General features: G+C 72.6%; 41 protein-coding genes (1 of these 41 cut by a window edge). 29 read left to right on the top strand and 12 right to left on the bottom strand.

Annotated elements, in window-relative coordinates; translation table 11 throughout:
• Positions 1–697: nuclease-related domain-containing protein (locus J0P97_RS06295; protein WP_215486912.1), on the top strand; the 697-nt coding region annotated here is incomplete at its 5' end.
• A gap of 24 nt (positions 698–721) precedes the next feature.
• Here J0P97_RS06295 and J0P97_RS06290 read toward each other — a convergent pair.
• On the bottom strand, positions 722–1,378 hold the full coding sequence (locus J0P97_RS06290; RefSeq protein ID WP_215486911.1) for a TetR/AcrR family transcriptional regulator: 657 nt from the start codon (positions 1,376–1,378) through the stop codon (positions 722–724).
• A gap of 10 nt (positions 1,379–1,388) precedes the next feature.
• Positions 1,389–2,639: a sensor histidine kinase gene (locus tag J0P97_RS06285; protein WP_246539907.1), complete on the bottom strand. Its 1,251-nt coding sequence runs from the start codon at positions 2,637–2,639 to the stop codon at positions 1,389–1,391.
• A 74-nt stretch (positions 2,640–2,713) separates the two neighbouring features.
• Here J0P97_RS06285 and J0P97_RS06280 point away from each other — a divergent pair, with 74 nt between their 5' ends.
• From J0P97_RS06280 to treZ, 16 genes are all read left to right on the top strand, one after another.
• Complete coding sequence (locus J0P97_RS06280) at positions 2,714–3,253, top strand: YaeQ family protein (RefSeq protein ID WP_215486909.1); 540 nt, start codon at positions 2,714–2,716, stop codon at positions 3,251–3,253.
• A 146-nt stretch (positions 3,254–3,399) separates the two neighbouring features.
• Positions 3,400–4,950, top strand: a complete 1,551-nt coding sequence (locus J0P97_RS06275; protein ID WP_215486908.1) for an APC family permease — start codon at positions 3,400–3,402, stop codon at positions 4,948–4,950.
• 48 nt (positions 4,951–4,998) lie between these two features.
• Positions 4,999–5,757 carry an SDR family oxidoreductase gene (locus J0P97_RS06270; RefSeq protein WP_215486907.1) on the top strand — a complete coding sequence of 253 codons (759 nt, stop codon included), beginning with the start codon at positions 4,999–5,001 and terminating at the stop codon, positions 5,755–5,757.
• Positions 5,758–5,767: 10 nt separating this feature from the next.
• Positions 5,768–6,967 (top strand): cation:proton antiporter, encoded by a 1,200-nt coding sequence (locus J0P97_RS06265; protein ID WP_215486906.1) that lies wholly within the window; start codon positions 5,768–5,770, stop codon positions 6,965–6,967.
• Positions 6,968–6,969: 2 nt separating this feature from the next.
• On the top strand, positions 6,970–7,446 hold the full coding sequence (locus J0P97_RS06260; protein WP_215486905.1) for a glutaminase: 477 nt from the start codon (positions 6,970–6,972) through the stop codon (positions 7,444–7,446).
• Positions 7,447–7,580: 134 nt separating this feature from the next.
• Positions 7,581–9,791 (top strand): glycogen debranching protein GlgX, encoded by a 2,211-nt coding sequence (glgX, locus tag J0P97_RS06255; RefSeq protein WP_215486904.1) that lies wholly within the window; start codon positions 7,581–7,583, stop codon positions 9,789–9,791.
• Entirely contained in the window at positions 9,791–12,208 is a 2,418-nt protein-coding gene (treY, locus tag J0P97_RS06250) for a malto-oligosyltrehalose synthase (RefSeq protein ID WP_246539849.1), read from the top strand. Before glgX ends, treY begins: the two co-directional genes overlap by 1 nt.
• Positions 12,209–12,377: 169 nt before the next feature.
• A complete protein-coding gene (locus J0P97_RS06245) occupies positions 12,378–14,030 on the top strand; it encodes a TIGR04028 family ABC transporter substrate-binding protein (RefSeq protein WP_215486903.1) in 1,653 nt (550 codons plus the stop codon).
• A gap of 34 nt (positions 14,031–14,064) precedes the next feature.
• On the top strand, positions 14,065–15,153 hold the full coding sequence (locus J0P97_RS06240; protein ID WP_215486902.1) for an ABC transporter permease: 1,089 nt from the start codon (positions 14,065–14,067) through the stop codon (positions 15,151–15,153).
• Positions 15,150–16,046 (top strand): ABC transporter permease, encoded by an 897-nt coding sequence (locus J0P97_RS06235; protein WP_215486901.1) that lies wholly within the window; start codon positions 15,150–15,152, stop codon positions 16,044–16,046. The genes J0P97_RS06240 and J0P97_RS06235 overlap by 4 nt, the downstream gene beginning before the upstream one ends.
• On the top strand, positions 16,043–17,761 hold the full coding sequence (locus J0P97_RS06230) for a dipeptide ABC transporter ATP-binding protein (protein WP_215486900.1): 1,719 nt from the start codon (positions 16,043–16,045) through the stop codon (positions 17,759–17,761). Before J0P97_RS06235 ends, J0P97_RS06230 begins: the two co-directional genes overlap by 4 nt.
• Positions 17,758–18,864 carry a putative FMN-dependent luciferase-like monooxygenase gene (locus tag J0P97_RS06225; RefSeq protein ID WP_215486899.1) on the top strand — a complete coding sequence of 369 codons (1,107 nt, stop codon included), beginning with the start codon at positions 17,758–17,760 and terminating at the stop codon, positions 18,862–18,864. Before J0P97_RS06230 ends, J0P97_RS06225 begins: the two co-directional genes overlap by 4 nt.
• Positions 18,861–19,517, top strand: a complete 657-nt coding sequence (locus tag J0P97_RS06220) for a CMD domain protein (protein WP_215486898.1) — start codon at positions 18,861–18,863, stop codon at positions 19,515–19,517. Before J0P97_RS06225 ends, J0P97_RS06220 begins: the two co-directional genes overlap by 4 nt.
• 1 nt (position 19,518) lies before the next feature.
• The gene (locus tag J0P97_RS06215; protein WP_215486897.1) at positions 19,519–20,142 is read left to right on the top strand and encodes an alkylhydroperoxidase domain protein; all 624 of its coding nucleotides are present in this window, start codon (positions 19,519–19,521) and stop codon (positions 20,140–20,142) included.
• On the top strand, positions 20,139–20,786 hold the full coding sequence (locus J0P97_RS06210) for a VOC family protein (protein WP_215486896.1): 648 nt from the start codon (positions 20,139–20,141) through the stop codon (positions 20,784–20,786). Before J0P97_RS06215 ends, J0P97_RS06210 begins: the two co-directional genes overlap by 4 nt.
• Positions 20,787–20,871: 85 nt before the next feature.
• A complete protein-coding gene (gene treZ, locus J0P97_RS06205; protein WP_215486895.1) occupies positions 20,872–22,644 on the top strand; it encodes a malto-oligosyltrehalose trehalohydrolase in 1,773 nt (590 codons plus the stop codon).
• A gap of 57 nt (positions 22,645–22,701) precedes the next feature.
• On the opposite strand, the gene J0P97_RS06200 is transcribed toward treZ, so the two are convergent.
• Complete coding sequence (locus J0P97_RS06200) at positions 22,702–23,427, bottom strand: glutamine amidotransferase-related protein (RefSeq protein ID WP_215486894.1); 726 nt, start codon at positions 23,425–23,427, stop codon at positions 22,702–22,704.
• A 94-nt stretch (positions 23,428–23,521) separates the two neighbouring features.
• Between J0P97_RS06200 and J0P97_RS06195 the strand changes: the two genes are divergently transcribed.
• Genes J0P97_RS06195 through J0P97_RS15875 form a run of 4 tightly spaced genes read left to right on the top strand, consistent with a single transcriptional unit; the run spans position 23,522 to position 28,897 of the window.
• Positions 23,522–24,169, top strand: coding sequence for an RNA polymerase sigma factor (locus tag J0P97_RS06195; RefSeq protein ID WP_215486893.1), 648 nt, complete (start codon positions 23,522–23,524; stop codon positions 24,167–24,169).
• Positions 24,159–24,671 (top strand): hypothetical protein, encoded by a 513-nt coding sequence (locus tag J0P97_RS06190; protein ID WP_308163461.1) that lies wholly within the window; start codon positions 24,159–24,161, stop codon positions 24,669–24,671. Before J0P97_RS06195 ends, J0P97_RS06190 begins: the two co-directional genes overlap by 11 nt.
• Before the next feature lie 35 nt (positions 24,672–24,706).
• Entirely contained in the window at positions 24,707–26,371 is a 1,665-nt protein-coding gene (locus J0P97_RS06185) for a S8 family peptidase (RefSeq protein ID WP_215486891.1), read from the top strand.
• Between the two features lie 42 nt (positions 26,372–26,413).
• Entirely contained in the window at positions 26,414–28,897 is a 2,484-nt protein-coding gene (locus J0P97_RS15875; RefSeq protein ID WP_215486890.1) for a CHAT domain-containing protein, read from the top strand.
• Between the two features lie 227 nt (positions 28,898–29,124).
• Here J0P97_RS15875 and J0P97_RS06175 read toward each other — a convergent pair whose 3' ends face one another.
• Positions 29,125–29,928 (bottom strand): LysR substrate-binding domain-containing protein, encoded by an 804-nt coding sequence (locus tag J0P97_RS06175; protein ID WP_215486889.1) that lies wholly within the window; start codon positions 29,926–29,928, stop codon positions 29,125–29,127.
• Positions 29,929–30,059: 131 nt separating this feature from the next.
• Entirely contained in the window at positions 30,060–30,467 is a 408-nt protein-coding gene (locus J0P97_RS06170) for a transferase (RefSeq protein ID WP_215486888.1), read from the bottom strand.
• Positions 30,468–30,554: 87 nt separating this feature from the next.
• Here J0P97_RS06170 and J0P97_RS06165 point away from each other — a divergent pair, with 87 nt between their 5' ends.
• Positions 30,555–31,220: a YitT family protein gene (locus tag J0P97_RS06165; protein WP_215486887.1), complete on the top strand. Its 666-nt coding sequence runs from the start codon at positions 30,555–30,557 to the stop codon at positions 31,218–31,220.
• A 29-nt stretch (positions 31,221–31,249) separates the two neighbouring features.
• Here the strand turns inward: J0P97_RS06165 and J0P97_RS06160 are convergent, their stop codons facing one another.
• From J0P97_RS06160 to J0P97_RS06145, 4 genes are all read right to left on the bottom strand, one after another.
• On the bottom strand, positions 31,250–32,032 hold the full coding sequence (locus J0P97_RS06160; protein WP_215486886.1) for a DNA-formamidopyrimidine glycosylase family protein: 783 nt from the start codon (positions 32,030–32,032) through the stop codon (positions 31,250–31,252).
• Between the two features lie 24 nt (positions 32,033–32,056).
• Positions 32,057–36,952 (bottom strand): Lhr family ATP-dependent helicase, encoded by a 4,896-nt coding sequence (locus J0P97_RS06155; RefSeq protein ID WP_215486885.1) that lies wholly within the window; start codon positions 36,950–36,952, stop codon positions 32,057–32,059.
• A gap of 130 nt (positions 36,953–37,082) precedes the next feature.
• Positions 37,083–38,783, bottom strand: coding sequence for an ABC-F family ATP-binding cassette domain-containing protein (locus tag J0P97_RS06150; protein WP_215486934.1), 1,701 nt, complete (start codon positions 38,781–38,783; stop codon positions 37,083–37,085).
• Positions 38,784–39,132: 349 nt separating this feature from the next.
• Positions 39,133–39,813, bottom strand: coding sequence for an alpha/beta hydrolase (locus J0P97_RS06145; protein ID WP_215486884.1), 681 nt, complete (start codon positions 39,811–39,813; stop codon positions 39,133–39,135).
• Positions 39,814–39,927: 114 nt separating this feature from the next.
• Here J0P97_RS06145 and J0P97_RS06140 point away from each other — a divergent pair, with 114 nt between their 5' ends.
• From J0P97_RS06140 to J0P97_RS06130, 3 genes are all read left to right on the top strand, one after another.
• Positions 39,928–40,596: an NUDIX hydrolase family protein gene (locus tag J0P97_RS06140; RefSeq protein WP_215486883.1), complete on the top strand. Its 669-nt coding sequence runs from the start codon at positions 39,928–39,930 to the stop codon at positions 40,594–40,596.
• On the top strand, positions 40,596–41,408 hold the full coding sequence (locus tag J0P97_RS06135; RefSeq protein WP_215486882.1) for an AlbA family DNA-binding domain-containing protein: 813 nt from the start codon (positions 40,596–40,598) through the stop codon (positions 41,406–41,408). Before J0P97_RS06140 ends, J0P97_RS06135 begins: the two co-directional genes overlap by 1 nt.
• A 63-nt stretch (positions 41,409–41,471) precedes the next feature.
• A complete protein-coding gene (locus J0P97_RS06130; RefSeq protein ID WP_215486881.1) occupies positions 41,472–43,412 on the top strand; it encodes a M3 family metallopeptidase in 1,941 nt (646 codons plus the stop codon).
• A gap of 42 nt (positions 43,413–43,454) precedes the next feature.
• On the opposite strand, the gene J0P97_RS06125 is transcribed toward J0P97_RS06130, so the two are convergent.
• On the bottom strand, positions 43,455–44,516 hold the full coding sequence (locus J0P97_RS06125; RefSeq protein WP_215486880.1) for a threonine aldolase family protein: 1,062 nt from the start codon (positions 44,514–44,516) through the stop codon (positions 43,455–43,457).
• A gap of 40 nt (positions 44,517–44,556) precedes the next feature.
• Here J0P97_RS06125 and J0P97_RS06120 point away from each other — a divergent pair, with 40 nt between their 5' ends.
• Positions 44,557–45,360, top strand: coding sequence for a TspO-related membrane protein (locus J0P97_RS06120; protein ID WP_215486879.1), 804 nt, complete (start codon positions 44,557–44,559; stop codon positions 45,358–45,360).
• A 73-nt stretch (positions 45,361–45,433) separates the two neighbouring features.
• Positions 45,434–46,879 (top strand): MFS transporter, encoded by a 1,446-nt coding sequence (locus J0P97_RS06115; protein ID WP_281423636.1) that lies wholly within the window; start codon positions 45,434–45,436, stop codon positions 46,877–46,879.
• 27 nt (positions 46,880–46,906) lie between these two features.
• On the opposite strand, the gene J0P97_RS06110 is transcribed toward J0P97_RS06115, so the two are convergent.
• Complete coding sequence (locus J0P97_RS06110) at positions 46,907–47,614, bottom strand: SDR family NAD(P)-dependent oxidoreductase (RefSeq protein ID WP_215486878.1); 708 nt, start codon at positions 47,612–47,614, stop codon at positions 46,907–46,909.
• Entirely contained in the window at positions 47,607–49,052 is a 1,446-nt protein-coding gene (locus J0P97_RS06105) for a DUF6421 family protein (RefSeq protein ID WP_215486877.1), read from the bottom strand. The genes J0P97_RS06110 and J0P97_RS06105 overlap by 8 nt, the downstream gene beginning before the upstream one ends.
• A gap of 73 nt (positions 49,053–49,125) precedes the next feature.
• On the opposite strand from J0P97_RS06105, the gene J0P97_RS06100 reads away from it, so the two are divergent.
• Together J0P97_RS06100 and J0P97_RS06095 are read left to right on the top strand one after the other, a co-directional pair.
• Positions 49,126–49,578, top strand: coding sequence for an Lrp/AsnC family transcriptional regulator (locus J0P97_RS06100; RefSeq protein ID WP_246539847.1), 453 nt, complete (start codon positions 49,126–49,128; stop codon positions 49,576–49,578).
• A gap of 50 nt (positions 49,579–49,628) precedes the next feature.
• A protein-coding gene (locus J0P97_RS06095; protein WP_215486876.1) for a sensor histidine kinase crosses the window boundary here: on the top strand, positions 49,629–49,762 show its start. Its footprint extends 1,117 nt past the window's final position; only the first 134 of its 1,251 coding nucleotides appear in the window; the start codon lies at positions 49,629–49,631; its stop codon lies beyond the right edge, outside the window.

Raw genomic sequence — 49,762 nt, 5'->3', positions numbered from 1 at the left:
CGGCGACGGCGGGTCGTCGGGGTGGCGGCCCCCGCGCGCGGCGCACGACACCCGACCGCGCGCGCGGTCGTTCGGGCAGCCGGGCGGCCGGCGCCGCGAGAGCTACCTGACGCTCATGCGCGAGTGGGCCGGCCGCGGCGCCGACCTTCCCGACCCGTACGATCCGGCGCTCGTCCGGACCGCCCCGCGAGAGCTGCGACGCCTGCTCGCGGACGCGCTCGCCGAGGAGGCGACCGCCCGAGCCGTGGGCGATCTCGGCATGGGGTACACGGTGTGGCACGATGTCGCCGCCGACCCGCGCGACCCCGACCACAAGCTCGATCACGTCATCCTCGGGCCGAGCGGCCTGTACGCCGTCCTCAGCGAGGACGTCGGCGGGCCGATCCGCCTCCGTCGGGGCGAGCTCATCGGGGACGGGGTCGTCGGCGCCCCGATCGCCGACACCGTCGCCGGGGCGCGGGCGCTCGGCCGCGCGGCGCGCGTGCGGTTCAGCGGCGTGATCATCGTGCTGCCCGACGACGACGTCGCGCAGGCGATCGAGGAGGTCGGCAAAGTGCGCGGACTCCTCGTCGCCGTGGTCGCGCGCTCAGCGCTGCAGACGGTGCTCCGACGCGGACTCACCGGTGCACGCGACATCGGCGGCAACGAGCTTTTCGACATCCGCACGCGCCTGCAGCAGGTCGTGCGCTTCGCCTGACCGGATGGTCCGCGGATCGGTCTCTCAGATCGGCGGGGCGAGCAGACGGTCCAGCAGCGCGAGTGCCGCCTCGTGGTCGACGGCGGCGTCGAGCAGCCACTGCGACTGCAGGCCGTCGGATGCCGCGATGACGAGCGCGGCCGCCAGCTGCGGATCGACGTCGCGGCGGATCCGTCCCGCGGCCTGCAGATCGGTCACCTGACGGGCGAGCTCGACACGCAGCGCGGCGAATCGGTCCGTGACGAAGGCGTGCGCGGCCGGGTGGTCGCCGTCGAGGGCCGAGACGACGAGCGTCGAGTACAGCTCGACCATCCCGGGGATGGCGCGGTTGCGCGCGGCGGCGCTCCGCATCGACTCCGCGGGGGTCTGCGGGAGGTCCGCGCGCGCGGCATCCGGCGCCGCGTCCGCCCCCTCGCCGCGCCGCGCGGCCTCGCGATAGACCGCGACGAGGAGCTCGTCGAGCGAGCCGAAGTAGTGGGTGAGCGCCGCGTGGGTGACCCCGACCTCCTGCGCGATCGCGCGGAGGCTCGTGCGGCTGCCGCCGCGCTGCGCGAAGACCTCGATCGCGCGGTCGAGGATCTCCTGCCGACGCGCCACGCCCTTCGCGTAGCTGCCCCGCGAGCGCGAGGCCGTGCGATCGGCGGGAGAGGCCGGATCGGCGGGATCGGCGGGCCCGGTCATGCGGTCCACCCTAACCGCGGATCGCCGACCGGGGACCCTGCTCGAGGAGTGCGGCGGGCAGGGGCCGCGCCGCACTCGCCGCGCGGAGCGGGAGGTCCACGCGCACGCGAGCGCCTCCGGCGGGGGCGCTCTCGACGAGGATCCGCCCGCCGTGCGCCTCGACGATCATCCGGCAGGTCGCGAGGCCGATCCCGAGCCCGGGCACGGCTCCCGCGTTCCCGCGCTCCATCAGCTCGAATACGCGATCACGCAGCTCCGCGGGGATGCCGGGGCCGTTGTCGTCGACGGTCAGGCTCCAGACGGGGCGGTCGACGTCGCGTCGGGCCCGGATCTGCACGAGCGGGCGTACGGCGCCGGGCGCGGTGCCCGCGGAGAACTTCACGGCGTTCGACACGAGGTTCTGCACGAGCATCCGCAGGAGCGCTCGGTCGCCGACCACGGTGCCGTCTGCGGCATCCACCTCCACCGTCGCGTCGGTGGAGCCGATGACCGTGTGCAGGTCCGCGATGACCTCGGCGATGAGCCCGGCGACGGGGATCTCAGTGAGCGCCGGTTGCTCGCCGCCCAGACGCGCGTAGGAGAGGAGCCCGGTGATCATCTCGTCCATCCGCGTCGCGGCGGCGTCGGCGCGGCCGATCGCGCGCGAGGCCTGCGCGAGGGCGCCGGCATCGAGGCCCTCCGCCGCGAGGTCGAGCTGACCGACGATCGCGGCCAGCGGGTTGCGGAGATCGTGGCTCACCCGGCCCGCGAACTGCGCGAGCTGCCGATTCGACCGAGCGAGCTCCAGGGTCGCGCGACGCAGCTCCAGCACCTCGACCGCCTGGCGGGCGAGGAGGTCGAGAGCGGCGCTCTGCTCCGGCGTGAGAGTGCCCGCGTCCTCGGCGAAGACGCAGAGGGTCCCGATCGAGACCCCGTCGGGGGTGACGAGGGGGCTGGACGCGTAGAAGCGGATGCGGCCGAGCTCGCCGGTCACGAACGGGTTCTGCGCGAAGCGGGCGTCGGTGCGCGCATCGCCGACGAGCACGTGCCGGGCATCCTGCAGCACGACGGCGCACATCGAGTCCTCGCGGCGGCAGATCTCCGCGGCGACGCCGACCGCCGCCACTTGATGCTGACGGGTGTCGTCGATGATGTTCACGACGGCCGTGGGGACGGCGCACAGCGTCGCGGCCAGACGCGCGAGCCCCTCGAGGTTCGGCTCCGCCGGCGCGCCCAGGATGCGGTAGCGCGCGATCGCATCGACCCGCGCGCTGTCGTCCATCGTGCTCACCGCTGATCCTCCCACGCAGAACCACGATAGTCGGGCGGCGTCCGCTCCGGCCCTAGGCTCGGACCATGGCGATCGGCGTGGTGATGCATACCTTCGACGTCCAGCTGGCGGACCTGGACCGGGGCGTCTACGAGGATCTGACGCTGCGGCTGGGCCAGCACCCCTCCGAGACGACGGCATTCCTCGTGATGCGGCTTCTCGCCTACTGCCTCGAGTACGAGGAGGGCATCGCCTTCAGCGAAGGGATCTCGGCGACGAACGAGCCGGCGGTGATGGTCCGCGACGCCACGGGCCGCGAGACCGCCTGGATCGAGGTCGGGGCTCCGGATGCCGAGCGCCTGCACCACGGGAGCCGGCTCGCCGGTCGTGCGGCGGTGTACACGCACCGTGACCCGGCGAAGGTGCTCCCGCTGTGGGCGGGGAAGAAGATCCACCGCGCCGAGGACATCGTCCTCACGAGCTTCGACCCCGGTTTCGTCGACGCCGTGGCCGCGTCGGTCGAGCGCCGGAACACGCTCACGCTCTCCGTGACGGAGGGGGAGCTCTACCTCGACGTGAACGGCACGTCGCTGAGCTCGGCCGTCCACCGCGTCGGCATCCTCTGAGCCCGGCCGGCGGGGACGGCCGTCTGCCACGGCTGTACGCGGCGTCCATGGCGTGAATGAGATTCGCCGCCGCGGCCAGCGCTCCTGCCCGCCGCGTCCCGCTACTGTGCAGGGCAACCCGACAGCCCGGCCCGGAGGTCCACGTGATGAGCGATTTCGGCAGCACCACCCCCATCCATCTGGAACGCTCCGACGGGAAGGGGCTCGCGGCCGGCACTCTCGGCCTCTGGGGATCGACCGTCATCGGCCTGGCATCCACCGCGCCGGTCTACTCGCTGGTGGCCACGCTCGGGTTCGTCGTGCTCGCCGTCGGCGGCCAGGCTCCGATCGCCTTCATCATCGCGTTCGTCCCGATGCTCTTCATCGCGTTCGCGTATCGCGAGCTCAACAACGAGATCCCCGACTGCGGCACGACGTTCACCTGGGGCACGAAGGCGTTCGGACCGTGGGTCGGCTGGATGGGCGGCTGGGGCGTCGCGGTCGCGGGGATGGTCGTCCTCGCCAACCTCGCCCAGGTCGCCTCGATCTACTTCTGGGACCTCTTCGGCCTCGACCTCGCGAACAACGACTGGCGCATCATCCTCGTCGCCGTGCTCTTCATCGCGGCGATGACCTGGGTGAGCTGGCGCGGCGTCGAGATCGGCGAGCGGATCCAGAACGTCCTGCTCGCCGTCCAGTACATCGCGCTCGCGATCTTCGTCGTCGCGGCGCTCTGGCAGTTCTTCGCGGGCACGGCGCCGAACCCGACCCCGTTCGACTGGGAGTGGTTCAACCCCTTCGCCTTCACCGACTTCCACGGGTTCACCGAGGCGATCCTGCTGGCACTGTTCATCTACTGGGGCTGGGACACGTGCCTCGCCCTCAACGAGGAGACCAAGGACCCGAAGCGCATCCCCGGCCGGGCGGCGCTGCTGACCACGGTCATCCTGCTGCTCACCTACGTCTCCGTCACGATCGCCGCGATGATGTACGCCGGGCTGGGTGAGGACGGGACGGGCCTGGGCAACGAGGCCAACGCGGACGACTTCTTCCTCGCGATCAAGGACGGGCTGCTCGGGCCGTGGGGGTGGCTGCTCGTGGTGGCCGTGCTCATCTCGGCGGTCTCCTCGACGCAGACGACGATCCTGCCGACCGCGCGCGGGACGCTCGCGATGGGCGTCTACCGGGCGCTTCCGGCCCGGTTCAAGACGGTGCACCCCGTTTACAAGACGCCGTCGTTCTCCACGATCGTCGGCGGGATCGTGGCGATCTGCTACTACGTCGGGATGACGCTCGTCAGCGACAACATCCTGCAGGATTCGATCCTCTCCCTCGGGCTCGCGATCGCGTTCTACTATGCGATCACCGGATACGCCTGCGTCTGGTACTACCGCCGCGACCTCGCCCGTTCGGCGCGGGACCTGTGGTTCAAGGGGATCTTCCCGCTGCTGGGCGCTCTCATGCTGACGTTCGCCTTCGTCCAGTCCGCGATCGACATGTACGACGTCGACTACGGCAACACGGTGCTCCTGGGCGTCGGGGGGACGTTCGTCGTCGGCATCGGCGCGCTGCTGGTCGGCGTGGTGCTGATGTTCATCTGGTACGCCTTCCCGCGGTCGAAGCCCTTCTTCGCCGGTCGCAGCCTCAACCGCGCGACGCCCGTCATGGTGCCCGACGAGCCCGGCGACTTCGTGCGCTCGATCGACGGCGGGGTCTGAAGGAGCGCGGACCGCGCCGATCGGGAGGCGGGTGCGAGGATGGGTGCCATGACCCTCACCCACGTCGTCACCGGAGCCGGCTCGGGCATCGGGCGGATCGTCGCCGGGCGCCTCCACGCTCGCGGCGACCGGCTCGTCCTCATCGCGCGGAGCGAGGCGCGAGCGGGTCAGCTGCGGGAGGACTTCACGGGAGCGGCGACGATCGTCGCGGACCTCGCCGACCCGGCATCCCTCGGCGCCGCGCTCGCCGCGGCGGGTGCGGCCGCCGGTGAGGGCGTTCGGCTCCCGGAGGAGATCGACACGCTCATCCACGCGGCGGGTGTCGTCGAACTCGGCGCGGTCGGCGACCTGCCGGTCACGGCATGGCAGGCACAGCTCGCCGTGAACCTCGTGGCGCCGGCCGAGCTCACGCGGGCGCTCCTGCCGCGCATCCGCGCGGCGCGGGGGCAGGTGGTCTTCGTCAACTCGGGCGCGGGGCTCACCGCGCACCCCGCCTGGGCCGCGTACGCGGCATCCAAGCACGGCCTCAAGGCGCTCGCCGATGCGCTCCGCGGTGAGGAGGCGCCCCACGGCGTCCGTGTCACGTCGGTCTACCCCGGTCGCACCGCGACGCCGATGCAGGTCGAGGTCCACGCGCAGGAGGGCGCCGAGTACGACCCCGCCCGGTTCATCGACCCGGAGTCGGTCGCCACGGCGATCCTCACCGCGATCGACCTCCCGCGCGACGCCGTGATCAGTGATCTGACGGTGCGGCCCGGCCCGCGTCCTCCGAGCGCGCGTCCCTCACGGCCGCAGCCCGGGGAGTGAGGGGTCAGCCGTGGACGACCTCGACAGCGCCATCGTGCTGATCCCGCTCCTCGCGGTGCTGGCGCCTCTCGCCGCCCGCGCCATCGGACCGTGGCTGCGCGTGCCGATCGTGGTGTTCGAGCTGGTCCTCGGCATCCTGGTGGGGCCGAGCGTGCTCGGGTGGACCGGACCGAGCCATATCGTCGGGCTGCTGTCCGAGTTCGGCCTCGCGATGCTGTTCTTCGTCGCCGGCACGGAGATCGAGTTCGCCGCGCTCCGCGGGCGCACGGGCAGGCGTGCGATCGGAGGGTGGTTCATCTCGATCGCTCTCGGCGTCGCCGTCGGCATGCTCGTCGCGCCGGGTCTCGGCGCGATCGTGATCGGCATCGCCCTGGCCTCCACGGCCCTCGGCACGCTGCTGCCGATCCTGCGCGATGCCGGCGAGCTGCGCACCCCGTTCGGCAGCGCTGTCGGCGCCGTGGGCGCCGTGGGCGAGTTCGGCCCGCTGATCGCGATCTCGATCCTGCTCGGCAGCCACCGGCCGGGAGTGGCGACCGTCGTCCTCGCGGGCTTCATCCTGATCGCGGCCGGAGCGATCTGGTACGCCATGAAGGTGCCGCAGGGTGCGCTGCACCGCTTCGTGAACGCCACGCTGCACACCTCGGGACAGTTCGCCGTGCGTGTGGTGATGCTGATCCTGACCGGCCTCGTCGCGCTCAGTATCGCACTGCAGCTCGACATGCTGCTCGGCGCCTTCGCGGCGGGCGTCCTCTGGCGTCTGCTGATGCGGGACGCGGACCCCGCCGATCGCGAGGCCGTCGAGAGCAAGGTCGAGGCGCTCGCCTTCGGATTCCTGGTTCCGCTGTTCTTCATCTACACCGGCGTGACCTTCGACCTGGCGGCGCTGCTCGATGACCCTCGGCTGCTCGCGATGGTGCCCCTCGCGCTGCTCGTGATGCTGATCGTGCGCGGACTGCCCTCGATGCTCGCGGCGCCCGAGCGCGCGAGCCGGCGGACCAAGGCGGCTGTCACGCTGCTCGGGGCGACCGGGCTGCCGATCATCGTCGCGGTCACCGCCATCGGCGTCGACGCAGGACTCATCTCGAGCGGGTTCCGGTCGGTGCTCGTCGGCGCCGGCATGCTGTCGGTGCTGCTGTTCCCGCTGATCGGGATGTCCCTGCGCGGCGACCGGGTCGCCCGACCCGCCGAGCCGGCGCACGATCGCGCGTGAGGATGGATGCCTCGACGGCGGTGCACGCGCTGTTCGACGATGCGCGCCGCCGCCTCGCCGGTTCGCCCCGCGAACGCCGGGGCGACTGGGCGGCGGCGCGGAAGCTCCTCGGCTTCGGGCGGGCGCCGCGGATCGTCCCGCTGGACGCGGTATGGCACGTGGGGGTGCTCCTCATCGCGGATGACGCGGTGTATGCGACCGGCGAGGTGCTGCGCGCCCGCACCGACGCGGTGCGCGGCTACACGGCGCAGGCCCAGCGGGAGCGGTCCGAACGCGCCGCAGCGGCCGCACGCGGGGGCTTCACCGACGGCGAGGTCGTGCACCTGGGCGCCGCCCCGCTCGACCTCGACGCCCTGGCGGCAGGAGTGGAGCAGGGCCCGCTCTCGATGCGGGGCGGCATCCCGAGCGTGCGCTGGAGCCCCACGGGACGTCCCCGCCCTCTCGCGGACTACCTGGACGAGCAGCTCTCCCTGCGCTGACCCCTGCCGGGCGTGGGGAGCCTTAGTCGCTGGGGGGCGATCCGTCCAGGGGTCGCCGGCGATATCTCCCAGACACGCGCAGAGCCTAGGCTGAGGGGCGCCCGACACGCGTCGGGCCGACAGGGGAGACGCACATGCAGGTTTGGCCGGGATCCGCTTATCCGCTCGGGGCGACCTTCGACGGGAGCGGCACGAACTTCGCCCTCTTCAGCGACGGCGCCGAGAGGGTGGAGCTGTGCCTGTTCGGCGACCGCGGCAAGGAGACCCGCGTTCCGCTCCGCGATGTCGACGCGCACGTCTGGCACGCCTACCTCCCGACCGTGCAGCCGGGCACCCGCTACGGCTACCGCGTATACGGCCCGAACGACCCCGCGAACGGACAGCGCTACAACCCGAGCAAGCTGCTGCTCGACCCGTACGCGAAGGCCGTCGACGGGCAGATCGACTGGAACCAGTCCGTGTTCGGCTACCAGTTCGGCGACCCCGACTCCCGCAACGACGACGATTCCGCCGCGTCGATGATGAAGGGTGTCGTCATCAACCCCTTCTTCGACTGGGCGGGCGACCGGCAGCCGAAGACCCCGTATGCCGAGTCGGTCATCTACGAGGCGCACGTGAAGGGCCTGACCGAGCGGCATCCCGACATCCCGGAGGAGATCCGCGGGACGTACAGCGCGATCGGGCACCCCGTCATCGTCGAGCACCTCAAGCGCATCGGCGTCACGGCGATCGAGCTGATGCCCGTGCACCAGTTCGTCAACGACTCGACGCTGCAGGAGAAGGGCCTGTCCAACTACTGGGGCTACAACACGATCGCCTTCCTCGCGCCGCAGAACACGTACTCCTCCGCCGGCCAGCGCGGCCAGCAGGTGCAGGAGTTCAAGGGCATGGTGCGCTCGCTCCACGCCGCCGGCATCGAGGTCATCCTCGACGTGGTCTACAACCACACCGCCGAGGGCAACCACATGGGCCCCACGTTGTCGATGCGCGGCATCGACAACGAGGCCTACTACCGTCTCGAAGACAGCGACAAGCGCTACTACACGGACTACACCGGCACCGGCAACAGCATGAACGTCGGCAACCCGCACACGCTGCAGCTCATCATGGACTCGCTGCGCTACTGGGTGCTCGAGATGCACGTCGACGGCTTCCGCTTCGACCTCGCCGCGACGCTCGCGCGCGAGTTCTACGAAGTCGACCGCCTCGCCGCCTTCTTCGAGATCATCCAGCAGGATCCGGTGATCTCGCAGGTCAAGCTCATCGCCGAGCCCTGGGACATCGGCCCCGGCGGCTACCAGGTGGGCAACTTCCCGCCGCAGTGGACGGAGTGGAACGGCAAGTACCGCGACACGACGCGCGACTTCTGGCGCGGTGAGCCGTCGACCCTCGGCGAGTTCGCCTCGCGACTGACGGGCTCCGCTGACCTGTACGAGCACGACGGGCGCCGCCCCGTGGCATCCATCAACTTCGTCACCGCGCACGACGGGTTCACCCTCCGCGACCTCGTCTCGTACAACGAGAAGCACAACGAGGCCAACGGCGAGGACAACAACGACGGCGAATCGCACAACCGCTCGTGGAACTGCGGGGTCGAGGGCCCGACCGACGACCAGGCGATCCTGACGCTGCGCGGCCGCCAGCAGCGCAACTTCCTCGCGACGCTGCTGATCAGCCAGGGCGTGCCGATGATCTCGCACGGCGACGAGCTCGGGCGCACCCAGGAGGGCAACAACAACGGGTACGCGCAGGACAACGAGATCACGTGGATCGACTGGGAGCACATCGACCAGCCGCTCATCGAGTTCACCGCGGCGCTGACCCGTCTGCGACGCGAGCACCCGACCTTCCGGCGCAGCCGGTTCTTCAACGGCCGTCCCGTGCGCAGGGAAGCGGGGGCGCCCGTCCCGGACATCGCCTGGCTGCGGCCCGACGGCACCGAGATGCAGCCGGATGACTGGGACTCGGGCTTCGGGCGCGCGGTCGGCGTGTTCCTCAACGGCGACGGCATCCGCGAGCGCGATCGGCGCGGCCAGGAGATCCACGACAAGCACTTCTTCGTGCTCTTCAACGCCGGCGACGACGACGTGGAGTTCACGATCCCGAAGGCGGAGTTCAGCCCCGCCTGGGAGGTCCTCGTCGACACCGCCGGCCAGCGCACCGACGAGGAGCCCTTGCGCGGGGGAGATGCCGTCGCCGTCTCCGCGCGGTCGCTGATGCTGCTCTGCCAGCACGAGGCCGACCAGCCGGAGGTCGATCACTCGGTCGCCGCCTCGCTCGCCGCACTGACGACGCCGATCGACATCGTCCCCTCGCCCGCGCCGCAGTCGGAGCTGCGCCACTGATGGCCGGGATGCGCGCGGACGGCTCGCGGCGGGGCGCGCCGCGCTCGACCTACCGGCTGCAGACGCGCGCATCCTTCGACCTGGATGCCGCGGCGGAGGTCGCGCCGTACCTGCACGCCCTCGGGGTGGACTGGGCTTACCTCTCGCCGATCCTGCAGGCGGCCGCGGGGTCGGAGCACGGCTACGACGTCGTCGATCCGACGCGGGTCGACCAGGAGCGCGGCGGCAAGGCGGGCCTGGACCGGTTCGTCGCGGCCGCGCGGGCGGCGAAGCTCGGCATCCTCGTCGACATCGTCCCGAACCATCAGGGCGTCGCCGACCCGTCGGAGAACCCGTGGTGGTGGGACGTGCTGGCCGCCGGGCGCGCGTCGCGGTACGCGAGCGCCTTCGACATCGATTGGGAGGTCGGCGGGGGACGCGTGCGTCTGCCCGTGCTCGGCGGCGAGCTCGACGAGGTCCTCGGGCGCGGCGAGATCGAGGTCTCCCCGCCTCGGGCCGGAGAAGAGGGCGTCGGCGAGGGCGGCTCCGGGACGGCGCGCTACTTCGACCTCGTCCTGCCGCTCGCGGCCGGCACGGCGCCCCTGCACGCGACGACGGACCCCACCGCGGTGCGCGACGTGCTCGCGCGTCAGCACTGGGAGCTCGGGTTCTGGCGTCGCGACGCCGACCTCCTGAACTACCGGCGCTTCTTCACCGTCACCTCGCTCGCCGGGGTCCGGGTGGAGGACCCCGAGGTCTTCGCGTGGTCGCACGCCGAGGTGGCGCGCTGGTTCCGCGAGGGACTCGTCGACGGCCTGCGCATCGACCACCCCGACGGGCTCGCCGACCCCGGCGGCTACCTCGACGTGCTCGCGGAGACCACGGGCGGCGCGTACACCCTCGTGGAGAAGATCCTCGAGCCGGGCGAGGCGCTCCCCGGCTGGTGGCGGACCGACGGCACGACCGGGTACGACGCGCTCGGCGAGATCGACCGGGTGCTCACCGACCCCGGGGGCGAGGCGCCTCTGAACGACCTCGACCGCGCGCTCCGGGGCGCCCCGGCCGACGCGGCATCCCTCATCGCCACGGCCAAGCGGGAGGTCGCCGACACCTCCCAAGCGGCGGAGGTCGGCCGGATGATGCGCGTCCTGCCCGCGGCGGATCGCGCGGACCTTCCCGAGGATGCCACGCTGCGCGATGCCCTCGCCGAGCTCCTGACCTGGTTCCCCGTCTACCGCTCGTATCTGCCGGCGGGCACCGATCACATGGACCACGCGGTCCGAGCGGCCTCCGCCGCCCGCCCGGATCTCGCGGAGACCATCGCCGCGCTCGGCCGCCTCGCGGCGGAGGCGGGCACGGAGTTCTCACGCCGGTTCATGCAGACGACGGGGCCGGTGATGGCCAAGGGCGTCGAGGACCGCGCGTTCTACCGCTACCCGCGCCTCACGTCGCTGAACGAGGTCGGCGGCGACCTGGCCGCCTTCGCGCTGACGCCCGACGGATTCCACGAGGCGCTCGCGCGTCGCGAGGCATCCTGGCCCCAGGCGATGACGACGCTGACGACGCACGACACGAAGCGCTCCGAGGATGTCCGCGCCCGGCTCGCCGTCCTCGCCGAGACCCCCGACCGGTGGCGCGCGACCCTCGACGAGCTCCGCGGAGTCGCGTCGACGGGGGACGGCCCGCTCGACGACCTGCTGTGGCAAGCGGTCGTCGGGGCATGGTCCGACGACCCCGCTCTGCGCGAGCGGCTGCACGCGTACGCCGAGAAGGCGGCGCGCGAAGGCGGCGTCGGAACGAGCTGGGAGGACCCCGATGGGGCGTTCGAGGAGCGCATCCACGCGCTCGTCGACGCGGCCTTCGGTCCGGCGCGGCCGGTCGTCGAGGGGTATGTCGCCGAGATCGTCGCGCCCGGACGGGTGAACTCGCTGTCGGCGAAGCTGCTCCAGCTCCTCGGCCCCGGCACCCCCGACGTCTACCAGGGCACGGAGCTGTGGGACCTGTCGCTGGTCGACCCCGACAACCGCCGCCCGGTCGACTACGCGGCCCGGCGCGCGCTCCTCTCCCGACTCGACGGGGGATGGATGCCGCAGGTCGATGACAGCGGCGCGGCGAAGCTCCTCCTCGTCTCGCGCGCGCTGCGCGTGCGGCGGGACCGCCCCGAGCTCCTCACGAGGTACACGCCGCTCGAGACCGTCGGCGCGGCGTCCGCTCACGCCCTCGCGTTCGACCGCGGCGGCGCGATCGCCGTCGCGACGCGCCTTCCGGTCGGCCTGGCCGCACACGGAGGGTGGGGGGATGCCGCGGTGCTCCTGCCCCGACGCGTCGGCGGCGCCTGGCGCGATGAGCTGACGGGCCGCACCGTGACCGGCGGCGCGACCCTCCTCGCCGAGCTTCTGGCGCAGTACCCCGTCGCGATCCTGACGCCCCAGGGCTGACTCCTGGGCTGACTCCTGTGTGAGCCTTCGGGCTGACCCTGGGTGTGAGCCTTCGGGCTGCGCACGCCGGTTACGAAACGTGACCGCGGGTTCGCCCGGCGGAGCGGCCGCGTGATGTGGTGGATCTCCCGCACACCACGTCGCCTCCCGGCGCACACAGGAGACCACCATGTCCCGAATCACCCGCATCGCCGTCTCCGCGGCAGCCACCCTCGCCGCGGTCGTCCTTCTCGCCGGGTGCGCGTCCGGCGCCGCGACCCCGACCGTCTCCGAGGGAGGCGAGCCGAAGTCCGGCGGCACGCTCACCTATCTCGAACCGCAGACCTGGACGACGCTCTACCCGCCGTCCGCGGGCTTCTACCCCAACGGCGGCATCGTCAACAACGTCACCGACCGGCTGCTGTACCAGAACCCCGAGACCCTCGAGCTCGAGCCGTGGATCGCGACCGACTACACGGTGAACGCGGATGCGACCGAGTACACGTTCGACCTGCGCACGGATGTCACCTACTCCGACGGCACCCCGCTGACCGCGGCGAACGTCGTGAAGAACATCGACCTCTACGGCACGGGCGACTCGGGTCGCGCCCTCCCGATCTCCGAGGCGATCAACAACTACGACCACGGCGAGGTCACGGGCGATCACACGGTCGTGTTCCACTTCACTGCGCCCTCGCCCGGCTTCGCGCAGGCCGTCTCCACGATCAACTCCGGACTCCTCTCCGACGCCACCCTCGACCGCACCGGCGAGCAGTTCGGTCCGGGCAACGCGAAGGACATCATCGGCAGCGGCCCGTTCGTCATCTCCGGCGAGGAGATCGGCACCAAGACGAGCGTGACCGCGCGGGACGACTACAACTGGGCCCCGCCCTCGCTGAAGCACCAGGGCGCGGCGTACCTCGCCGGCGTCGACTACGTCCTCGCCGCCGAGAACAGCGTCCGTGTCGGCACGGTCGTCGCAGGCCAGGCGGACATCGCCCGCACCATCCCCGCACCCGATGAGGCGCAGTTCGCGGCGTCCGGGCTGTCCCTCCACGCCGCCGCCACCAACGGTGTGAACAACGGGCTGAGCTTCCGCTTCCGCGAGCCGCGCCTGGCCGACGTCAAGGTCCGCCAGGCGATCATCGCCGGCATCGACCGCCAGGAGATCGTCGACACCCTGTTCACGAAGAACTATCCGCTCGCCACCGGAGCCCTCGCCACGACCGCGCTCGGCTACGTCGACACCTCCTCGTACTACGCGTACGACCCCGAGAAGGCGGCGACCCTCCTCGATGAGGCCGGCTGGAAGAAGGGGGCCGACGGCATCCGCGAGAAGGATGGTGAGAAGCTGTCGCTCGCGTTCAACGAGGCGCTGCCGCAGCCGCGCTCGAAGGAGGTCGTGACCCTCATCCAGGAGCAGCTCGGGAAGCTCGGCATCCAGGTCTCGCTGTTCGCCGGCGACATGGCTGCGCAGACCAAGGCGTCCACGGATCAGAGCACGATCCAGGTGTACCACTCGATGGTCGGGCGCGCGGACTTCGACGTCCTGAAGTCGCAGTACTTCTCGAAGAACCGCAACACGCTGCTCAACCTCGACCCGGCCGACGGCTCCGTCGGCGACCCGCAGCTGGACGCCCTGCTGCAGGCCGTCGCCTCCGACCCGACGACGCCCGAACGCCAGGCGGCCTCCGAGGCGGCGCAGACCTACCTCGCCGAGAACGCCTACATCCTGCCGATCTTCGAAGAGCCGCAGGTCTTCGGGCTCACAGCGAAGGTCCAGGGCTTCGCGACCGAGTCGGTCGGCCGTCCGTCGTTCTACTCGACCTGGCTCGCGGGCTGAGCCGCCGCAGCCGGAAGCGGTTCACGGAGAATCCATGTCGTACGTCCTTCGTCGTGTGGGCCAGGCGGTGCTCGTCCTCGCTCTGGCCTACACGGCGGCCTACCTCCTGCTGGCCGCCCTCCCGGGCGACGCCGTCATCGCGCGCTACGGGAGCCCCGAGCTCGGCCTCACACCCGAGCAGATCGAGGCGATCCGCCAGTCGCTCGGCGCCGATCAGCCGCTCGTCGTGCAGTACGTCCGCTCGATCGCGGGCTTCCTCACCGGCGACTTCGGCTACTCGGTGGCCAGCGGCGCGGCCGTGTCGGATCTCATCGCCACGGCGCTGCCGCCCACGCTGACCCTCGCTGCGCTGGGGCTCGCGCTGGCCGTCGTCCTCGCGGTGACGATCGCCTTCACGGCCACCTACGGGGCCGGGCGTGCTCTGCGCCGGGCCTTCCGTGGCATCCCGCCGCTGTTCGTCTCCCTGCCGGTCTTCTGGATCGGCATCATCCTCATCCAGGTCTTCTCGTTCCGCCTGGGGCTCGTGCCGGTGATCGGCGCGAACCCGGTGCAGGCGCTCATCCTCCCCGTCATCACCCTGGCGATCCCGATCGCCGCCCCGCTGTCGCAGGTGCTGATGCGCTCGATCGACGAGGTGCGCGAGCAGCCGTTCGTCACCGTGGTCCGCGCGCGCGGCGCGAGCACGTCGTGGCTGCTCTGGCGCAACGTCGCCCGCAACGCCCTGCTTCCCACGCTCACGATGGCGGGCCTGCTGTTCGGCGAGCTCGTCGGCGGCGCAGTCGTGACCGAGACCGTGTTCGCCCGCGCCGGGCTCGGGCAGCTCACGGCGCAGGCCGTCGCGAACCGTGATACGCCCGTCCTCCTCGCCGTCGTCGTGATCTCCACGCTGGCCTTCGTCGTCATCAACCTGGTCGTGGACCTGCTGTACCCCGTGCTCGACGCGCGACTGCGGGTATCGGGTCGCTCCCGCGGCGGCCCCGCGGAGCGGACGGCGGCTGCCGCGGGTCGGCCGGCGGATGCCGCGGAGCGCGCCGCCGACGAGCTCATCGATGCCGAGGTCGGCGCCCGCATCGGCGCCGCGCCCGCGGCATCCTCCGCGAGACCCGAAGGGAGCGAGCGATGACCGCCCTCGCCACGACGGCCGGCCTGGACGGCCGGCCCGGGGCACCCGGATCGCCCGGCACGGACCCGGCATCCGATCGCCGCCTCCGCCGGGGGGCGCTCCTCGCGCGTGCCGGCTTCCTCGTCCCCGCGCTCGTCATCGCGGTCGCGCTCCTGTGGGCGCTCTTCCCGGGCCTGTTCACGGGGCAGAGCCCGACCGAGACCGTCGCCCCGGCGCTCCAGGCGCCGAGCGCCGAGCACTGGTTCGGCACGGATGCCACCGGCCGCGACCTCTACGCCCGCGTCGTCTACGGGGCCTCGCAGTCGATCGTCGGCGCGCTGGTCGCCGTGCTCGTGGGCCTTGTCGTCGGGACGGCCATCGGACTGGCTGCCGGCTCGCTCGGGGGCGCCGTCGACGAGGTCCTCATGCGCGTCGTGGATGTGCTCCTCGCGATCCCCGCACTGCTGCTCTCGCTGAGCGTCGTGATCCTCCTCGGCTTCGGCACGACGAGCGCCGCGATCGCGGTCGGTGTCACCTCGATCGCCGTCTTCGCCCGACTCGCCCGCTCGCGCGTCGTGAGCGTGCGCGTCACCGACTTCGTCGAGGCGGCCTACGGCTCCGGCGGCACCTTCTTCGGCGTGCTGTGGCGGCACATCCTGCCCAATTCGCTCACCCCCGTGATCGCGCTCGCCGCGCTGCAGTTCGGCTCGGCGATCCTGCAGATCTCGACCCTCGGCTTCCTCGGCTACGGCGCGCCGCCGCCGACGCCCGAGTGGGGTCTGCTCATCGCCGAGGGCCGCAACTACGTCGCCACCGCGTGGTGGCTCACGGTGCTGCCCGGCCTCATCGTCGTGTTCGTCGTGCTGGCCACGAATCGCCTCAGCCAGGCACTCCGAGGAGGGGATGCCGCATGAGCGCGCAGCCGCTGCTGTCCATCCGCGACCTGCAGGTGCAGTACCGCACCCGCCACGGTCTGGTCGACGCCGTGCGGGGCGTCTCGTTCGACGTCGAGCCCGGGGCGGTGACGGCCCTCGTCGGCGAGTCGGGGTCGGGCAAGACGACGGTCGCGCAGTCGGTCATCGGCCTCCTCGCCGCGAACGGTCGCGTCGCCGGCGGCAGCATCCGCCTGTCCGAGCGCACCGACGGGCCGACCGAGCTCGTCGGGCTGTCCGAGCGCCGGTGGCGGCACCTGCGCGGCCGCTGCATCGCACTGATCCCGCAGGACCCCGGCAACTCGCTCAACCCCGTCGCGACGATCGGCTGGAGCGTCGGCGAGGCCCTCCGCATCCACGGCTGGCGGGACCGCGCCAAGATCCACGCACGGGTCATCGACCTGCTCGAGCGCGTCGGCATCGACGACCCCGAGGCGCGGGCGCGGCAGTACCCGCACGAGCTCTCCGGCGGGATGCGCCAGCGCGTCCTCATCGCCGCCGCGCTCGCGCTCCAGCCCGAACTGGTCATCGCGGACGAACCGACGAGCGCCCTCGATGTCACCGTGCAGCGGACCGTGCTCGACCTCCTCGACGAGCTGCGGGCCGAGACAGGCACCGGCATCCTGTTCATCACGCACGACCTCGCCGTCGCGGCCGACCGCTCCGACGCGCTCGTCGTCATGCGCGGCGGTCAGGTGCAGGAGGCGGGCCGCACCGCCGAGGTCCTGGCGGCCCCCTCGTCGCCCTACACGCGCACCCTCCTCGCCGATGCGCCCTCGCTCGCGCGCGTCGTGGACCGCCGCGCGCCGGACACGGCGGCGACGGATGCCGAGGCAGGCGCCCCCGCGCGCGACGCGCTCGTCGAGGTCGCCGGCCTCACCCAGGAGTTCCGGCGCGCGGGCCGGCCGCCGCTCGTCGCGGTCGACGACGTGTCGTTCCGCGTCGCGCGCGGCACGACGCACGCGCTCGTCGGCGAGTCGGGGTCGGGCAAGACGACGACGGGGCGCTCGATCGCCGGATTCAACACCCCGACGCAGGGCACGATCCGCGTGGGCGCCACCGAGGTCACCTCGCTCGCGGGCGGGCGGGCGCGGCGTGCGTTCCACCGCACGACGCAGCTCGTGTACCAGAATCCGTACGCCTCGCTCGACCCGCGCCAGAGCATCGCCGACATCCTCAGCGAGCCGCTGCGCAACTTCGGCATCGGCACCCGCGCCGATCGGATCGAGCGCGTCGCGCACCACCTCGAGCTCGTCGCGCTCGCGCCCGAGATCGCGGCGCGGCATCCGCGGGAACTCTCCGGCGGGCAGCGCCAGCGCGTCGCGATCGCCCGCGCTCTGATCGTCGAGCCCGAGCTCGTCGTGCTCGACGAGGCCGTATCCGCGCTGGATGTCACGGTGCAGGCGCAGATCCTGCGGCTGCTCGCGCGGCTGCAGAGCGAGCTCGGACTCACCTACGTGTTCATCTCGCACGACCTCGCCGTCGTCCGACAGATCGCCGACACCGTCTCGGTGCTGCGCCGCGGCCGTCAGGTCGAGCACGGCTCCGCGGCGAGCGTCTTCGACGACCCGCAGCACGAGTACACGCGCGAGCTGCTCGCCGCGATCCCGGGCGCCTCGCTGCGCACCGACCCCGAGGCCGTCGCGACCGCCGCCTCCCCGGCATCCGTCCCCTCCCAGGAAGAGGTATCCGCATGAGCGGCCCCCGTCTCGGCTTCTTCAGCCGCCTGCTCGAAGAGGCATCCGCCGCCGACCGCTACCGCTTCGCGGTCGAGCAGATCGTGCAGGCCGAGCAGAGCGGCTTCGCCTCGGCGTGGCTCGCCCAGCACCACTTCGGCGAGCACGAGGGCGGGCTGCCGTCGCCGTTCGTCCTCCTCGCTGCCGCGGCGCAGCGGACGAGTCGCATCGCCCTCGGGACCGGCGTCGTGACCCTTCCGCTCGACGATCCCCTGCGGGTCGCCGAGGATGCCGCGGTGCTCGACCAGCTGAGCGGAGGGCGCGTGCAGCTGGGCCTCGCCACGGGCGGCACCCCGTCGTCGTTCGCGGCGTTCGGGCGCGACTCCGACCGTCGCCGCGAGATCTTCGCCGAGTACGTCGAGGTCCTCCTCGATGCGCTGGAGGGCCGCGGCGTCCGCGGCACCGCCTCGCGCATCTACCCCGCCGCAGGCGATCTGGCGCCGCGCATCTGGCAGGCGACGTTCTCCGTCGACGGCGGACGCCGGGCGGGCGAACGCGGTGACGGCCTCATGCTCTCGCGCACGCAGCCGCGTACGCCCGAGGCGCCGGACGCCCCCCTGCACGAGCTGCAGCTGCCGATCATCGACGCGTATCGTGCCGCGCTGCCGGAGGGCGCCCCCGTGCGCGTGCTCGCCTCCCGGACGGCCCTCGTCGTCGACCCCGAGGACCGGACGCGCGCGCTCGAGCTGGCGGGAGACGGCCTGCGCCACCTCGCGCGGACGATGTTCGGCATCGACACCGACGGCGTCTCGCTGGACGAGCTCGTCCGCATCACCGACACCCACGTGGGCACCGTCGACGAGGTCGTCGCCTCGCTGTCGGCCGACCGCACCCTCCCCGCCGCGAGTGACGTGTCGTTCCAGGTGCATTCGATCGCCGCGACCCACGAGCTGACCCTCCGCTCCCTCCAGTTGCTCGCCGACGAGGTGGCGCCGCGGCTCGGTCTCGCCGTCGGGCCGGATGCCGCCGCGGACCTCCACCGCGCCCACCGCCCGCCCGCCCTCGCCGGCACCCTCGCGGGCGCCGCCCCGTCGCTCGCGACCCCTACGGAAGGACCCGCATGAGCACCCCCACCGCCGACATCATCGACCTGCTCGCCGGCATCGCGCCCGGCGATGCGCTCGCGGCCGTCCGCGACCAGCGGGCGCAGGCTCGTGAGAACGCCCAGCGCAGCTTCGAGGCCCTGCTGGAGCCGGCCGACCCCGGCAGCTTCCCGCTCGGCGAGAGGTACGCGGTCGCGCTGTTCGTCTCGTCGCTGCACGGCTTCGCCCAGGCGACCGCGTTCTACGGCGACCTCCTCGGCGATGAGGCGCCCGATCTCGCCGTCGTCGTGGCGGACGCCGCGACCCTCGCGGCGGCATCCGGACCCTTCGGGAGCTACCGCGAGCCGCGCCTGGAGGGCGAGTCCACCGACGGTCTGCGATGGAGCCCCGACGCGTCCACCGCGGACGCGCTCGGCACGCGCCTCGCCGCCGCGCTCGCGCACACCCATCTGCTCGTGTTCCGCCCTCGCGAGGCCCGTGCCGAGGCGCTTCGGGCGCTCGTGGATGCCGGGTGGAGCCCCGACGACATCGTGTCGCTGTCGCAGCTCGTCGCGTTCCTGACCTTCCAGCTGCGGGTCGCGTGGGGCCTGCGGGCGCTCGCCGCGGCATCCGAGCCCGCGTCCGCCGCGGCGGACGGAGCCACCGTGTCCACCACCGTCCCCGCGGGAGCCTAACATGACCGAGACCATCACGACGTACGCCGACCTCACGCGCCCCGAGGCGTTCACGCAGCACGGGCTCGGCTGGGTGCCGTGGCTGCTGCCGGTCGCCGAGGACGAGCTGACGGACGCGCAGCGCGATGCGCTCATCGAGCCGGCGCGCACGAAGATGCCGTACTTCCGCCTCCTCGCCCGCGACCCCGAGGCGCTGCACGCCCGTACGCTCACCGACCTCGACATCTTCTACAACGTCACGGGCGGCATCGGCCGGGCCGAGCGCGAGCTCGCCGCCGCCGCCACCTCGCGCCACAACGGATGCGTGTTCTGCGCGTCGGTGCATGCCGCGTCCGCCACCCGGGAATCGGGCCGCGAGGCCGATGTACAGCGCCTGCTCGACGACGGCGTGGACGCCGACCTCGGCGACGAGACGTGGAACGCGGTCGTCGCGGCATCCGTCGCCCTCGCCGACACTCCGCTGGCGTTCGGCGACGCCGACATCGCGCGTCTGCGCGGTGCGGGCCTCGGCGACGCCGAGATCGTCGACGTGATCGGCGGCGCCGCGTTCTTCAACTGGGCGAACCGGCTCATGCTCTCGCTCGGCGAGCCCGAGGTGCCGGCTCGGCAGCGGGGACGCGGATGAGCATCCCCGCCCTCCTCGACCACGTCGTCATCGCCGGCCCCGACCTCGCCGCCCTCGTCGACTGGTTCGCCGAGCGCACCGGCGTCGTGGCCGCACCCGGCGGCGCCCACCCGACCGGCACCGCGAACGCGCTCGTCGCGCTCACCGTCGACGGACGCCGCGGTCCGCACTACATCGAGCTGATCGGCCCGGACCCGGATCGCGCCGAGCCGGCGGTGCCCGCGACCTTCGGCATCCACGCGCTGACCGCGCCGCGCGTGCAGGCCTACGCCGTGCATCCGGCCGACATCGAGGCGACCGTCGCGACCGCGCGCGCCGGCGGCTACGATCCGGGGGACGTGAGCGACCTGTCGCGCCGGACGCCCGACGGCACGCTGCTGGAGTGGCGGCTCACCCGCGGCGAGGACCGCCGCATCGACGTTCCGTTCCTGATCGACTGGGGCACGACGCCGCAGCCGGGGCTCAGCGACATCCCCACCATCGAGCTCGTCTCGCTCGTGCGCACCGAGCCCGACCCCGCGCCGCTGCGGGAGATCCTCGCCGCCTTCGGTCTCGGCGGCGGGGTCGCGGAGGTCGTGGCGGGTGAGGAGCCGGGCTTCCGGCTCACGCTGCGCCGCGCGGGCGGCGATCTCGTCGAGCTGTGAGCGGAGTTCGTGGCGGAGGAGGATGCGGCGCCCGCGCGGCGTCAAGGGGTACGTCACGCCCTCCGGCGACCGGCAGGATGGTCGCATGACGATCGAGGTGTGGGCTCCCCGCGCGGAGCGGGTGCGGCTGCGGCGACCGGGGTACGACGACATCGACCTGATCGCGGGGGATGCCGGGTGGTGGGCCGCCGACGTCGCGCTGGCCGCCGGCGACGAGTACGGCTTCGTCCTCAGCGACGGCGACGGGGACGGCGATGCCGCCTCCGACGCGGTGCGACCCGACCCGCGCTCGCGCCGTCAGCCGCGCGGCGTGCACGACCTGTCGGCGTGGGACGACCCGGCATCCTTCCCCTGGACCGACGGCGCGTGGCCGGGCCGCGCGCTCGCAGGCGGCCTCATCTACGAGCTGCACATCGGGACGTTCACCCCCGAGGGCACCTTCGCCGCGGCGATCGACAAGCTCGCGTATCTCGTCGATCTCGGCGTCACGCACGTCGAGCTGCTGCCGGTGAACGGCTTCAACGGCACGCACAACTGGGGGTACGACGGCGTGCTCTGGTACACCGTCCAGGAGGAGTACGGCGGCCCCGAGGGCTACCGGCGGTTCGTGGATGCCGCGCACGCCGCGGGGCTCGCGGTCATCCAGGACGTCGTCTACAACCACCTCGGCCCGAGCGGCAACTACCTGCCCGAGTTCGGCCCGTACCTGCGCGACGGGCACGCCAACACCTGGGGATCGAGCATCGACCTCGACCAGCGCGCGGTGCGCGACCACATCGTCGGCAACGCGCTCATGTGGCTCCGCGACATGCACGTGGACGGCCTCCGGCTCGACGCCGTCCACGCCCTGCACGAGTCCGCCGAGAGCCCCGTGCACATCCTGGCGGAGCTCTCCGCGCGAGTCGACGCGCTCGCCGCGGAGCTCGGACGCCCGCTCACCCTCATCGCCGAGAGCGATCTGAACGACCCGATCATGATCACGGCTCGGGATGCCGGCGGCTACGGCATCCACGCGCAGTGGGTCGACGACTGGCATCACGCCGTCCATGTCGCTCTCACCGGCGAGACGGCGGGCTACTACGCCGACTTCGCCGATCCGGCGGCCCTTCCCAAGACCTGGCGGGGCGGCTTCTTCCACGACGGCACGTTCTCCTCGTTCCGGGGGCGCGACTGGGGGCGCCCGGTGTCGGCCGATACCCCCGCGTGGCAGTTCGTGGAGTTCGCGCAGGACCACGACCAGATCGGCAATCGTGCGGCGGGCGACCGACTCAGCCAGTCGCTGTCCGCCGACCGGCTGGCGGTCGCCGCCGTCCTGACGATGACCGCGCCCGGCACCCCCATGCTCTTCATGGGAGAGGAGTGGGGGGCGTCGACGCCGTGGCAGTTCTTCACCTCGCACCCGGAGCCGGAGCTCGCCGAGGCGGTCCGGGTGGGGCGCCGAGCCGAGTTCGCCGAGATGGGATGGGGTGAGTCGCTCGTCCCCGACCCGAACGACCCGGCGACGTTCGAGCGCTCGAAGCTCGACTGGTCGGAGGCCACGGAAGGAGCGCACGCCCGGCTCCTGGCGCTGTACCGCGATCTCGCGCGGCTGCGACGCGAGCGCCCCGCGCTCTCGGACTCCGACCGGTCGGGGCACGAGGCCGAGGCCGCGGGCGACAGCCGCTGGACCCTCCGCCGCGGCTCGGCGACCGTCTACGTCAACCTCTCTCCCGAGGAGTGGACGGTGACCCTGCCCGAGGGGCGGGAGGTGTGGCTGAGCACGGACGACCGGGGCGACGCGGCGGGCGCGGATGCCGAATCCTTCAGCCTCGCCGCGGACGCCGCCGTCGTCGTGGGGCCCCACGGCCCCCGCGGCTGACGCGCCGGTCCGCATCGACACCGCGGCGGCGTAGGCCTCGGCGGCCTCGACCTCCGGTCAGAATGCGTCGGCGAAGGCGCGGAGCAGTCGCGGCGGCTCGCTGAGCGGCGCGGCGAGCACCGCGGCGGAGATGCGGTCGTAGTCGTTCGCGGCGAAGTAGCCGTCGTCGCGGTAGACGGCCATCCGCTCGGTGAAGGCGCGGCCGGTCGGCTCCGGGTGGAACTGGGTCGCGTAGAGGCGGTCCCCGACGCGGTACGCCTGCACGGGGCATCCGTCGTTCTCGGCCAGCAGCACGGCGCCGGGGGGCAGCGCGGCCGTCCCCTCCTTGTGTGCGGTGAGGGCGGTGAAGCGGTCCGCCAGCGTCCCGAACAGCGGGTCGTGGCGACCGGCCTCCGTCACCGCGACGGGGGTCGGTCCGGTGTCCTCGGGGTACGCCCGGGAGACCTCGCCGCCGAGCGTGCGCGTCGCGATCCCGATGCCGTAGCACGTGAACAGCGCCGCGATCCGCCCGTCTGCCGACGCCTCGGCGAGGCGTGCGAGCGATGCCTCGAGCGCGCGCTGCGCGTCGGTCTTCGAGGCGGGCGGGTCGGTGACGTTGAACGGGCTCCCCCCGACGACGGCGCCGCGCCAGCGCGTCGCGAAGTCCGCCGGCAGGTCGTCGTGGACGAGGTCCCAGCGCTCGAGGCCCGCCTCGTCGAGGTGCATCGCCGTGCGGAACGACTCGTACTCGGCGGCCGCGGCCCCCGCCTGCGGGCGAGCGCACAGGTACACGAGCGCAGTCATGGCGACGAGTCTAAGGCGGCGGCCGAGCGGATTCCCCGCGCATGTATCAGAATCCCTTCCCCGTGCTCCTTCAGACATGGCCAGAATGGGCGGTATGACCGATGCCGATCCCTCGACCTCCTCCGCGGACGCATCCGGCGCGGACACGGCGGGGGGCGGTGTTCCGGCGTCCATCTGGGACCGCGCGGCCCGAAGCTTCTCGCTGTGGCGGGAGGGCGACATCCACGCGATGGACGACCTCGTGCGGACGATGACGCCCGTTCTGTGGCACGTCGTGCGTGCCTACGGGCTCGCGCCGATGCTCGCGGAGGACGTGGTCCAGGCGACCTGGCTCACGCTCATCCGCCGCGCCGAGTCGATCCGGGATCCGCACGCCGTCGCAGGGTGGCTCACCACCTCGGCCCGGCGCGAGGCGTGGCGCGCGGCGCGGGCGCAGCAGCGGCAGCGCCCCACCGACGCCGTCGACCTGGAGCCGCTCCTGGCGCCCGACCTGCCCGCGGAGGACCGCGCGCAGACGACAGACCGGGATCGGCGTCTGTGGAGCGCGGTCGCATCGCTCGACGAGCGCTGCCGGCGCCTCCTGCGCGTGATCGCGTTCGAGGAGCGCCCCGACTACGCGGGCATCGCGCGTGACCTCGGCATGCCGATCGGCTCGATCGGCCCGACCCGGGGCCGCTGCCTCGGAAAGCTTCGCACCGCCCTGGCGGCGCATGGATGGGGAGGGGATTCCCGTGACCTCTGAGACCCGAGACGAGGATGCCGTGCTCGCGGCCCTGCGCCGCACCTGGCAGCACCTCGACCCCAGCCCCGACGGCCTCGTCGACGGCATGATCGCGGCGGTCGCGAGTGCCGACCTCGGCCGCGAGTACGCCCTCCTCGTCCTCGTCGAGAGCGATGCGTCGGGCGCCGTGCGCGGCGACGCGGACCTCCTCACGATGCAGTTCACCGACGGCGCCACGAACGTCCTCGTCCACGTCACCGCCGCCGAACGCGGCGAGCGCCGCCTGGACGGGTGGGTCGACGGCGACGCGGTCGAGGTGCGCCTCGAGCAGGAGGACGTCGCGGACGTCGGCGCCGCGGATGAGCCCGAGCGTCATGTGACCGAGCGGCGCGCCGCCTCCGACGGCGGGCGCTTCTCGTTCGACGCCGTCCGTTCGGGCATCGCACGCCTGCGCGTCGTCCTGGCCGCGCCGCCGCAGCCCGGGGCGGCGACCGAGCTGCTCACCCCGCGCTTCGAGATCTGACCCGCACCATCCGATCGCCGCTTCGAGGAGGAGCCATGACGCCTGAGGACTATGAGAACGGCCCCGAGCCGAAGGGATGGTCGTGGCGCGACCGGGCCCGCGGATCCATCGTGCGCGCGGACGTCCTCGACCCGGGCACCGAGCCGTTGGACGGCATCGAGGCCTTCCCGACGGCGTACATCCCCGACCGGCTCATCGTGTCGGACGGCGGTGCGGGCCTGCTCGAGGGCAACGTCGACCGCGTGCGCGAGGCGGCCGCGGTCTTCGGCTGGGGCATCGTCCGTGAGCGGCTCGACGGCACCGAGCTGGGGGAGGGCGAGGTACCCGAGGCGCGGCTGGAGGGTGCTCCCGTCATCACCCGCGTCCGTCTGACGACACCCGAGCGCGCCGACGGCGTCTCTCCGGCGCTGCCCGACGCGTGGCGCGTCCTCCAGCACATCCGGCGGACGATCCTCGGCGCGCGCGACCCGCGGCGCACCCGCGAGGGACGCGTCGACGCCGGCTCCGCCCTTCGCGCCGCCGGCGTCGATCGGATCGGGCTCGACCACCTCCTCACCATCGACCCGATCGGGCTCAATCCGTTCACGAAGACGAACCCGTTCACCAAGACCAACCCGTTCACGAAGACCAATCCGTTCACGAAGACGAACCCGTTCACGAAGACGAACCCGGTCGGCGAATACGGCGACTGCGGATCCGGCGGTCGACAGCCGGTCGCCTGGGTGGGCCCGGGTCCCGTGCCCTCCGACGTCCCCGACGGATGCCGTCGCCCGGTCGTCGCCGTGCTCGACACCGGGATCGGCTCTCACCCCTGGCTCCCGGACGACATGGTCGAGCGAAAGGTGAACATCGACGGCGTTCCGATCGGCCTGCACGATGACGCGAACCCCGAGATCTACCCTGACCTCTACGGACCTCTCGACGGCGAGCTCGACCCCGTCGCCGGCCACGGCACCTTCATCGCCGGGATCGTCCGTCAAGTCGCTCCGGATGCGCGGCTGCTCGCCGTGCGCGTCGCGGACGCGCTCGGCGTGGTCGAGGAGACGAACCTCCTCGACGTGATCGAGCAGCTCGGCGTGCTCGTGCAGCGCCATCGTGCCGATCCGGACACCGGGCAGGCGATCGACGTGCTGAACCTGTCGCTCGGCTACTACCACGAGACCCCGGAGGACGGGCTCTACTCGAAGGATCTGTACGACCTGCTCGCGATCCTGCGCGGATACGGGACCACTGTCGTCGTCTCGGCGGGCAACGACGCGACCGACCGGCCGACCTTCCCCGCCTCGCTGTGGCCGTGGCCGGGAGGCGACAACGGGATCGAGCCGGACGATCGCGCGGCGCACGTGTCGGTCGGAGCCCTGAACCCCGACGGCCGGACGACAGCCCTGTTCTCCAACGTCGGACCATGGGTGCAGACGTACGCGCGGGGGGCGGCCGTGCTGAGCATCCTCCCCGACTTCACGGGCGGTCTGCAGGCCTCGGCGCGCGACGACCGCTATCAGCGGCGGCGGCTCACGATCGGCCCCGAGGATTACCGGGGCGGGTTCGCGGTGTGGAGCGGCACCTCCTTCGCGGCGCCCCTGGTCGCCGGCCTCGTCGCCGCCGGACTCGGCATGCCGGACCGGAAGGAGAGCGCGGCGGACGCCACGGCATCCGCGCTCGCGGCCGCCGACCGCGCACGCGCCACGCTGGCCGTCTGACACATCTCGCGCGAGATCGCCTCCGCACGGCATGCTGGGGGTGTGACCCCCGACGCCTCGGCCCTGTACGCGGCCGCGCGCGCCCTGACCCACGACCGCCGCTACGGCGAGGCGGAGAGCGTGCTGGAGGATGCCGGGAACGCGGCGGCCGCCGCTGGGGAGGCAGACCTGGGTGCGCGGATCGCGGGGACGCGCGCGTACGTCCTCGACCAGCTCGGCCGCCCCGAGGACGGGGAGCAGCTGTGTCGTGCGGCCCTCGACGCCCCCGGGCTCAGCGCGCACACGCGCGGGGTGCTGGAGGGGCAGCTGGGCACGATCCTCGCCCATCGCGGCCGCGCGGCCGAAGCCGCCGACTGGCTGGGGCGAGCGATCGCGCAGATCACGGACGACCCGATCGCGGTCGCCAACCTCCGGATGAACCGCAGCGTCCTCGCCATGCAGCTCGGCGACCTCGCCACGGCGACGACCGAGCTCGAGGAGGCCGTGGCGGTCTACGAGGTCTCCGGTTCCGAGGCCGAGGTGGCCGAGGCGCGGCACAACCTCGGCTACGCGGCGCTCATCGGCGGCGACCTCGTCCGCGCGCTGCGGGAGATGGGCGCCGCGCGTCCCGTCGTCGCCGCGGCCTCCGAGGCGAACGCCGCGATCTGCGACATGGACATGGCCGAGGCGCTCCGTGACGCGGGTCTCGTGACTGAGGCGGAGCGGATGCTCGAGAGGGCGGCGCTCGCGTTCCGCGCGAACGGGATGACCCAGGCGCGCGCCGAGGCGGAGTTCCACCTCGCGCGCTCCCTGCTCCGCCACGACCCCGGGGAGGCGGCGAAGGCGGCCGCACGCGCGGCGCGCCACTTCGACGCGCTGGGCGCGACGGCCTGGCGCGACCGTGCCCGGGGCATCCGGGCGCGGGCCCTGCTGTCCGGAGGGTCATTCGGCCGGTCCGGCCGCGTCGTCGCCACCCCGGGCGCCGACGATGCCGAGGTCTCGACGCTCGCGAGCGTGCTCTCCGCTCAGGGCTTCGCCTCCGACGCGACAGCGCTGCGGCTCACCCGCGAGCTGTGGCGTGCGCGCCGCGGCGAGCGGGCGGGCCATGCGCCCGCGGTGGACGAGGCGGCGCCGCTCGAGGTGCGGATGCTCGCCCACGAGGTGCGGGCGGAGCGCGCGGCCCGCTCGGGCGACGACGCGCAGGTGCGGCGGCACGCGGCATCCGGGCTGGACGAGCTCAGCGCGTGGCGCTCCTCCTTCGGCAGCCTCGACCTGCAGACCTCGCTGGCGATGCACGGCAACACGCTCATGATGGCGGGGCTCGGCGCCGCCGTCCGCTCGGGGCGGCCCGAGGTGGTCTTCGACTGGTCCGAGCGGGCACGGCACCTGAGCCTGCAGGTCGTCCCGCTGCGCCCGCCCGCCGACCCCGCTCAGGCCGCCGAGCTGAGCGAGCTGCGGATGCTGCGCACCGAGGCGGCCGGTGGGGAGTGGAGCACGGATCCCCGCGCGGTCGAGCTGGGTGAGCGGCTGCGGCGACGGCAGTGGACGACGACGGGCGCGGAAGGTCTCGAGCAGCCGGTCGACCTCGCCACCGCCTCCGCGGCCCTCGGATGCGACACGGCCCTCCTGACGTACGTCTTCAGCACGGAGGGTCTCGCCTGCCTCGTCGTCACCGCCCGCGGCGCCGAGCTCGTGCCGCTGCGCGCCTGGGTCGACGCGCGATCGGACCTCCCGGCCCTGCGCTCCGACCTCGACATGAGCGCCGCCGTCCGCGGCGGGCCGATGGCGGACGTCGTGCGTCGCTCCCTCGCGTCCCGACTGGAGCGGCTCTCCGAGGCGATCCTCGACGCCCCCCTCCGCGGCGCGGATGCCGGGCGCGTGGTCATCACCGCGCCGGGCGTCCTCGCGGGCCTCCCCTGGAACATGCTCACCGGCGCGCGCGGCCGCGCGATCACCGTCGCCGCGTCCACGACGCGGTGGGTGCGCGGGCGGAGGGACCCCATGCCGTCCGCGACGGCAGCCTTCGCCGTCGGCCCGCGGATCGCCCGCGGGGAGGAGGAGGCGGCCGCCGGCGCCGCCGCCTGGGGCGAGCGGGCGGACGTCCTCACCGGCGAGACGGCCTCCGTCGACGCGGTCACCGCGGCGGCGGGGCGAGCCGACGTGCTGCACATCGCCGCGCACGGACGGCAGGCCGTCGACAATCCGCTGTTCTCGGCCGTCCAGCTCGCCGACGGCGCCCTCTTCGGCTACGACGTCGACCGGATGCCGACGGTGCCCAGGACCGTCGTCCTGTCGGCGTGCGAGGCAGGGCGATCGGCCGTCCGATGGGGCGAAGAGGCGGTGGGGATGACCCGCGCGTGGCTGCACGCGGGCGCCCAGGTCGTCGTCGCCGCTCCGGTGATCGTCGCGGACGATGACGCCTGCGAGGTCCTCGGCGCGCTCCATGGCGGTCTCGCCCGCGGCGTGGCACCCGCGGTCGCGCTGGCCGAGGCGACCGAGCGCACCGGCATCCTCACACCGTTCCTGTGTCACGGAAACGGATTCTGAGAAAAATCCGGACGGCGTGTATCAGGGCGCAGCGCGGGTGCTCCTGATCGGTGGAAGGACTGCACGGGTGCTCTGATCGCCCGGATCCACCGCTGGGGAGTGGTGACGCGGACCTTTCGCGGGGGCGGGCGTACGTCGGGGGGACTGGCGGCCGTCGAGGGGGCCGGCGCACTGGGGAGCGCCGGCCCCCCGTCGCGCTGGCGCGCGGTCGGAGGAGCCGGCGGGCGTCAGCGGGAGGAGTTCGCCGTGCGGCCGCGCACGATTCCCACGAAGGCGTCGACGAGAGGCGGCGTCGGGCCGGCGTCGGGCCAGACGAGCGCGACCGTCGAGTGGGGCCCGTCCGTGAGCGGGCGGTGCGCGGCATCCTTCCGATGGTGCGCGCGCGCCAGTGAGAGCGGAACGACGACGACGCCCACGCCGGTCGCGGCGAGCGCGATCGCGTCGGCGACGGTCGGCGGCGCTGCGAAGCGCGGAGCGACCGATCCGGGAACCTCGAGCGCGAGGGGCGGATGTGCGGGGGTGATCACCACCTCGCCGTCGAGGTCCGCGAGCGTCAGCTCGTCGGCGGCGGTGAGGTGGGACTCCGCCGCGCACACGACGACGGGAACCTCCTCGTACAGCGGGATCACGTGGAGCCCTGCGCGGGGGATCGGCAGGCGGACGAGGGCGGCATCGACGGAGGCCGCGGCCATCACCTCGGCCTGACCCGCCGGGGTGAGCGGCACGAGCTCCAGGGGGACGTCCGGGTATCGGTCCTTCCAGATGTCGATCCACTTGCCGGGGGTCGCGCCCTCGATCGCGCCGAGGCGGAGCGGTCCCGTCGGCAGGCGGGATGCGGCGTCGGAGGAGCGCTGCGCGGCGCCCGGAACGATGTGGCCTGCTTTTGGGACGCTCGGCTTCTTCGAACCAGGGTTCTTACCGCCGGAGTTCTTGCCGCCGGAGTTCTTGCCACCGGGGGTCTTCCCGCCGGGGGTCTTGCCGCCGGGCTTCTTGTTCCGTGGCGGCTTTCCCGCCGATCGTCCAGCCGCCATGGTGCCAGCGTAGTCGCGCACGTCGCCGGGGCAGTCGACTCACAGCCCGGCGCCGGCGATGAGGGCCGTGGGCTCGGCATCCACGAGCAGGTCCACGGCGGATGGCGGGCCGTCGGGTGCGGACGTTCGGATCAGGCGGCCAGGCGGAGTCCACGGCGGTCGGTCGCGACGGTCTCGCCGTCGGCCACCTGCTCGTCATCGCCGATGAGGGACCCTCCGACGACGCGCGCGTGGGCCCCGATGACGGTGCGGACGCCGATCTTCGCCTTCGAGCCGATCGCCGCGCCGGATCCGATGTGGGCGTGCGGGGCGATCTCGGCGCCGCGGCCGATGACCGCATCCGGTTCGATCCACGCTCCACGCCCGATGTGCGCGTCTTCGCCGATCTGGGCGCCCGGTTCGACGTAGGCGCCCGCCTCGACGAGGGCGCTCGCGTGCACCTTCGCCCCGTTCGCGATCAGGCCGCGCCCGTTCACGTGCTTGCGGTAGCGCAGCGTCTTGCCCTGCTCGTCCTCGATGTCGACGTAGTTCTTGCCCACTTGGCCCTCCTGACTGGTCCAACCGGAGGGATGCCCCGTTCATTCCCGCCGTATCGGTGTGCTCAGAGCGCTCCCAGACTGGGGAAAATGGATGTCGTGAGCACACCCGAACCGGACCCCGATCCCACGACCGGACCCTCCCTCGTCTTCGAGGAGAAGACCCACGCCCACGGCGTCGCGGAGGACGTGCTGGGCCTCGCGACCGGGACGTTCCTCGTGTCGCTCGGCCTCCATCTGCTCCATGCGGCGCACGCCGTCACGGGCGGGACGGCGGGGCTCTCGCTCCTTCTCGGGTATGCGACCGCGTGGCCGTTCTGGCTGCTGTTCCTCATCATCAACGTCCCGTTCGCCTTCCTCGCGGTGTGGCGGCGCGGGTGGGACTTCACGATCCGAACGGTCCTCTGCGTGGTGGCGGTATCGGGCTGGGCGGTGGTGCACGACGCGCTCTTCCCGATCGGCTGGATCGCGCCGTGGTACGGCACCCTCGCCGGCAACCTGCTCGCCGGGGTCGGCGTCCTGATCCTCTTCCGTCACCGGGCCAGCGTCGGCGGCATCAACATCATCGGGCTCGAGATCCAGGACCGCACCGGATTCCGCGCCGGCTGGACGATGATGATCTTCGACGTGCTCATCGTCGTGTCGGCGCTCCTCGTCGTGCCGTGGACGAACGTCGCCATGAGCGCGGTCGGCGCGGTGCTGCTGAATCTCGTCCTCGCCCTGAACCACCGGCCGGGGCGGTACCTCGGGCACTGACGGCGGGCACGGGTGATGCGATAGCCCGGTCAGGTCTGGCACACGGGGCACCAGAACACGATGCGCTCGCTCGTCGCGGTGGCGCCGAGGTCGGTGCGGCGGATGAGCGTGCCGCACCGACGGCACGGTTTGCCGCCGCGCCGATACACCCAGTCCTGCTGACCGGGACGGGTGTCGCCCGTGAACGTCCGCCCCGAACGGTCACGGTTCGCGCGGATCATGCGAGCCGCGGTGTCGACGAGCCCTGCGATCCCGGTGTCGCCCACCTCATCGGCGGGCCGCATCGGGAGGATGCCGCGGACGAAGAGGAGCTCGTTCGCGTATTCGTTGCCGAGCCCGGCGAGGTTCCGCTGATCCAGGAGCGCGACGTGCACGGGTCGGGAGTCCTCGGCCAGATGCGCTGCCGCCGCCACCGCATCCCAGTCCGGCCCGAGAAGGTCGGGGCCGAGATGTCCGACGAGCTCGTCCTCCTCATCGGCCGGCACGAGGTCGACCATCGCGATCTCGAAGCCGACGGCGACCGCGCCCGGCGTCCCGACGATCGCGCGTGCCTGGTACGCGGGGGAGCGCCAGCGCTCGTCCGGACGGAAGACGAGCCAGCGCCCTTCCATCTTCAGGTGCGAGTGAAGCGTCATCGCACCGATGTGCATGAGCAGGTGCTTGCCGCGCGGCGTCACGTCGTGGACGATCTGGCCGGTGAGGTCAGCTGTCGCGTGGCGTGGCACACGGAGGTCGAAGCGCGTGACCTCCTGCCCGGCGAGGGCCTCGTGGAGACGGCGCGCCGTGCGGAAGACGGTGTCGCCTTCAGGCATGTGCTGCTCCGCGTCGCGGCGCCGTCATCGCTGCCGCCGGAGAGTGAGTCCGCGGCTGGATTCCACGAAGCCGGCGGAGAGCAGCGCGCGCCCGACCGGCGTGCCGTAGACGAAGACGCCCGACACCTGCTCGACGGTGAGCGTATCGAGCCGCCGAGCCCGAGCGGTCTCGACGAGGCTGCGCGCCGCCGCGGCGAGGGCCTCCTCGTCCTCGGTGAAGGCGAGCGCGGAACGCCCGCCGCGCTCCAGGTACAGCGTCAGCTCGCCGTCGACGAGGACGACGAGTCCGCCGGCCTTTCGCCCGGGGCGGTGCCCGACGCCCTCGAGCGCCGGCCAGCCGAGCGCCGCGCCGTACGGGTTCGCGGGATCGGTCGCCGCCAGAGTCAGCGCGTTCCGCGGCGCGGGATCGGCGAGAGCGGCGAACGTCCGCAGCCGGTCGACCGTGGCGGAGACCGCGAACTGCGCCGCGCCCAGGCGCTCGATGAAATACCCGCGTCGCGTGTGACCGGCATCCTCGAATCCGGCGAGGATGCGGTAGGCCTGCGCGAAGCCGCCCGGCATCCCCTCGGACTGGACGCTGCCCCGTGTGACGATGCCATAGCGCTCGAGGAGCATGCTCGCCGCCGCGGTCGCCCGCAGAGCCGCGTCGGGGCTCGGGTCGGGGAGGAGCGACCATCGACCGCCGATGAGGGGAGGTCGCTGCGGCGGCGGAGGTGTCGCGCCCCGCACGGCGGCGAGAGGCGTGCCCCGGAACATGCGCGCGCGGGGCGTCCGACGTGCCGTGCGATGCGCCTGCGACCCACCTCCGAGGAGGGCGCGCACGGGGGCGAACGTGTCGTTCGTCACCCGGCCGGTCCAGGTGAGGTTCCACAGCGCGTCGATCACCGCCTGCTCGCTCGGCGCGCCCGTCATCGCGACCAGCTGCGCCGCGAAGTACGCGCCCCCGGTGCCGAGCGCCGCGAGCAGCTGCTGCTCGAACGCGTCGGGCCCGGACTCGCCGTCCTGATCGGCGGGGGCGAGGGTCAGGGCGACCGCGTCGGCGGGATGCAGGGCGATCCAGCCGTCGCGGCCGGGGAGCGACCCGTGCCCGGACCAGACGACCTCGCCCGTCGCGGTCAGCTCGTCGAGCATGCCGGAGGTGTAGTCCGAGACACGGGAGGGGAGGATCAGCGACTCCCAGGCGCTCGCGGGCAGCGGCACCCCCGCGAGCTGCTCGATCACCGCGAGCACGCCGTCGATCCCCTCGAGCGGCCGCCCGCCCGCCGACCCCGCGACGTGCTGCCACGCGGGGAGGAAGCGCGCGAACGCTTCGGGGGCCACCGGCTCGACCGTCCCGCGGATCGCGGCGAGCGAGCGCAGTCGCAGCCGCCGCAGCACCTCGCTGTCGCACCACTCCAGGTCGCCCTCGCGGGCCGCCTCGGCGGGGAGGAAGAATCCGCTCGCGAGCCGTCCCTGCGATTCGAGCCGCTGCAGCGCCTGACGCGCGACCGCCGCACCGATCCCGAGTCGCGTCGCGACATCCGACGTCCGGAACGGGCCGTGCGTGCGGGCGAAGCGCGCGACGAGATCGGCGAGCGGATCGACGACCGGCTCGAGGAAGGCCACCGGGATGCCGACCGGCAGGGCCACGCCGAGCGCATCGCGCAGGCGCCCGGCATCCTCGATCTGCGCCACCCGCCGCTCGCCCCCGATCGTCACCGGGATTGCGCGTCGCGCCTCGACGAGCTCGTCGAGAAGGGCCTGTGCCGCGTCGGGGGCGAGGGGTTCGGAGGCGCCGTCGTGCGGGTCCGCCGCCTCGGCATCCGCAGTTTCGCGCTTCTGAAGGGCGGCGGCAGGCCCCTCGACCCGCAGGCCGACCTCGACGGCGCTCAGCGGGCCGAGCAGCCGGAGGAGGTCGGCGACCCCCTCGACGCCGCGCACGCGTCGGTCCGGGGCGAGGCGCTGCGCCTCCGCCTCGAACTGCGCCAGGATGCCCGGGTCCAGCAGCTCGCGCATCTCCACCTTGCCGAGGAGCTCCGAGAGCAGCGCGGGATCCACCGACAACGCGGCTGCGCGCCGCTCGGCGAGGGGCGAGTCGCCCTCGTACATGAACGCGCCCACGTACCCGAACAGCAGGTCGCGCGCGAAGGGAGAGGGCTGTGACGTCGTCGTCTCGACGAGGCGGATGCGACGGTCGGCGATCGAGCGGGCGATCCGCAGCAGCGCCGGTACGTCGTAGACGTCCTGGAGGACCTCCCGGAGGGTCTCGAGGATGATCGGGAACGTCGGGTGGTTCTTCGCGACCTCGAGCAGCTGCGCCGATTTCTGACGCTGCTGCCACAGGGGCGAGCGCTTGTGGGGGTTGAGTCGTGGCAGGAGCAGGGCGCGCGCGGCGCACTCGCGGAACCGCGAGGCGAACAGCGCCGAGCCGCCCACCTCGTCGGTGACGATCTGCTCCAGCTCGTCGGCGTCGAAGACGAACAGCTCCGCGCCCGGCGGCTCGGTCTCGGCATCCGGCACCCGCGCGATGATCCCGTCGTCGCTCGCCACGGCCGATCCCTCCACGCCCAGCCGCTCTCGGATCCGCGCGTTCACCGCGAGCGCCCAGGGCCCGTGCACGTGCATGCCGTACGGGGAATGGAGGATGATGCGCCAGTCGCCGACCTCATCGCGCGAACGCTCGACGGTCAGCGTGCGGTCGGTGGGGAGGGTCCCGGTCGCCGCCTTCTGCTCGGTGAGGTAGGCCAGGAGGTTGTCGATCGCGTTGTCGTCGAGGCCGGACTCCCGCAGGCGCTCGGTGGCCTTCTCGGAAGACGCGGCCGCGACCTCGCGCGAGAACCTCCCGAGTGCCTCGCCGAGCTCCGCGGGGCGGCCGAGTCCGTCGCCGTGCCAGAACGGGAGCTTGCCCGGCTGCCCGAACGCGGGAAGGACGTTGACGCGGTCATGGGTGATCTCGACGATGCGCCAGCTCGTGGTTCCGAGGGTGAAGACGTCGTTCACGCGCGACTCGTAGACCATCTCCTCGTCGAGCTCGCCGACGCGCGCGTTCCGCGTCTCGCCCGCGACGAACACGCCGAACAGTCCGCGGTCGGGGATCGTCCCGCCGCTCGTCACAGCGACGCGCTGCGCTCCCGGGCGACCGGTGAGGGTGCCGTGATCGCGATCCCACACGACGCGGGGGCGGAGCTCGGCGAACTCATCGGACGGGTATTTGCCGGCGAGCAGGTCGAGCGTGGCCTCGTACGCCGAGCGCGGCAGGGTGCGGAACGGGGCGGAGCGGCGGACGGTCTCGAACCAGTCCTCGACCTCGATCACCCCCGTCGCGCAGGCCGCGATCGTCTGCTGCGCCAGGATGTCGAGCGGGTTCGCGGGGACGGAGATCGACTCGATCTGTCCGGACAGCATCCGCTCGGTGACGACTGCCGTGTGGAGCACGTCGCCGCGGTGCTTGGGGAACAGGGCCGCGCGACTGATCTCGCCGACCTGGTGGCCGGCGCGCCCGACCCGCTGCAGGCCGGAGGCGGCGGAGGGCGGGGCCTCGACCTGGATGACGAGGTCGACGGCGCCCATGTCGATGCCCAGCTCGAGCGAGCTGGTCGCGACGACGCACCGCAGGATGCCGCTCTTGAGCTCGTCCTCGACCTGAGCGCGCTGCTCCTTGGAGACGGAGCCGTGGTGCGCCTTCGCGAGCACGGGTTCGGCGCCGGACGATGACCCGGCCGCCGCCATCATCGCCGCGGGAGGCTTCGTCGAGCCGCCTGCGGCCCCGGTCCCCGAGCCGCCTGCGGCGCCGGTCCCCGAGCTCGTCGAGGGGTCGAGTCGTTCCGCGTAGATCTCGTTGAGTCGACCGGTCAGGCGCTCCGCGAGTCGCCGCGAGTTCGCGAAGACGATGGTCGAGCGGTGCGCGAGCACCCGGTCGACGATCGCCTCCTCGACATGGGGCCACACCGAGCCGGTGACCTCCGACGGCTGCGGAGACGGCGAGGAGAACCAGTCGCCGTCACCGTCCGCGCCGTCCGGGTCACGGTCGCCGCCGGTCCTCCGGCTGCCCGAGGGCCCGGCATCCGCGTCGTCGGCCTCCGACCCGGGCGGCGGAGGGGGGTTCAGCATGTCGCCGATCGGCACGACCACCCGCAGGTCGAACGTCTTCGCAGCCCGGGGCGCGACGACCTCCACGGGAGCCGAGCCGCCCAGGAACCGCGCCACCTCGTCGATCGGCCGCACCGTCGCGGACAGGCCGATGCGCTGCGCAGGCGTCTCCAAGAGGGCGTCGAGGCGCTCGAGGCTCACCGCCAGGTGCGCGCCGCGCTTGGTCGCGGCGACCGCGTGGACCTCGTCGATGATGACCGTGTGCACGCCCCGCAGGGTCTCCGACGCCTGCGAGGTCAGCATCAGGTACAGCGATTCGGGGGTCGTGATCAGGATGTCGGGAGGGTCCGTGACGAGCCGCCGCCGGTCGGCGGAGGTCGTGTCGCCCGAGCGCACGCCCACCGTCAATTCGGGGACCGGGATGCCGAGGCGCCGCGCCGACTGACCGATGCCGACGAGCGGGGACCGCAGGTTCCGCTCGACGTCGACGCCCAGCGCCTTCAAGGGCGACACGTAGAGGATGCGGGTGCGAGGCGCATCCGTCTTCGGAGTGCGCCTCTTCTTCGCCCCGGCCGTGCGCGTCCTGCCCGCGGCGGCGCCCGGCTCGCCCGCGGCCGCGCTCGCCGAAGCCGCCGCGGTGTCCGGCGCCGCGGGCCGCTCGCGGAACACGCGGTCGATGGCCCAGAGGAAAGCGGACAGCGTCTTTCCCGAGCCGGTCGGGGCGACGACGAGGGCGTGCTTTCCGTGCGAGATCGCCTCCCACGCGCCCGCCTGCGCGGGGGTCGGCTGAGCGAAGGCGCCGCGGAACCAGTCCTGCGTCGCAGGACCGAACCGTTCGAGCACGTCGCTCATCCGTCCATCTTCGCGCGACCCTCCGACATTGCGCAGAGGGGACATCGCGCAGAGGGGACATTGCGCAGACCCGACATCGCGCAGACCCGACATTGCGCAGAGGGGCCTCGGCGCGGATGTCCGCCCAGGGCTACCCCCGCTCGGGCGGGTGGCTCGCGGCGGCAGCGGTCCGCAGGCCTCCCTCCGTGAGCGCGCCGTCCCGCAGCTCGAGCACGAGGTCGGGCTCCAGCCGGGCGAGGAACCCGTCGTCGTGGCTGACGACGATCACTCCGCCGCGGTAGGCGGAGAGCGCGTCGACGAGCTGATCGACGGTGTCGAGGTCGAGGTTGTTCGTCGGCTCGTCGAGCACCAGCAGCTGCGGCGGGGGGTCCGCCATCAGCACGCAGGCGAGCGCCAGTCGGAACCGTTCGCCGCCCGAGAGAGCCCGGACGGGCCGCAGGACCGTGTCCCCGCGCAGCAGGAACCGGGCGAGTCTGCCGCGCAGCTCGACATCGCCGACACCGGGCGCCGCCCGGCGCAGGTTCTCGAGGGGCGAGCCCGCGTCGTCCAGTCCATCGACCCGCTGCGACAGGTACCCGATCCGGTCGGTCTGCGCGGTGACGTCGACAGAACGCCACCGGTTCGCGACCGAGGGGGGCGGAAACGCCGGATCCGCCCCGCCGGGGGTCGGAGCGGAGGAGTCCTGCCGTCCGTCGTCGACCAACCGGCGGACGAGGGTCGTCTTGCCGGCCCCGTTCGGCCCGACCAGCGCCACCCGTTCGGGCCCCTGGAGCACCCATGACCGTCCGCCGCCCGTGAACGTCGCGAGCCGCCGGCCCGAGCCGACGCCCGGGTCGGGCAGGTCGATCCGCACGCTGTCGTCGTCGCGGACCCGGCGCTCGGCGGCGTCGAGGGCCGCGCGGGCCTGCGCCTCCTTTCCGGATGCCTCGATCCGCAGTCGTCCGGCGGACTCCTGCGCCGAGCGCTTGCGGGCACCCGCCACGATCCCGGGCACACGCTTCTCGATCTGGGCTCGGCGCCCCATCGCCGCGCGCGACGCGAGCACCTGCTCCTGATGGATGCGGTCGCGCTTCTCGCGTCGCACGACCTGGCGCGCTGCGCTCTCGGCCTGCCGGGCCGCGGCCTGCTCGGCATCCCGTGCTTCCCGCCACGGAGTGTACGGTCCGCCGAACGTGGACAGGGTGTTCCCGTAGAGCTCGGCGGTGTCGTCCATGAGGTCGAGCAGCGCCGGGTCGTGGCTCACCACGACGAGCGCCCCGCGCCAGCGACGGACGAGGTCGTACACCCGCGCCCGCGCATCGCGGTCGAGGTTGTTGGTCGGCTCGTCGAGGAGCGCGACCGCCGCGCCGCGCAGGCGCACGCCCACGAGCGCCGCGAGCACCGCCTCGCCGCCGGAGAGCTGCCCGATCCGGCGATCGAGCACGCTCGGAGGCAACCCCGCCTCGGACAGGGCCGCCGCGGTGCGCGCCTCGACGTCCCAGTCATCGCCCACCGCGTCGAAGTGATCGGGGGACACGTCGCCCGCGGAGATCGCGCGTACGGCGTCGAGCGTCGCCGCGACGCCGAGGACCTCGGCGACCCGCCGGTCGGTCGCGAGAGTGAGCCGCTGCGGCAGGAGGTCGACGTCGCCGATGGCGGAGACGGTGCCGGATGCCGGGGTCAGCGCGCCCGCGATCAGCGCGAGCAGCGTCGATTTGCCCGAGCCGTTGCGGCCGACGAGGCCGGTCCGCCCGTCGCCGAACGCTCCCGACACATCGTGGAGCGCCGGGGTGCCGTCGGGCCAGGAGAAGGTGACGCGGTCGAGGACGACCGCGGGGGAAGGGGAGAAAATGGTGTGCAAGGGGTCCTCCGAATCGCGGATGCGCGGACGCGGCGGACGCTGAGCCCCGGAGGCGCGCGGCCCGGGAGCACAGGGGCTCGGGCGCACGGAGGACGGCAGAAGGTCGACGGTCGGCGCGGATGGATGCGCGGACGCGTCGGTGTTCCGATCGGGACGAGCGGAGGATCGACGATCAGCGCGGGGTCACAGCGCGGCGTCGATACGCTTCAACGGCTCGTCCTCACACTCGGCAACGGGAACGCCGACACTCTACCGGACTGTCGCACCCGGTGCCAGGGCCGCCGACGACCGGGGCCGCCGCCCCGGCGCGGCCGGTGCCGGGCCGCCGGGGTTCGACGCCTCAGCCGGACAGGTCGCCGAGCCGCTTCTCCAGGAACGCGCGGACGTCGGCGAGCTCCTCCTCCGAGACGCTGTGGGTGAGACCCGGATACACGCGGCCGCTGAGATCCACATGGCGGGGCAGCCACTCGGTCGTGTGGGCGATGCGGCCGGGCGGGATGACCTCGTCGCGCGCTCCTCGACCCCAGAACACCGGCGGTCGAAGCTCCGCGAGAGCGGCATCGGTGGGGAGCTCTCCCGGTACGACGAAGCCGGCGAGGTTCACGACGAACGAGAAGCGCTCCGGCGCGAGCCGCAGCGCCTGCAGTGCGACGGCGCCGCCCTGCGAGAAGCCGAGGAGGCCGACGGCGGTCGCCGGGTCGGTGGTGCGACCGAGCCACGCGCGCAGGCTCTCGGCTGCCGCGGTCACCGCCGCCGAGGCGTCTGCCGCGGCCGTGCTCGCCGCGTCCGCGACGCCCTCGATCGGGAACCAGGACCACCCCGGCGCGGGGAACGGGGGGCTGAGCGGCGCGCGGACGGCCGCGACGACGAACTCCGGCGGGAGGAAGGGCACGAGCCTGAACAGGTCGCCCTCGTGCGACCCGTAGCCGTGCAGGAGGATGAGAAGCGGCCTGCCCGCGCGCTCCTCCGGCGGGCACGACCAGAGGGCGGCCGCGTCGTCGAGGGCGGGGATCTCGCTCATACCGACATCCTGGCATCCGCGTCCGACATCCCGCCGAGCACGCCGTCCCGGCGCCGCGCCCGAGCGATCGGGCGGCGGACGGGCATCCGGCGGCGGACGGGGTATACATGAGGCATGGCCGTGCGCACCCCCGACCCCGACCCGAACGAGCGCGACGACGACGGGACCCCTCGTGATCCGCTCGGCAGCGGCGGCCGCGCGGGTGGCGGGCGCGGACCGTCGGGCGGCGACGGCATGTTCGGGTCCTCCACGCCCGGAGGCTCCCCGAATCCGGGTTGGCTCACCGACATCGAGCTCGCCGAGGCGCGTCGCCGGCTGCCCATCCTCTACGTCGAGGCGATCCCCGTCCGCACCGACGGGATGGGGCAGGTCACGCAGATCGGGGTGCTGCTGCGGGCGACGCCGATCGGCGAGATCACCCGATCGATCGTCTCGGGTCGGGTCCGCTACGGCGAGACGATCCGCGATGCGCTCTTCCGCCACCTCGAGAACGACCTCGGCCCGATGGCCTTCCCGCTCCTCCCGCCGCAGCCGGTGCCCTTCACTGTCGCGGAGTACTTCCCGATCCCCGGCGTGAGCGCGTTCCACGACGACCGGCAGCACGCCGTGTCCCTGGCGTTCGTCGTGCCCGTCACAGGCACCTGCGAGCCGCGTCAGGATGCGCTGGAGGTCACCTGGATGAGCCCCGAGGAGGCGGCATCCGACTCCCTCGCCGCCGAGATGGAGGGCGGCCGCTCGATCCTCCTGCGGCAGGCGCTCGCGTCGGTGGGCGCCCTGCGCTGATGCCCCGCAGCTCCACTCTCGTCGAGTTCGCGGTCGCTCTCCCGCTCGCGCTGCTCGCGGCGTTCGCGATCGCGTGGCTGCTGCGCCGGCTGTTCGGCGCGCGACTGTCGCTGCCGCTGTCGATCATGACGAACGTGTCGGTGGTGGGACTCAGCGTCGGGCTGTTCATCGCGGGCTGGTTCACGTTCGGGCTGCGCCTGTGGATGCCGACGACGGCGCTGATCGCGGTGGGCACGAGCCTCGGGCTGTCCTTCCTCGTGGCGGCCGCCTACGCCGTCCTGCGCCACGAGCCGGCCATCGACGTGCCGGCGCTGCTGGGCGCGGGCGAGAGCGATCGGGTGGAGTTCAAGGAGACGGCCCGGTGGAACGTGCGGGAGGAGAAGAAGGACCCGCGGATGGAGCTGACCGTCGCCAAGACCGTCGCGGCCTTCCTCAACAGCGCGGGCGGCACGCTCGTGATCGGTGTCGACGACGCCGGTGCGCCGCGGGGCCTCGCCCGCGATTACTCGACCCTCCGCACGCCCGACGCCGACCGCTTCGAACTATGGCTGCGCGACATGCTGACCGCCGCGCTGGGGAAGAACGCCGCCGCGCTGCCGCGCATCCGCTTCGCCGAGATCGACGGGCGCGAGGTGTGCGCGGTGCGCTGCCCGCGCTCGAGCGAGCCCGTCTTCCTCACCCAGGGCGCGTCGAAGGACCTGTGGGTGCGCGTCGGCAACTCGACGCGCGCGTTCGGCGTCGACGAGGCCGTCACCTACGTCGCGCGGCACTTCCGCCCGACGTTCGCCGACCTGATGCTCGGCCGCCGCTGAGCAGACCGCCCCCGCGCCGATGGCGGCCCGGCGCGTGTCGCCCGTCCGGCCTAGGCTCGGATCATGACCTTCCCCGAGCCTCTCGCGTTCCCGACCGACCCCGAAGGCTGGCGCGCGTTCGTGACCGAGCGTCCGAGCGCAGCGGTCGCCCTCGTCGCCGACATCGACGCCCGGCTCATCGCCGCAGCAGAACCCGGCGCGCGGATGGATGCCACCGCCATCCTCGAGCTCTGGAACGACGCCGACCTGGCGCTCCGTCGCGCCACGAGTGAGGTGTACCTCCTCAGCGAGTCGCATCCGGATGCGGGTGTCCGCGCCGCCGCGGAGGAGCAGGTGCAGCGGCTCGAGGCCCTCGATGCGGAGCGGCTCCAGGACCGTGCACTGTTCTCGGCGCTGCAGGCAGCCGACGCCGACGCGGCATCCGCCGGCCTCGACGAGGACGAGCGCCGCCTTCTCACGCAGGCGCTGCGCGACTTCCGCCGCGGTGGCGTCGACCTCCCCGACGCCGAGCGCGAGCGGGTGCGTGCCCTTTCCGATCGCGACACCGAGCTGAGCTTGGAGTTCTCGCGCAACGTCCGCGACGGGCGGCGCGAGATCCGGGTGGCGCCCGAGGCGCTCGCCGGGCTGCCGCAGGATTTCATCGACGAGCACCCGGCCGGCGAGGATGGCCGGGTCGTGCTGACGACCGACTACCCCGACCTCATGCCCGTGCGTGAATACGCCAGCGATCGGGAGACTCGTACGGCGCTCGTCGCGGCGTACAACGATCTGGCGTGGCCCGCGAACGACGCCATCCTCGCCGAGCTCCTGGACGTCCGCGCGGAGCGTGCGGCGCTCCTCGGCTACGGCGACTGGGCCGACTACGAGACCGAGACCCGGATGATCGGGTCGGGTGGGGCGATCGCCGACTTCCTCGCGCGCCTGGATGAGGCCTCCGCGGGCGCCGCGGAGGCGGAGTACCCGCTCCTGCTCGAGCGCCTCCGTCGGGATGATCCCGACGCGACCGAGGTCACGATCGCCGACTTCTTCTACCTCCTGAGCGCCCTCCGCAAGGAGCGCCACGACGTCGACGCGCAGCTCGTGCGCTCCTACTTCACCTTCGACCGCGTGCTCCCGGGCCTCCTCGCGACGACGGGCCGACTCCTCGACGTGTCCTACGTGCCCGTCGATGTCCCCACATGGCATTCCGACGTTCACTCCTACGACGTGATCCGAGGTGGCGAGCGGCTCGGGCGCATCCACCTCGACCTGCACCCGCGCGAGGGCAAGTACACCCACGCCGCCTGCTTCGGCCTGGCTCCCGGGGTGACCGGGAGGGTTCTGCCGGAGTCGGTGCTCCTGTGCAACTTCGCCCGCGGATTCATGACCCACGATGAGGTCGTCACCTTCTTCCACGAGTTCGGCCACCTCGTCCACGCCATCCTGGGTGGGAACCAGCGCTTCGCACGGTTCACGGGAGTCGCGACCGAGTGGGACTTCGTCGAGGCGCCGAGCCAGCTCCTGGAGGAGTGGGCGTGGGATGCCGGGGTCCTCGCGACCTTCACCGCCGACGCGGAGGGTTCGCCGATCCCCGCCGATCTCGTCGCGAAGATGGCGGTCGCCGACGGGTTCGGGCGCGCCCTCGAGGTGCGACGCCAGCTCGGCCACGCGAACGTGTCCTACCACCTGCACGTCGACCGCCCGGCGGACCTGCAGGCCGCGACGGAGCACTGGTACGACGTGACGAGCCCCGTGAAGCCCCTGCGCGGGCTGCACAGCTACGCGGGGTTCGGGCACCTCACCGGCTACGGGTCCTGCTACTACACGTACCAGTGGAGCCTCGTGATCGCGCGCGACCTGCTGTCGGCCTTCGCGGGGGACCTGATGGACCCGGCCGTCGCGGAGCGCTACCGTCGCGACATCCTCGAGCCCGGGGGAAGCCGCGACGCGGCCGATCTCGTCACGTCGTTCCTCGGCCGGCCCTACCGCTTCGACGCCTATCGAGAATGGCTCGCGGGGGCGTGAGGCCGCGCCCGCGCCTGAAGATCGCGTCGCGGCGGCCCGCATTCAGGTGAGGCGGGAGAGCTCCGCGACGAAGGCATCCACGTCCGACTCCTCGGTGTCGAACGAGCACATCCAGCGCACCTCGTTCTTCGCCGCGTCCCAGTCGTAGAAGCGGAACGCCTCCCGAAGCCGGTCGGCGACCCCGTCGGGCAGGGTCGCGAACACGCCGTTGGACTGGGTCGGCTGGCTGAAGGTCACCCCCGTGATCGAACCGTCGGAGAGCCCGGCCTCGACGCCCGCCCGCAGCCGCGCGGCCATCGCGTTGGCATGGCGGGCGTTGCGCAGGTAGAGGTCGCCCTCGAGGAGGGCGACCAGCTGCGCCGAGATGAACCGCATCTTCGACGCCAGCTGCATGTTGAGCTTGCGCAGGAACAGCAGTCCGTCGGATGCCGCGGGATCGAGCACGACGACCGCCTCGCCGCCCAGCGCGCCGTTCTTCGTGCCGCCGAAGCTGAGGACGTCGACGCCCACGTCGCGTGTGAAGGCGCGCAGCGGCAGGTCGAGGGCCGCGGCGGCGTTCGCGATGCGGGCCCCGTCCAGGTGCAAGCGCATGCCGCGTGCGTGCGCATGGTCGGCGAGGGCGCGGATCTCCTCCGGCGTGTAGAGGGTGCCGAGCTCGGTGGACTGCGTGATCGACACGACGAGGGGCTGCGCACGGTGCTCGTCGCCCCAGCCCCACGCCTCGCGGTCGACGAGCTCCGGGGTGAGCTTGCCGTCGGTCGTCGGCACGTTGAGGATCTTGATCCCCGCGACCCGTTCGGGTGCGCCGCCCTCGTCCACGTTGATGTGGGCCGTGGATGCCGCGATCACCGCGCCCCAGCGGGGGAGCATCGACTGCAGCCCGGTCACGTTCGCGCCCGTCCCGTTGAACACCGGGAAGGCGCTCACGCCCTCGCCGAAGTGGCTCGCGAACACCTCCTGGAGGCGCGCGGTGTACGCATCCTCCCCGTAGGCGATCTGGTGGCCGTCGTTCGCGGCGGCGATCGCCGCGAGCACCTCCGGGTGCACCCCGGAGTAGTTGTCGCTGGCGAAGCCTCGGATAGCACGATCATGGAGCGTTGTCACCGCTCCAGCCTAGATTCTCCCGCGTGCCTAGGCTGTCGTCATGGCTTCGCCTCGATCCCGCGACCTCTCCCGGCAGATCGTCGTCATCAGTGCGTTCTGCTTCATGATCGTCGGGGACATGGTCGGGATCGGCGCCTTCGGCGGCACTCCGATCCAGGACGCCGTCGGTGGAGCGTTCGACCCGGATGCCTCGTACCTGACTCCCACGACGACGGCCTTCAGCATCTGGAGCCTGATCTACCTGGGCCTTCTCGGCTACACCGTCTGGCAGGCCCTTCCGAGCCAGCGCGCGAGCGAGCGGCAGCGTGTCGTCGGCTGGTGGATCGCGCTCACCATGGTGCTCAATGGCGCGTGGCTGGTCACGGTGCAGTTCGCGGGCGTGTGGGCGACGGTCGTGGTGCTCGCGCTCCTGCTCGCGGCGCTGTGTGCGGCCTACGTGAAGATCGTCCGGACGCGGGAGCCGCACGACGGGATCCTCCCGGCCCTGCTCTACGACGGCGCGACCGGGCTGCACCTCGGCTGGGCGACGCTGGCGACGGTCGCGAACCTCGGGGCGGCGCTCACCGCGACCGGGCCCGAATCGTGGGCCAGCGCGGCGGCGCTCGCCGGAACCCTCGTGGTCGTCGCGGTCGTCGTGATCGCCCTCGCCCTCACGGCGTGGTCGCGGTGGAGCATCGCGCCCGCCCTCGCGATCGGATGGGGCCTCGGATGGCTGTCGGTCGCGCGCCTGGGCGGCGACCTGCCCAGCACCCCGATCGGCATCGCCGCGCTGGTGGGCGCGATCCTCGTGATCCTCGTTCCGGCGGGCATGCGCGTGCTGCGGCAGTTCCGGCCCGTCGACTGAGCGCCCCCGCGGGCGCTCGCCCTCCCCGGGTCCGTCCCTTCCGCGTGTCCGAGGCGCCCGCTAGCCTCGCGGCATGACCTCGGAGGAGACCGCTGCGGCACCGTCCGCCGCACCGCACGGCGGCATGCGCACGTTCTTCGGCGTGCTCGTGAACACCGCCGTCGCCAACGTGACGACGAGCTTCCTCTGGTTCGCCCTCACCTTCTGGGTGTACCTCGAGACGCGGTCGGTGCTCGCGACGGGGATCATCGGTGGGGCGTACATGCTGCTCCTCGCCCTCTTCGGCATGGTGTTCGGCACCTTCGTCGACCGCCATCGCAAACATCGGGTCATGGTGGTGTCCGCGGTCTTCACCCTCGTCGCGTTCGCCATCGCGGGCGTGATCTTCCTGCTCCTCCCCGAGCGCGCGATCCTCGACCTGGGCGGGCCGTGGTTCTGGCTGTTCTCGGGGATCCTCCTGGCGGGTGCCGTCGTGGAGAACCTGCGCAACATCGCCCTCTCCACCACCGTGACTCTCCTCGTGCCCACGGAGCGCCATGCGAACGCCAATGGTCTGGTGGGCACGGTTCAGGGCCTGGCGTTCCTCGTCACGAGCGTCTTCTCCGGGCTTGCGATCGGGCTCGTCGGGATGGGGTGGACCCTCGTGATCGCCCTGGTCCTCACCGCGGTCGCGCTCGTCCACCTGCTGACCCTCCGGATCCCCGAGGAGGAACCGGAGCGCACCCCCGGCACGAAGGCGATCGACATCGCGGGCGCGGCGGTCGCCATCCGAGCCGTCCCCGGCCTGTTCGCGCTGATCCTCTTCTCGACGTTCAACAACCTGATCGGCGGCGTCTACCTCGCGCTCATGGACCCGTACGGCCTGACGCTGTTCGACGTGAAGATGTGGGGCGTCGTGCTGGGCGTGACCTCGACGGGGTTCATCATCGGCGGCGCCATCGTCGCGAAGCGCGGCCTCGGCCGCAACCCCATCCGCACGATGCTCCTCGCGGTGATCGTCATGGGCCTCCTCGGCGCTCTGTTCACCATCCGCGACTGGTGGTGGCTGTACGTGCTGGGCATCTGGCTCTACATGTCGCTCGTGCCGATCATCGAGTCCGCCGAGCAGACGGTCATCCAGAAGGTGGTGCCGTTCCAGACGCAGGGGCGCGTCTTCGGCGCGGCGGCGACCTTCGAGGCGGGCGCGGCGCCCATCACCGCGTTCCTCATCGCTCCGATCGCGCAGTTCTGGGTGATCCCGTACATGGACTCGGACGCGGGGCGGTCGAGCTGGTCGTGGCTGCTCGGCGACGGCCAAGCCCGCGGCATCGCGCTGGTGTTCCTCGTCGCGGGTCTCGTGATGGTGGTCATCGGCGTGCTCGCCTTCACGACCCGGTCCTATCGGGTGCTCTCGCGGGGGTACGAGGTGGATGCGGCGGGCCCCGCCGACGAGGCGGCCGCCGCGGACACGGGTGCCGACGGCGCGGTCACGCCGCCGCAGGCGCTGCAGGCGCGGGGCGGAGACGCCGGCCTCTCCTGAGTCGCGCCCGGCGCGCTCTCAGCGCTCTCACAGAGCTTCGAGAGGGATCACCGCGTCGTTGACGGCGGAGGCCTCTGCATCCCACAGTCCCGTGAAGCGATCCGCGAGGACGCCTTCCGATCCGGCAAGGGTCCGCACGCGGAAGACGGCGGATGCCGCGCGCAGCGTCCGGCCTGCATCGCGGGCGTCTTTCGCGAAGCCCTGCGCCATCGCCCGCGCCCAGGCCTCCTCGGCCGCCTTGACGGCGGCGTAGTTGGCGCCGCCCGCGAGCGGCCGCTCGACCGCCGTGGAGGAGACGATCGCGCACCGCGCGGCGTCCGAGGCGATCAGGTCGGGCCAGAACTCGCGGGTGACGTGGCGGAGCGCGGTGAGGCCCCCCGCGAGCGCGCGGAAGTCCTCGTCGCTCTGGCCCGGCAGTCCGCCGCCGCCGCGCCAACCGCCGACGAGGTGCAGGATGCCGTCGATGCGCACCCCGTCGTGGCGGAGCGCGCCCACGAGCGACTGCACCTCATCGGCATCCTGCAGATCGCACACGACCGTGCGGACGTGACCGCTGTCGGCGAGGGCCGTCGCGAGCGCGTCGAGCTTCGTGTGGTCGCGGCCCACCGCGATCACCCGCGCTCCCGCGTCCGCGAGCGCCCGGGCGGCGGCGAGCCCGCTCGCGCTCGTCGCGCCCGCGATCACGACGGTGCGACCCTGCGCTCCGGCCGAGGCGGCTGCCGCCTGCTCAGTCATCGCGTCCGGTGATCCCGGCCGTCGCGGAGATGACGTCCCGCATCTTCTTCTCGAGCGCCTCGAAGAACATCGACAGGGGGAACTCGTCGTCCAGGACGGCGTCGGTGTACCCCTTCGGGGCGCCGGCGAGAACCTCCCGCGGCAGACCGCGCGCCCATTGCGACGCGGGGTGCGGGGTGACGACCGAGCGGACGAGCTCGTACGCGGCGAGCCAGTGCGCCACCTTCGGCCGGTCGATCGACTCCCAGTACAGGCGATCGATGGCATCCGACAGCTCGATGACGGCGGCCGGGACCGCATCCCAGTCGAACGCGAGCTGCGTGTCGGTCCAGTGGAGCACGCCGCGCTGGTGCAGCCACGCGAACAGCAGCTGCCCGCCGAGCCCGTCGTAGTTGCGCACCCGCGAGCCGGTGATGGCGAAGCGGAAGATCCGGTCGAACAGCACCGCGTACTGCACGAGCCGCGCGTGCTCACCGATCGCGTCGTCTCGCGAACCGAGCTCGACACAGGCCCGGTAGGCGGTGAGATCGCAGCGCAGCTCCTCGAGCGAGTACAGGAAGAACGGCATCCGCTGCTTGATCATGAACGGATCGAACGGCAGATCGCCGCGCATGTGCGAGCGGTCGTGGATGAGGTCCCACATCACGAAGGTGTCCTCGGTGAGGCGCTGGTGGGACAGCATCCGTGCGGCGCCCGCCGGCAGGTCGAGCTTCGTGATCTCGGATGCTGCGGCCACGACCCGGCGGAAGCGCGCGGCCTCGCGATCCTGGAAGATCGCGCCCCACGTGAAGGTCGGAACCTCGCGCATCGCGACCGTCTCGGGGAACAGCACGGCCGAGTTCGTGTCGTATCCGGGGGTGAAATCAAGCAGGCGAAGGCTCACGAACAGACGGTTCGTGTACGTCTGCTCGAGCTCGGCGATGAACTCCGGCCAGATCACCTCGCACAGGAGCGCCTCCACGAGCCGGCTGCGCGAGCCGTTCTGCGTGTACATCGGGAAGACGACGAGGTGGGGGAGCCCATCGATGCGGTGCTCCTGCGGTTGGAAGGCGACGAGCGAGTCGAGGAAGTCGGGGACGGCGAAGCCGCTCTCGACCCAGCGATCGAAATCGACGACGGATGCCTCCAGATACGCGCGATCGTGCGGGAACAGCGGCGCGAGGGCGGCGATCGACGTCGTGATGGACGCGACGAGTTCGCGTGCGGCCGCGTGGTCGCCGGCGTCGGGGATCGATCCGTCCGCGGCCTGCAGGGGCTGCAGCGCGGTCGCGGCATCCTTCAGGAGGAGCCATGCCGGCTGCGCACGGAGCTCGCGACCGTCTTCGACAATCGGCGTCGTCGGTCGGTTGTCTTCGACAATCGGCGCTGTCGGTCGGTTGTCTTCGACAACCTCGGGCTCTCCGATGACGGACTTCGACGGCGTGGTGAGAAGGGACATGGTGGGCACCTCCGATCGGCGCAGACAGGAATATTTCCGGCGCAGAAGCGCCGACTCCGGTATTATTCCATGCATGGATGACGCTGTCGACCTTCGAATCCTGGGCGAGGTCTCCCGTGACGGGCGGGCGACGCTCTCCGACCTCTCCGCGGCGACCGGCCTCTCGGTGTCCGCGGTGCAGGCGCGCCTTCGGCGGCTCGAGTCCCGCGGTGTCATCACGGGATACCGCGCGACCCTCGACCCCGAGGCGGCCGGCCGGCCCCTCTCGGCCTTCGTCGAGATCACGCCGCTGGACCCCGCCCAGCCGGACATCGCACCCGAGCTCCTCGAGCACCTCGACGCGATCGAGGCGTGCCACTCGATCGCGGGCGACGCCGCGTACATGCTGTTCGTCCGCGTCGCCTCGCCGCGCGCGCTGGAAGACCTCATCCGCGACATCCGCATGGCCGCGAACGTCCGCACGCGCACGACCGTCGTCCTGCAGACCTTCTACGAGCACCGTCCCGTCGTCCCGACGGCTCGCTGATACATCTCAGGGAGGATGTCGCTGCGCAGGCGCTCGCGTAGCGTCGAAGCGTGTTCCGCCCGCTCACGCGCCTCCAGCTGACCCTCGACATCCTCGCGGCGACGCTCTTCGCGCTGTTCGCCCTCGCGGCGACGCTCATCCCGTGGCGCGGATCTTCGATCGGCTCCGGCGTCGTGAACATGCA

It is taken from the genome of Microbacterium flavum, from assembly GCF_018717645.1.
GTDB classification, from domain to species: Bacteria; Actinomycetota; Actinomycetes; order Actinomycetales; family Microbacteriaceae; genus Microbacterium; species Microbacterium flavum.
The sequence above is the reverse complement of the archived record's forward strand: the minus strand, read 5'-3'. Positions and strand labels throughout refer to the sequence as shown.

Excerpts from the sequence above, each read along its gene's own strand:
- J0P97_RS06290 (WP_215486911.1), bottom strand. The coding sequence starts at position 1,378 with ATGACCGGGCCCGCCGATCCCGCCGATCCGGCCTCTCCCGCCGATCGC.
- J0P97_RS06285 (WP_246539907.1), bottom strand. The coding sequence starts at position 2,639 with ATGGACGACAGCGCGCGGGTCGATGCGATCGCGCGCTACCGCATCCTG.
- J0P97_RS06280 (WP_215486909.1), top strand. The coding sequence starts at position 2,714 with ATGGCGATCGGCGTGGTGATGCATACCTTCGACGTCCAGCTGGCGGAC.
- J0P97_RS06275 (WP_215486908.1), top strand. The coding sequence starts at position 3,400 with ATGAGCGATTTCGGCAGCACCACCCCCATCCATCTGGAACGCTCCGAC.
- J0P97_RS06270 (WP_215486907.1), top strand. The coding sequence starts at position 4,999 with ATGACCCTCACCCACGTCGTCACCGGAGCCGGCTCGGGCATCGGGCGG.
- J0P97_RS06260 (WP_215486905.1), top strand. The coding sequence starts at position 6,970 with ATGGATGCCTCGACGGCGGTGCACGCGCTGTTCGACGATGCGCGCCGC.
- glgX (WP_215486904.1), top strand. The coding sequence starts at position 7,581 with ATGCAGGTTTGGCCGGGATCCGCTTATCCGCTCGGGGCGACCTTCGAC.
- treY (WP_246539849.1), top strand. The coding sequence starts at position 9,791 with ATGGCCGGGATGCGCGCGGACGGCTCGCGGCGGGGCGCGCCGCGCTCG.
- J0P97_RS06245 (WP_215486903.1), top strand. The coding sequence starts at position 12,378 with ATGTCCCGAATCACCCGCATCGCCGTCTCCGCGGCAGCCACCCTCGCC.
- J0P97_RS06240 (WP_215486902.1), top strand. The coding sequence starts at position 14,065 with ATGTCGTACGTCCTTCGTCGTGTGGGCCAGGCGGTGCTCGTCCTCGCT.
- J0P97_RS06235 (WP_215486901.1), top strand. The coding sequence starts at position 15,150 with ATGACCGCCCTCGCCACGACGGCCGGCCTGGACGGCCGGCCCGGGGCA.
- J0P97_RS06230 (WP_215486900.1), top strand. The coding sequence starts at position 16,043 with ATGAGCGCGCAGCCGCTGCTGTCCATCCGCGACCTGCAGGTGCAGTAC.
- J0P97_RS06225 (WP_215486899.1), top strand. The coding sequence starts at position 17,758 with ATGAGCGGCCCCCGTCTCGGCTTCTTCAGCCGCCTGCTCGAAGAGGCA.
- J0P97_RS06220 (WP_215486898.1), top strand. The coding sequence starts at position 18,861 with ATGAGCACCCCCACCGCCGACATCATCGACCTGCTCGCCGGCATCGCG.
- J0P97_RS06215 (WP_215486897.1), top strand. The coding sequence starts at position 19,519 with ATGACCGAGACCATCACGACGTACGCCGACCTCACGCGCCCCGAGGCG.
- J0P97_RS06210 (WP_215486896.1), top strand. The coding sequence starts at position 20,139 with ATGAGCATCCCCGCCCTCCTCGACCACGTCGTCATCGCCGGCCCCGAC.
- treZ (WP_215486895.1), top strand. The coding sequence starts at position 20,872 with ATGACGATCGAGGTGTGGGCTCCCCGCGCGGAGCGGGTGCGGCTGCGG.
- J0P97_RS06200 (WP_215486894.1), bottom strand. The coding sequence starts at position 23,427 with ATGACTGCGCTCGTGTACCTGTGCGCTCGCCCGCAGGCGGGGGCCGCG.
- J0P97_RS06195 (WP_215486893.1), top strand. The coding sequence starts at position 23,522 with ATGACCGATGCCGATCCCTCGACCTCCTCCGCGGACGCATCCGGCGCG.
- J0P97_RS06185 (WP_215486891.1), top strand. The coding sequence starts at position 24,707 with ATGACGCCTGAGGACTATGAGAACGGCCCCGAGCCGAAGGGATGGTCG.
- J0P97_RS06175 (WP_215486889.1), bottom strand. The coding sequence starts at position 29,928 with ATGGCGGCTGGACGATCGGCGGGAAAGCCGCCACGGAACAAGAAGCCC.
- J0P97_RS06165 (WP_215486887.1), top strand. The coding sequence starts at position 30,555 with ATGGATGTCGTGAGCACACCCGAACCGGACCCCGATCCCACGACCGGA.
- J0P97_RS06160 (WP_215486886.1), bottom strand. The coding sequence starts at position 32,032 with ATGCCTGAAGGCGACACCGTCTTCCGCACGGCGCGCCGTCTCCACGAG.
- J0P97_RS06155 (WP_215486885.1), bottom strand. The coding sequence starts at position 36,952 with ATGAGCGACGTGCTCGAACGGTTCGGTCCTGCGACGCAGGACTGGTTC.
- J0P97_RS06145 (WP_215486884.1), bottom strand. The coding sequence starts at position 39,813 with ATGAGCGAGATCCCCGCCCTCGACGACGCGGCCGCCCTCTGGTCGTGC.
- J0P97_RS06140 (WP_215486883.1), top strand. The coding sequence starts at position 39,928 with ATGGCCGTGCGCACCCCCGACCCCGACCCGAACGAGCGCGACGACGAC.
- J0P97_RS06135 (WP_215486882.1), top strand. The coding sequence starts at position 40,596 with ATGCCCCGCAGCTCCACTCTCGTCGAGTTCGCGGTCGCTCTCCCGCTC.
- J0P97_RS06130 (WP_215486881.1), top strand. The coding sequence starts at position 41,472 with ATGACCTTCCCCGAGCCTCTCGCGTTCCCGACCGACCCCGAAGGCTGG.
- J0P97_RS06120 (WP_215486879.1), top strand. The coding sequence starts at position 44,557 with ATGGCTTCGCCTCGATCCCGCGACCTCTCCCGGCAGATCGTCGTCATC.
- J0P97_RS06115 (WP_281423636.1), top strand. The coding sequence starts at position 45,434 with ATGACCTCGGAGGAGACCGCTGCGGCACCGTCCGCCGCACCGCACGGC.
- J0P97_RS06110 (WP_215486878.1), bottom strand. The coding sequence starts at position 47,614 with ATGACTGAGCAGGCGGCAGCCGCCTCGGCCGGAGCGCAGGGTCGCACC.
- J0P97_RS06105 (WP_215486877.1), bottom strand. The coding sequence starts at position 49,052 with ATGTCCCTTCTCACCACGCCGTCGAAGTCCGTCATCGGAGAGCCCGAG.
- J0P97_RS06100 (WP_246539847.1), top strand. The coding sequence starts at position 49,126 with ATGGATGACGCTGTCGACCTTCGAATCCTGGGCGAGGTCTCCCGTGAC.